The 55,030-nt window shown below is 70.7% G+C and carries 53 protein-coding genes, 2 tRNA genes and 2 pseudogenes (1 of these 57 cut by a window edge); 31 read left to right on the top strand and 26 right to left on the bottom strand.

Annotation, left to right across the window (positions count from 1 at the left end; translation table 11 throughout):
- The first annotated feature begins 18 nt into the window (after positions 1-18).
- Entirely contained in the window at positions 19-615 is a 597-nt protein-coding gene (locus ACIRD7_RS25590) for a hypothetical protein (RefSeq protein ID WP_403457187.1), read from the top strand.
- A gap of 93 nt (positions 616-708) precedes the next feature.
- The gene (gene mscL / locus ACIRD7_RS25585) at positions 709-1,167 is read left to right on the top strand and encodes a large conductance mechanosensitive channel protein MscL (RefSeq protein ID WP_403457185.1); all 459 of its coding nucleotides are present in this window, start codon (positions 709-711) and stop codon (positions 1,165-1,167) included.
- A gap of 4 nt (positions 1,168-1,171) precedes the next feature.
- On the opposite strand, the gene ACIRD7_RS25580 is transcribed toward mscL, so the two are convergent.
- Positions 1,172-1,354 (bottom strand): hypothetical protein, encoded by a 183-nt coding sequence (locus ACIRD7_RS25580; protein ID WP_403457184.1) that lies wholly within the window; start codon positions 1,352-1,354, stop codon positions 1,172-1,174.
- 100 nt (positions 1,355-1,454) lie between these two features.
- On the opposite strand from ACIRD7_RS25580, the gene ACIRD7_RS25575 reads away from it, so the two are divergent.
- The 4 genes from ACIRD7_RS25575 to ACIRD7_RS25560 all read left to right on the top strand — a co-directional run bounded on the left by ACIRD7_RS25575 (position 1,455) and on the right by ACIRD7_RS25560 (position 6,068).
- On the top strand, positions 1,455-2,693 hold the full coding sequence (locus ACIRD7_RS25575; RefSeq protein ID WP_403457181.1) for a low temperature requirement protein A: 1,239 nt from the start codon (positions 1,455-1,457) through the stop codon (positions 2,691-2,693).
- A 40-nt stretch (positions 2,694-2,733) separates the two neighbouring features.
- Entirely contained in the window at positions 2,734-3,765 is a 1,032-nt protein-coding gene (locus tag ACIRD7_RS25570; protein WP_403457179.1) for a P1 family peptidase, read from the top strand.
- A gap of 166 nt (positions 3,766-3,931) precedes the next feature.
- Positions 3,932-5,146 carry an Ig-like domain-containing protein gene (locus ACIRD7_RS25565; RefSeq protein WP_403457178.1) on the top strand — a complete coding sequence of 405 codons (1,215 nt, stop codon included), beginning with the start codon at positions 3,932-3,934 and terminating at the stop codon, positions 5,144-5,146.
- A gap of 178 nt (positions 5,147-5,324) precedes the next feature.
- A complete protein-coding gene (locus ACIRD7_RS25560; protein ID WP_403457177.1) occupies positions 5,325-6,068 on the top strand; it encodes a DUF6227 family protein in 744 nt (247 codons plus the stop codon).
- Between the two features lie 25 nt (positions 6,069-6,093).
- Here ACIRD7_RS25560 and ACIRD7_RS25555 read toward each other — a convergent pair whose 3' ends face one another.
- The 5 genes from ACIRD7_RS25555 to ACIRD7_RS25535 all read right to left on the bottom strand — a co-directional run bounded on the left by ACIRD7_RS25555 (position 6,094) and on the right by ACIRD7_RS25535 (position 12,201).
- Positions 6,094-6,348, bottom strand: coding sequence for a hypothetical protein (locus ACIRD7_RS25555; RefSeq protein ID WP_403457176.1), 255 nt, complete (start codon positions 6,346-6,348; stop codon positions 6,094-6,096).
- A gap of 104 nt (positions 6,349-6,452) precedes the next feature.
- Complete coding sequence (locus ACIRD7_RS25550; RefSeq protein WP_403457174.1) at positions 6,453-8,513, bottom strand: fructose-specific PTS transporter subunit EIIC; 2,061 nt, start codon at positions 8,511-8,513, stop codon at positions 6,453-6,455.
- A 229-nt stretch (positions 8,514-8,742) separates the two neighbouring features.
- Positions 8,743-9,690, bottom strand: a complete 948-nt coding sequence (pfkB, locus tag ACIRD7_RS25545; RefSeq protein ID WP_403457172.1) for a 1-phosphofructokinase — start codon at positions 9,688-9,690, stop codon at positions 8,743-8,745.
- Positions 9,691-9,702: 12 nt separating this feature from the next.
- Positions 9,703-10,464, bottom strand: coding sequence for a DeoR/GlpR family DNA-binding transcription regulator (locus tag ACIRD7_RS25540; protein ID WP_403457171.1), 762 nt, complete (start codon positions 10,462-10,464; stop codon positions 9,703-9,705).
- Between the two features lie 174 nt (positions 10,465-10,638).
- The gene (locus ACIRD7_RS25535) at positions 10,639-12,201 is read right to left on the bottom strand and encodes an MFS transporter (protein WP_403457169.1); all 1,563 of its coding nucleotides are present in this window, start codon (positions 12,199-12,201) and stop codon (positions 10,639-10,641) included.
- Between the two features lie 62 nt (positions 12,202-12,263).
- On the opposite strand from ACIRD7_RS25535, the gene ACIRD7_RS25530 reads away from it, so the two are divergent.
- Positions 12,264-13,226 (top strand): helix-turn-helix transcriptional regulator, encoded by a 963-nt coding sequence (locus tag ACIRD7_RS25530; protein ID WP_403457167.1) that lies wholly within the window; start codon positions 12,264-12,266, stop codon positions 13,224-13,226.
- A 23-nt stretch (positions 13,227-13,249) separates the two neighbouring features.
- Here ACIRD7_RS25530 and ACIRD7_RS25525 read toward each other — a convergent pair whose 3' ends face one another.
- Both ACIRD7_RS25525 and ACIRD7_RS25520 read right to left on the bottom strand, forming a co-directional pair.
- The gene (locus ACIRD7_RS25525; protein WP_403457505.1) at positions 13,250-13,963 is read right to left on the bottom strand and encodes a TetR/AcrR family transcriptional regulator; all 714 of its coding nucleotides are present in this window, start codon (positions 13,961-13,963) and stop codon (positions 13,250-13,252) included.
- A gap of 471 nt (positions 13,964-14,434) precedes the next feature.
- Positions 14,435-15,433 carry an RNA polymerase sigma factor RpoD/SigA gene (locus ACIRD7_RS25520; RefSeq protein ID WP_403457165.1) on the bottom strand — a complete coding sequence of 333 codons (999 nt, stop codon included), beginning with the start codon at positions 15,431-15,433 and terminating at the stop codon, positions 14,435-14,437.
- Between the two features lie 169 nt (positions 15,434-15,602).
- Here ACIRD7_RS25520 and ACIRD7_RS25515 point away from each other — a divergent pair, with 169 nt between their 5' ends.
- Positions 15,603-16,133: a GNAT family N-acetyltransferase gene (locus ACIRD7_RS25515; RefSeq protein ID WP_403457163.1), complete on the top strand. Its 531-nt coding sequence runs from the start codon at positions 15,603-15,605 to the stop codon at positions 16,131-16,133.
- Positions 16,134-16,143: 10 nt separating this feature from the next.
- On the opposite strand, the gene ACIRD7_RS25510 is transcribed toward ACIRD7_RS25515, so the two are convergent.
- Positions 16,144-16,929, bottom strand: a complete 786-nt coding sequence (locus ACIRD7_RS25510; RefSeq protein WP_403457162.1) for a dioxygenase — start codon at positions 16,927-16,929, stop codon at positions 16,144-16,146.
- 128 nt (positions 16,930-17,057) lie between these two features.
- On the opposite strand from ACIRD7_RS25510, the gene ACIRD7_RS25505 reads away from it, so the two are divergent.
- Complete coding sequence (locus tag ACIRD7_RS25505; RefSeq protein WP_403457161.1) at positions 17,058-17,597, top strand: MarR family winged helix-turn-helix transcriptional regulator; 540 nt, start codon at positions 17,058-17,060, stop codon at positions 17,595-17,597.
- Positions 17,598-17,727: 130 nt separating this feature from the next.
- Here the strand turns inward: ACIRD7_RS25505 and ACIRD7_RS25500 are convergent, their stop codons facing one another.
- Together ACIRD7_RS25500 and ACIRD7_RS25495 are read right to left on the bottom strand one after the other, a co-directional pair.
- Complete coding sequence (locus ACIRD7_RS25500) at positions 17,728-19,269, bottom strand: MFS transporter (protein ID WP_403457158.1); 1,542 nt, start codon at positions 19,267-19,269, stop codon at positions 17,728-17,730.
- Between the two features lie 182 nt (positions 19,270-19,451).
- On the bottom strand, positions 19,452-20,096 hold the full coding sequence (locus ACIRD7_RS25495; protein ID WP_403457156.1) for a TetR/AcrR family transcriptional regulator: 645 nt from the start codon (positions 20,094-20,096) through the stop codon (positions 19,452-19,454).
- 325 nt (positions 20,097-20,421) lie between these two features.
- Between ACIRD7_RS25495 and ACIRD7_RS25490 the strand changes: the two genes are divergently transcribed.
- The 3 genes from ACIRD7_RS25490 to ACIRD7_RS25480 all read left to right on the top strand — a co-directional run bounded on the left by ACIRD7_RS25490 (position 20,422) and on the right by ACIRD7_RS25480 (position 24,099).
- The gene (locus ACIRD7_RS25490; RefSeq protein WP_403457154.1) at positions 20,422-21,702 is read left to right on the top strand and encodes a M6 family metalloprotease domain-containing protein; all 1,281 of its coding nucleotides are present in this window, start codon (positions 20,422-20,424) and stop codon (positions 21,700-21,702) included.
- Positions 21,703-21,817: 115 nt separating this feature from the next.
- Complete coding sequence (locus tag ACIRD7_RS25485; RefSeq protein WP_403457152.1) at positions 21,818-23,500, top strand: IclR family transcriptional regulator C-terminal domain-containing protein; 1,683 nt, start codon at positions 21,818-21,820, stop codon at positions 23,498-23,500.
- Between the two features lie 176 nt (positions 23,501-23,676).
- On the top strand, positions 23,677-24,099 hold the full coding sequence (locus ACIRD7_RS25480; RefSeq protein ID WP_403457149.1) for a hypothetical protein: 423 nt from the start codon (positions 23,677-23,679) through the stop codon (positions 24,097-24,099).
- 219 nt (positions 24,100-24,318) lie between these two features.
- Here ACIRD7_RS25480 and ACIRD7_RS25475 read toward each other — a convergent pair whose 3' ends face one another.
- Complete coding sequence (locus ACIRD7_RS25475; RefSeq protein WP_403457146.1) at positions 24,319-24,909, bottom strand: NADPH-dependent FMN reductase; 591 nt, start codon at positions 24,907-24,909, stop codon at positions 24,319-24,321.
- Positions 24,910-25,137: 228 nt separating this feature from the next.
- On the opposite strand from ACIRD7_RS25475, the gene ACIRD7_RS25470 reads away from it, so the two are divergent.
- From ACIRD7_RS25470 to ACIRD7_RS25455, 4 genes are all read left to right on the top strand, one after another.
- Complete coding sequence (locus tag ACIRD7_RS25470) at positions 25,138-25,479, top strand: ArsR/SmtB family transcription factor (protein WP_403457144.1); 342 nt, start codon at positions 25,138-25,140, stop codon at positions 25,477-25,479.
- 81 nt (positions 25,480-25,560) lie between these two features.
- On the top strand, positions 25,561-26,046 hold the full coding sequence (locus tag ACIRD7_RS25465; RefSeq protein WP_403457142.1) for an SRPBCC family protein: 486 nt from the start codon (positions 25,561-25,563) through the stop codon (positions 26,044-26,046).
- Entirely contained in the window at positions 26,046-26,714 is a 669-nt protein-coding gene (locus tag ACIRD7_RS25460) for a dihydrofolate reductase family protein (RefSeq protein WP_403457139.1), read from the top strand. The genes ACIRD7_RS25465 and ACIRD7_RS25460 overlap by 1 nt, the downstream gene beginning before the upstream one ends.
- Positions 26,715-26,755: 41 nt before the next feature.
- Positions 26,756-27,169 carry a cytidine deaminase gene (locus ACIRD7_RS25455; RefSeq protein ID WP_403457136.1) on the top strand — a complete coding sequence of 138 codons (414 nt, stop codon included), beginning with the start codon at positions 26,756-26,758 and terminating at the stop codon, positions 27,167-27,169.
- Positions 27,170-27,185: 16 nt separating this feature from the next.
- On the opposite strand, the gene ACIRD7_RS25450 is transcribed toward ACIRD7_RS25455, so the two are convergent.
- Positions 27,186-27,929, bottom strand: a complete 744-nt coding sequence (locus ACIRD7_RS25450) for a type 1 glutamine amidotransferase domain-containing protein (protein WP_403457133.1) — start codon at positions 27,927-27,929, stop codon at positions 27,186-27,188.
- Between the two features lie 207 nt (positions 27,930-28,136).
- Between ACIRD7_RS25450 and ACIRD7_RS25445 the strand changes: the two genes are divergently transcribed.
- Positions 28,137-28,212 (top strand) — tRNA-Arg (locus ACIRD7_RS25445).
- A 67-nt stretch (positions 28,213-28,279) separates the two neighbouring features.
- Here the strand turns inward: ACIRD7_RS25445 and ACIRD7_RS25440 are convergent.
- Positions 28,280-28,654, bottom strand: a pseudogene (locus ACIRD7_RS25440) (tyrosine-type recombinase/integrase); the annotation flags it as partial.
- 801 nt (positions 28,655-29,455) lie between these two features.
- On the opposite strand from ACIRD7_RS25440, the gene ACIRD7_RS25435 reads away from it, so the two are divergent.
- Positions 29,456-29,584 (top strand): hypothetical protein, encoded by a 129-nt coding sequence (locus ACIRD7_RS25435; protein WP_403457131.1) that lies wholly within the window; start codon positions 29,456-29,458, stop codon positions 29,582-29,584.
- A gap of 66 nt (positions 29,585-29,650) precedes the next feature.
- Here ACIRD7_RS25435 and ACIRD7_RS25430 read toward each other — a convergent pair whose 3' ends face one another.
- Positions 29,651-29,866, bottom strand: coding sequence for a hypothetical protein (locus ACIRD7_RS25430; RefSeq protein WP_403457128.1), 216 nt, complete (start codon positions 29,864-29,866; stop codon positions 29,651-29,653).
- A gap of 454 nt (positions 29,867-30,320) precedes the next feature.
- On the bottom strand, positions 30,321-30,803 hold the full coding sequence (locus tag ACIRD7_RS25425; RefSeq protein WP_403457125.1) for a hypothetical protein: 483 nt from the start codon (positions 30,801-30,803) through the stop codon (positions 30,321-30,323).
- Between the two features lie 77 nt (positions 30,804-30,880).
- On the opposite strand from ACIRD7_RS25425, the pseudogene ACIRD7_RS25420 reads away from it, so the two are divergent.
- Positions 30,881-31,623, top strand: a pseudogene (locus ACIRD7_RS25420) (transposase); the annotation flags it as partial.
- Between the two features lie 115 nt (positions 31,624-31,738).
- Positions 31,739-31,810 (top strand) — tRNA-OTHER (locus tag ACIRD7_RS25415).
- Between the two features lie 603 nt (positions 31,811-32,413).
- Here the strand turns inward: ACIRD7_RS25415 and ACIRD7_RS25410 are convergent.
- Together ACIRD7_RS25410 and ACIRD7_RS25405 are read right to left on the bottom strand one after the other, a co-directional pair.
- Positions 32,414-34,297, bottom strand: a complete 1,884-nt coding sequence (locus ACIRD7_RS25410) for a sensor histidine kinase (protein ID WP_403457122.1) — start codon at positions 34,295-34,297, stop codon at positions 32,414-32,416.
- A complete protein-coding gene (locus tag ACIRD7_RS25405) occupies positions 34,294-34,971 on the bottom strand; it encodes a response regulator (RefSeq protein WP_403457120.1) in 678 nt (225 codons plus the stop codon). The genes ACIRD7_RS25410 and ACIRD7_RS25405 overlap by 4 nt, the downstream gene beginning before the upstream one ends.
- A gap of 176 nt (positions 34,972-35,147) precedes the next feature.
- Here ACIRD7_RS25405 and ACIRD7_RS25400 point away from each other — a divergent pair, with 176 nt between their 5' ends.
- The 4 genes from ACIRD7_RS25400 (at position 35,148) to ACIRD7_RS25385 (ending at position 38,768) form a co-directional block, all read left to right on the top strand.
- Complete coding sequence (locus ACIRD7_RS25400; protein ID WP_403457117.1) at positions 35,148-35,549, top strand: hypothetical protein; 402 nt, start codon at positions 35,148-35,150, stop codon at positions 35,547-35,549.
- 230 nt (positions 35,550-35,779) lie between these two features.
- A complete protein-coding gene (locus ACIRD7_RS25395) occupies positions 35,780-36,952 on the top strand; it encodes a DUF6777 domain-containing protein (protein WP_403457114.1) in 1,173 nt (390 codons plus the stop codon).
- 335 nt (positions 36,953-37,287) lie between these two features.
- On the top strand, positions 37,288-37,956 hold the full coding sequence (locus ACIRD7_RS25390) for a glycoside hydrolase family 11 protein (RefSeq protein ID WP_403457111.1): 669 nt from the start codon (positions 37,288-37,290) through the stop codon (positions 37,954-37,956).
- Positions 37,957-38,066: 110 nt separating this feature from the next.
- Positions 38,067-38,768, top strand: a complete 702-nt coding sequence (locus ACIRD7_RS25385; protein WP_403457108.1) for a polysaccharide deacetylase family protein — start codon at positions 38,067-38,069, stop codon at positions 38,766-38,768.
- Positions 38,769-38,948: 180 nt separating this feature from the next.
- Here the strand turns inward: ACIRD7_RS25385 and ACIRD7_RS25380 are convergent, their stop codons facing one another.
- Positions 38,949-39,440, bottom strand: a complete 492-nt coding sequence (locus ACIRD7_RS25380; protein ID WP_403457106.1) for a hypothetical protein — start codon at positions 39,438-39,440, stop codon at positions 38,949-38,951.
- 127 nt (positions 39,441-39,567) lie between these two features.
- Between ACIRD7_RS25380 and ACIRD7_RS25375 the strand changes: the two genes are divergently transcribed.
- Complete coding sequence (locus ACIRD7_RS25375; RefSeq protein WP_403457103.1) at positions 39,568-39,906, top strand: hypothetical protein; 339 nt, start codon at positions 39,568-39,570, stop codon at positions 39,904-39,906.
- Between the two features lie 365 nt (positions 39,907-40,271).
- Here the strand turns inward: ACIRD7_RS25375 and ACIRD7_RS25370 are convergent, their stop codons facing one another.
- Positions 40,272-40,835: a dihydrofolate reductase family protein gene (locus ACIRD7_RS25370; protein WP_403457101.1), complete on the bottom strand. Its 564-nt coding sequence runs from the start codon at positions 40,833-40,835 to the stop codon at positions 40,272-40,274.
- Positions 40,836-41,359: 524 nt separating this feature from the next.
- A complete protein-coding gene (locus ACIRD7_RS25365) occupies positions 41,360-42,130 on the bottom strand; it encodes a calcium-binding protein (protein WP_403457099.1) in 771 nt (256 codons plus the stop codon).
- A gap of 282 nt (positions 42,131-42,412) precedes the next feature.
- Here ACIRD7_RS25365 and ACIRD7_RS25360 point away from each other — a divergent pair, with 282 nt between their 5' ends.
- Entirely contained in the window at positions 42,413-43,210 is a 798-nt protein-coding gene (locus tag ACIRD7_RS25360; RefSeq protein WP_403457504.1) for a hypothetical protein, read from the top strand.
- 43 nt (positions 43,211-43,253) lie between these two features.
- On the opposite strand, the gene ACIRD7_RS25355 is transcribed toward ACIRD7_RS25360, so the two are convergent.
- Together ACIRD7_RS25355 and ACIRD7_RS25350 are read right to left on the bottom strand one after the other, a co-directional pair.
- Positions 43,254-44,135, bottom strand: a complete 882-nt coding sequence (locus tag ACIRD7_RS25355; RefSeq protein ID WP_403457097.1) for a hypothetical protein — start codon at positions 44,133-44,135, stop codon at positions 43,254-43,256.
- Between the two features lie 70 nt (positions 44,136-44,205).
- The gene (locus tag ACIRD7_RS25350; protein WP_403457095.1) at positions 44,206-45,078 is read right to left on the bottom strand and encodes an alpha/beta fold hydrolase; all 873 of its coding nucleotides are present in this window, start codon (positions 45,076-45,078) and stop codon (positions 44,206-44,208) included.
- A gap of 111 nt (positions 45,079-45,189) precedes the next feature.
- Here ACIRD7_RS25350 and ACIRD7_RS25345 point away from each other — a divergent pair, with 111 nt between their 5' ends.
- Entirely contained in the window at positions 45,190-45,747 is a 558-nt protein-coding gene (locus tag ACIRD7_RS25345) for a CGNR zinc finger domain-containing protein (protein ID WP_403457093.1), read from the top strand.
- 220 nt (positions 45,748-45,967) lie between these two features.
- Here ACIRD7_RS25345 and ACIRD7_RS25340 read toward each other — a convergent pair whose 3' ends face one another.
- Positions 45,968-47,182, bottom strand: coding sequence for an MFS transporter (locus ACIRD7_RS25340; protein WP_403457090.1), 1,215 nt, complete (start codon positions 47,180-47,182; stop codon positions 45,968-45,970).
- A 72-nt stretch (positions 47,183-47,254) separates the two neighbouring features.
- On the opposite strand from ACIRD7_RS25340, the gene ACIRD7_RS25335 reads away from it, so the two are divergent.
- From ACIRD7_RS25335 to ACIRD7_RS25325, 3 genes are all read left to right on the top strand, one after another.
- Complete coding sequence (locus ACIRD7_RS25335; RefSeq protein ID WP_403457086.1) at positions 47,255-48,232, top strand: ArsR family transcriptional regulator; 978 nt, start codon at positions 47,255-47,257, stop codon at positions 48,230-48,232.
- A gap of 24 nt (positions 48,233-48,256) precedes the next feature.
- A complete protein-coding gene (locus ACIRD7_RS25330; protein WP_403457084.1) occupies positions 48,257-48,766 on the top strand; it encodes a glutathione peroxidase in 510 nt (169 codons plus the stop codon).
- An 84-nt stretch (positions 48,767-48,850) separates the two neighbouring features.
- On the top strand, positions 48,851-49,702 hold the full coding sequence (locus ACIRD7_RS25325; protein ID WP_403457081.1) for a MerR family transcriptional regulator: 852 nt from the start codon (positions 48,851-48,853) through the stop codon (positions 49,700-49,702).
- 19 nt (positions 49,703-49,721) lie between these two features.
- Here ACIRD7_RS25325 and ACIRD7_RS25320 read toward each other — a convergent pair whose 3' ends face one another.
- Positions 49,722-51,620, bottom strand: coding sequence for an MFS transporter (locus tag ACIRD7_RS25320; protein ID WP_403457078.1), 1,899 nt, complete (start codon positions 51,618-51,620; stop codon positions 49,722-49,724).
- A gap of 194 nt (positions 51,621-51,814) precedes the next feature.
- Positions 51,815-54,376 (bottom strand): D-alanyl-D-alanine carboxypeptidase, encoded by a 2,562-nt coding sequence (locus tag ACIRD7_RS25315; RefSeq protein WP_403457076.1) that lies wholly within the window; start codon positions 54,374-54,376, stop codon positions 51,815-51,817.
- Positions 54,377-54,629: 253 nt separating this feature from the next.
- Between ACIRD7_RS25315 and ACIRD7_RS25310 the strand changes: the two genes are divergently transcribed.
- Positions 54,630-55,030, top strand: the 5' portion of a protein-coding gene (locus tag ACIRD7_RS25310; RefSeq protein ID WP_403457074.1) for a GPP34 family phosphoprotein. 355 nt of this gene lie beyond the right edge of the window; only the first 401 of its 756 coding nucleotides appear in the window; the start codon lies at positions 54,630-54,632; its stop codon lies off the right edge, out of view.

Below are 55,030 nucleotides of genomic sequence, written 5' to 3'. Positions count from 1 at the left end.
CAGGTGGTGGTCCCCCTCATGTCCCTCACTCCCCCCATTTCCTTTCCCTCCCCCTCCCCCTCCCCCTCCCGCTCCCGCTCCCCCTTCCCCGCTCCCTCCTCCCCGGTCGCCCCGCGCCCGCTCGGCACGGACGCCCCGGCCACCCGCGAGGTGCCGCAGTTCGCGCCGGTGCGGGTGCGCGGCGGGCGATACCGGCTGCGCCGGCTCGTGCGGCACCGCAGGCGGGCCGTGGCGGCCGGGCTCGCGGTGACCGCGGCGGCGCTCGTCGCGGCGGGGCCGCGGGAGGCCGACCGGGCGCGTGGTCATCCGGTGGCCGAGCCGGTACGCCAGCACCGCGCCGTCGAGCGGGTGTCGGCGCCGGTGCGGATCGCCGACGGGGCCACGGTGGGGCTGCTGCGGCCGGGCGACCGGGTCGATGTGATCGCCGCTCAGGAGACCGCGCGGGGCGGGGACACCGAGGTCGTCGCGCGCGGGGCCCGGGTCACCGAGGTGCCGGTGTCGCCGGACACCTCAGTCGAGAGCGGGGCGCTGGTCGTGCTGTCGGTGCCGCGCGCCACGGCGGCCCGTCTCGCGGGGGCGAGCGCCACGGCACGGCTGGCGGTGACACTGTGCTGAACCGTGGGCTCGATTGGACAGGGTGGCCGAGCCCTGACGTAGGTTGCGGAGCGATCTGTTCCACAACCTGTGTCTCCGAGGGGTGGCTCCGAAGTGAGCGAGAAGAAGGAAGCGGGCGTCTGGGAGGGTTTCAAGGCCTTCCTGATGCGCGGGAACGTCGTCGACCTGGCCGTCGCGGTGGTCATCGGCGCCGCCTTCACCAACATCGTCAACGCGGTGGTGAAGGGGATCATCAACCCGCTGGTCGGAGCGATCGGCACCAAGAACCTCGACCACTACAGCTCCTGCCTGAGCTCGACGTGCGAGGGCGAGCGGGGGATCCAGATCCTGTGGGGTTCGGTGCTCGGCGCCGCGCTCAGCTTCGTGATCACCGCTGCCGTCGTCTACTTCCTGATGGTGCTGCCCATGGCGAAGTACCTGGCCCGGGTGGAGGCCCGCCGCAAGGCGAAGGAGGGCGCACAGGAGGTCATCGAGGTGACCGAGCTGGAGGTGCTCAAGGAGATCCGCGACGCGCTGGTCGCACAGCGCGGCTCGGGGCACGACGAGCGGTAGCCGCTCAGATGTGGTGGGGCGGCTTCTCGTCGAGGAAGCGCTTCAGGTCGGCCGCGCTGTCGCCGGAGCCGCCCGGCCGCTCGCCCCACCCGCGGTCCGTGTCGTCCGAGGACTGCTGGTCCAGCGGGTCGTCGAAGATCAGCGCGGCCTTGGGCTCGCGCGGCTCGGGGGTGGGGGCGGTGCTCATGCGTCCAGGGTACGGCCCCCGCGCCGAAGGACCGCGCACCCGGCGAGCGGGTGATCCCCTACAGGAGAAATTCCCCGCTCCATCTGCTGTGCTTGTCCCCATGACGTCCAGTTCCACTCCCGCGCCGGACCCCTCCCGCCCACCCGGACGGGCCCGCCCGCTGCGTCGGCTCACCGCGCGTGGCCGGGGTGAGGCGCATCGGGTCGCCACTCCGCTGGAGCTCTTCTTCGACCTGTGTTTCGTCGTGGCCATCGCCCAGGCCGGCATGCAGTTGGTGCACGCGGTCGCCGAGGGCCACGCGGGTGAGGGCATCCTCAACTACGCGATGGTCTTCTTCGCCATCTGGTGGGCCTGGATGAACTTCACCTGGTTCGCCTCGGCCTACGACAACGACGACATCCTCTACCGGGTCGTCACCCTGATCCAGATCGCCGGTGTGCTGGTCCTGGCGGCGGGGGTCTCGCAGGCGTTCGAGGACCACGACTACCTGGCGGTGGTGCTGGGCTATGTGATCATGCGGCTCGCCCTGACGTCGCAGTGGCTGCGGGTGGCCGGCTCCAGCGACGGCCCGGAGCGGACGATGGCCCTGCGGTACGCCGCCGGTGTGCTGCTGTGCCAGATCGGCTGGCTGGGCCTGGTGTTCCTGCCCGAGGGCGCCAGACCCTGGGTGTTCCTGGTGATGGCCGTCCTGGAGATGTGCGTGCCGCCCTACGCGGAGAAGGACCACCCGACGTCCTGGCACCCGCACCACATCGCCGAGCGGTACGGCCTGTTCACGATCATCGTGCTCGGCGAGACCATCGCGGCGGCCACGGTGGCGGTGAAGACGGGCATCGAGGAGAACGACGCGCTGGCCGATGTGCTGCCGATCGCCGCGGGCGGGCTGCTGATCATCTTCGCCGCCTGGTGGATCTACTTCGTGGTGCCGATCCACGGCCATCTGCGCTCCAACAAGCAGGCGTTCCTGTGGGGCTACGGCCACTACGTGGTCTTCGCCTCGGCGGCCGCGATCGGCGCGGGTCTGGAGGTGGCGGTCGAGCACACCGTCGGCAAGGCGCACATCTCCACGCTGGCCGCGTCGGCGGCGGTGACCCTGCCGACGGCGCTGTATCTGCTCACCGTCTGGGCGCTGCACTCGCGCTACTTCAAGGTGGGCATCGCCCAGCAGCTGGTGCTGCCGACCGCGGCCCTGCTGGTGATCTGCTGCACGTTCCTGGGCGAGTGGGCCGTGTTCGCGGCCGGCGTCGTCTCGGCGCTGGCGGTGGCGACCGGGGAGACGCTGACGGCACGCATGTCGTTCGGGGAGCGCGGGACGGCGGCGCGTACGCCGGTGGCGTGAACCGCGGCTCCGCCGGTCGCGGCTGGACGAGACTGGCCCCATGACAGTTGACGCTCTGACAGATGTCGCCGGGCTGCGGGTGGGACACGCGACGCGCACCGGCGACGGTTGGCTCACCGGCACCACGGTCGTCCTCGCGCCCGAGGGCGGGGCCGTCGCCGCCGTGGACGTGCGCGGCGGCGGGCCGGGCACGAAGGAGACGGACGCGCTCGATCCGCGCAACCTCGTGCAGAAGGTCGAGGCGATCGTGCTGACCGGCGGCAGCGCGTACGGGCTCGACGCGGCGTCCGGGGTGATGGCGTGGCTGGAGGAGCGTCGGCGCGGGGTGCGGGTGGGGGCGGATCCGGCGCATGTCGTGCCGGTGGTGCCCGCGGCCTGCGTCTTCGATCTGGGGCGGGGCGGCGACTTCCGGGCCCGGCCGGACGCGGCCACCGGGCGGGCGGCGGTCGAGGCGGCCGCGGCGAGCGAACCCGGCACACCGGTGCCTCAGGGCTGCGTGGGCGCCGGGACCGGAGCGACCGTGGGCCCGGTGAAAGGCGGGATCGGCACCGCGAGCACGGTGCTCGACTCGGGGATCACGGTGGCCGCGCTGGTGGTGGCGAACGCGGCGGGGTCGGCTGTCGACCCCGAGACCGGGGTGCTGTACGGGGAGTTGTTCCAGGGGCGGGTGGACTACCCGCGGGAGGAGGTCCACCAGGCCGCGCGCCGCGCCCTCGCGGACATCGCAGCGAAGAACGCGCCGCCCCCGCTGAACACCACGCTGGCCGTGGTCGCCACCGACGCGGACCTGTCGAAGGCGCAGGCGCAGAAGCTGGCCGGCACCGCGCACGACGGCATCGCGCGTGCCGTGCGGCCGGTGCATCTGCTCAACGACGGGGACACCGTGTTCGCGCTGGCAACCGGGGAGCGGCGGCTGGACGCCGGGCATCCGCTCGCCCTGAACGAGATCCTCGCGGCGGGCGCGGACGCGGTGACGCGGGCGATCGTACGGGCCGTACGGGCGGCCGGGTCGGTGGACGGGCCGGGTGGAGTGTGGCCGTCGTACGGGGAGTTGTACGGCGGCGCGGTTTGACGCGCCGGGCGACGGTGGTACTCCCTCGCCGTCGCTCGCAAGATTGTCGCGGTTCTGTCACGTGACGGCATTCACCGCGAACGCTGGGAACCCGCCTCGGTGACGGGGGCCTCTTCCTCCGTGCAACGAAACGAATCCCGCGAATCGCATGAAGATGGAGCTGATCGTGACAACGCCGGACATAGCAGCGCGGCGCGCAGTGGGGGCCTGTGCCGCCCTGATGATCGGCGCCCTGACGCTCACCGCCTGCGGCGGGAGCGCCAACGCCGACCACGACGACAAGGGTGGCCAGGACTCACCCAGGACGTCCGCCGCGAAGATCCTGATCTCGGCGAAGAACGGCTCGACCGGGGCGTCGATCAACACGACCGGCGTGAAGGTCAGCGACGGCAAGCTGACCGAGGTGAAGATGACGGCCGACGGCGGGCAGGACGTGCCGGGCTCCCTGTCCGCCGACGGGGCCAGCTGGCAGCCGAAGGAGCAGTTGGAGCGGGGGACGAGGTACCAGATCTCGGCCACCGCGAAGGACGGCGACGGACGCAGCACGGCCGCCGACTCCACCTTCACCACGGTCTCGTCGGCGAACAGCTTCATCGGGACGTACACGCCCGACGGCGGCACCACGGTCGGCGTCGGGATGCCGGTGTCGTTCAACTTCGACAAGGCGATCACCGACCGGAAGGCCGTGCAGTCGCACATCACGGTCTCCTCCAGCAGCGGGCAGAAGGTGGTCGGGCACTGGTTCGGCGCGCAGCGGCTCGACTTCCGGCCAGAGGAGTACTGGAAGGCCGGCTCCAAGGTCACGATGAAGATCGACCTGGACGGCGTCGAGGGCGCGAACGGCGTCCACGGGGTGCAGAAGAAGACGGTCACCTTCACCATCGGACGCTCGCAGGTCTCGACGGTCGACGTCGACACGCAGACGATGACGGTCGTGCGGGACGGCCGGACGGTCAAGTCGGTCCCGATCTCCGCGGGCAGCCCGGAGTTCACCACGTACAACGGGCAGATGGTGATCTCCGAGAAGTTCGACAAGCTGCGGATGGACAGCAGGACCGTCGGCCTCGACAACGCCTACGACATCCCGGATGTCCCGCACGCGATGCGGCTGACCCAGTCGGGGACCTTCATCCACGGCAACTACTGGTACAACAAGGGCAATCCACCCTTCGGCCGCCAGGGCACCAGCCACGGCTGCGTCGGCCTCCAGGACGTGCGGGGCGGACAGGGCGACACGCCCTCCCAGTGGTTCTACGACAGCTCGATGCTCGGTGACGTGGTGATCGTCAAGAACTCCCCCGACAAGACCGTGACGCCGGACAACGGACTCAACGGCTGGAACATGTCCTGGAGCGAGTGGACCGCCGGCAGCGCCGCCTGATCCACCGAAGTGCCGTCCGAGCAGGGATTCTTGACGGTTCGCCGGGCCGCGCGGGAACTTCTCGCGCGGCCCGCGCGTTTTACCGGACGTACGTTTTCTCGGTTCCCGGACATGATGTCCGACCGAGGGGCTACGGTATGCACCCACAAGGTGACATGCAGCAACGCCGGGAGAAACCTTGAGCGTTCCGTACGAGACGGCAGCGTACGAACCACCCGAGTCGGCGGAGTCTCCGGAGGAGCACCTCGCACGACTCCTCGGCCGCGCCCTGAACTCCTTCGAGTTGCCCGACGAGGCGATACGGCGGCTCGACTGCGCGCTGGCTCATGACAGCTCGCTGCACTCCGCGCACCACAGCGCGGGGCTGCATCGCGAGACGTACCGGCACACCTGGCTGCTCGCCGACGGCTCGGCGCTGACGCTGTGGGAGCTCGTCCACAACACCGCGCGGGGCCGCGACCCGCAGCACGAGGTGTACGCCGACGAGGAGGAGCTGCGCGCCGCGACCGGGCGGCTGCCGCTGCCGCCGGACGCGCCGGACTTCGAGCTGCCGGTGACGGTGCAGTTGTCGCCGATCCCCACGCCCCGGCACGCGTACGTGCCGGACGACTCGGCGGACCACGCCCGCCGGCTGCTGCGCCGGGCGGAGAACGCCGACCGGCCGGACGCGGCGACGGCCGCTTTACTGACCAGCGCGTGCGCGCACCAGATCACGCAGGCGTTCGGGCGCCCGTGCCGTGCGGGCCGAGCCGCGCTGTGCTTCTCGCTCTACGAGCACGCGTTCCTGCTGCGCGACGGCGAGGAGGTCTCCCTGTGGGAGGTCGAGCACACGGCGACGCCCGACGGGCGGCACATGTGCGAGGTGTACGTCAGCGAGGACGCGGCGCGGGACGCGATGGAGCGGCGGGCGGCACAGGTGTAGCAACCCCGGCCGGGGGGTGTGCCCTTCAGCGTCGGTCGTCGAGCTGTCGTACGAGGCCCGCGAAGGCGTCCCGCTCCGCCGGGGTGAGTTCGACGGCCTCCAGCGCGGGGGCGGTCTGCCGCTGGTGGGGAAGGCCCGGGAGCCGCGGGTCCGCATGCCATGAGGTTGCCCGAGGGCGGATGCGCCGCAGGAGGCGGGCCAGTCCGACCACCCAGAGCGCGGCCGCCAGGGCGAGGACGACCGGGCCCAGCAGCTGGAGGATCGAGGCGTTCTCAGGCATGCGCCCCAGTAGACACCACGGTCCGGGCCTTTGAGCCCGGACCGTGACGTATCTCGCAGGTGCCGTGAACAACTCACAGCGCCCCAAAGGGACAAGTGGGTGCCTTACGCGGCGACCGGCTGCTTGGCCTCGGCCGCCGCGGCGGCCTGGGACACGGAGTCCGCGACGCCCTCCGGCGCCGTCTTGCGCATGCCCTTCAGCACGATGACGAGGCCGGCCGTGACCGCCGTACCGGCCGCGATGGCCAGCAGGTAGAGGAACGGCTTGCCGATCAGGAAGGTAACCCAGATGCCGCCGTGCGGGGCGCGCAGGGTCGAGCCGAAGGCCATGGTCAGCGCGCCGGTGACGGCGCCACCGGCCATGGAGGCGGGGATCACGCGCAGCGGGTCGGCCGCGGCGAACGGGATCGCGCCCTCGGAGATGAAGGAGGCGCCAAGGACCCAGGCCGCCTTGCCGTTCTCGCGCTCGGCGGTGGTGAACAGCTTCTTGCGGACCACGGTGGCCAGGGCCATGCCCAGCGGCGGGACCATGCCCGCGGCCATCACGGCGGCCATGATCTTCATCGCGGAGTCACTGGGCGCCGCGACCGAGATGCCGGCCGTCGCGAAGGTGTAGGCCACCTTGTTGACCGGGCCGCCGAGGTCGAAGCACATCATCAGGCCGAGCAGGACGCCGAGCAGGATGGCGTTGGTGCCGGAGAGGCTGTTCAGCCAGTCCGTCAGCCCCTTCTGCGCCTCGGAGATCGGCTTGCCGATCACCACGAACATCAGGAAGCCGACCACCGCCGAGGAGACCAGCGGGATCACCACCACCGGCATGATGCCGCGCAGCACCGGCGGGATGTCGACGCGCTGGATGGCGAGGACCACGCCACCGGCGATCAGACCGGCGACCAGACCGCCGAGGAACCCGGCGCCGATCGTGACCGAGATCGCGCCGCCGACGAAGCCGGGCACGAGTCCCGGCCGGTCGGCCATGCCGTAGGCGATGTATCCGGCGAGGACCGGGACGAGGAAGCCGAAGGCCGCCGCGCCGATCTGGAAGAGCAGCGCGCCCCAGCTGTCGACCTGCCCCCAGTCGAAGTGCTCGGTGACCGACTTGGCCTCGTTGATCTGGTAGCCGCCGATCGCGAAGCCGAGGGCGATGAGGAGACCGCCGGCCGCGACGAACGGGACCATGTAACTCACGCCGGACATCAGCCACTTGCGCAGCTTGCTGCCGTAGCCCTCGCCGGGCTCGCCGGCGCGCTCCACCGGAGTGCCGGGCCGGGCGGCCGCGGTGGCCTCGCCGCGCTCGGCCTTGGCCCGGACCTCTGCGATGAGTGCGGCGGGGCGGTTGATGCCCGCCTTCACACCGACGTCGACGGTGGGCTTGCCGGCGAACCGGTCCTTCTCGCGTACGGCCACGTCGTGGGCGAAGATCACGCCGTCCGCCGCCGCGATGACGGCCGGGTCGAGCCGGGTGAAACCGGCCGAGCCCTGCGTCTCGACGACGAGTTCGACGCCCGCCTCACGGCCCGCGTTCTCCAGCGACTCGGCGGCCATGTACGTGTGGGCGATGCCGGTCGGGCAGGAGGTGACGGCGACGATACGGAACGGGCGCTCGTCGTCGGTCGCGGCCTCGGCCGGCGTGGTGGTGCCCGTGGCGGCGTCGGCGGAGGCCGCCACCGACGACGCCACGGAGTCTGTGGAGTTCCCGGAATCGGGGGCGCCGGCCGCCGGGGGCTCCTCGCCCCGGATCAGCGCCGCCGCCGACCCCGCGTCCCCGGCCGACCGCAGCGCGTCCGTGAACTCGGTGTTCATCAGCTGCCGGGCCAGTGACGACAGGATCGTCAGGTGGGCGTCGTCTGCGCCCGCGGGAGCGGCGATCAGGAAGATCAGGTCGGCCGGGCCGTCCGTCGCGCCGAAGTCGATGCCGGCGGCGCTGCGCCCGAAGGCCAGCGTCGGCTCGGTGACGTGCTCACTACGGCAGTGCGGAATGCCGATGCCGCCGTCGAGACCGGTCGGCATCTGGGCCTCGCGGGCGGCCACGTCGGTGAGGAAGCCCTCCAGGTCGGTCACCCGGCCCAGGGCCACCATGCGCTCGGCGAGTGCGCGCGCCGCCGCTTCCTTGGTGTCGGCGGACAGGTCGAGATCGACCAGGTCCGCCGTGATCATGTCGCTCATCGCGGGCTCCTTCGCACGCGTATCGCCCGGGGAGTCTGGTGGGCGGAGAAGGGGACGGGGGTGCCGTGGGGGGTGGCGGAGGTGGAGGAGGCGGGGTCGGGGAAGCCCCGCCCCCTCCGGGCGGCAGCGCGGTTCAGGGGGCCCTGCCGTCCGTCGGCGGCCGTGAGTAACAGCGAGCTTCGCCGCTCAGGGAACCGATCGGCAACAACTGTGAAAACCGCGACATTCGTCATGACACGGGCTCCTTCAGTACGCGGTCCACCGGCACCTCGGCCGTGACCGTCACGGCCGCCAGGTCCAGGTCGGCCGGGGACGGCATCACGCTGCCGGGCAGCTGTACGGCCGCCGCGCCGTGCGCGACCGCGGAGGCGAGTGCCTCAGGCCCGCTTCCGCCGGCGATCAGGAATCCGGCGAGGGAGGAGTCACCGGCGCCGACATTGCTGCGTACGGCGGCCACCCGCGCGCTGCCGAACCAGGCGCCCGCGCCGTCCACGAGCAGCTGCCCGTCGGCGCCCAGGCTCGCCAGCACGGCGCGCGCGCCCATCTCGCGCAACTCCTCGGCGGCCTTCAGCGCGTCGCCCACGGTGGCCAGGGGCCGCCCGACCGCCTCCGAGAGCTCCTCGGCGTTCGGCTTCACCACGTCGGGCCGGGCCCGTACGGCTTCGAGGAGGGCGCGTCCGGAGGTGTCCAGCGCGATCCGCGCGCCGCCCGCGTGCGCCCGTGCCACGACATCGGCGTACCAGGACGGGGCGAGCCCGCGCGGCAGGCTGCCGCAGCAGGCGATCCAGTCCGCGTCGCGCGAGTGCTCGCGGACGGTCTCCAGAAGCAGTTCCTGTTCGGCCGCCGAGAGTTCGGGACCGGGCGCGTTGATCTTCGTGAGGACGCCGTCCGACTCCGCGAGCGCGATGTTCGAGCGGGTGGCGCCGGCGACCTGCACCGCCGTGACCTCGATGCCCTGCGCGTGCAGCAGATCGGCGACGACCGCGCCCGGCGCTCCGCCCAGGGGCAGTACGGCGACCGTGCGCTGCCCGGCGGCCGCGACGGCGCGCGAGACGTTCACGCCCTTGCCGCCCGGGTCCATGCGCTCGCCGGTGGCGCGGATGACCTCGCCGCGGTCGAGGGAGGGCACCTCGTAGGTGCGGTCCAGGGACGGGTTCGGGGTGACGGTGAGGATCATGCGCACTCGTTTCTAGACACACAGCACTTCCGTGCCGCCGCGCTCGATGGCGGTGGCGTCTTCGGGGCTCAGCCCGCTGTCGGTGATCAGCAGGTCCACATCGCCCAGGTCGCCGAAGCGGGCGAAGTGCTCCTGGCCGTGCTTGGTGGAGTCGGCGAGCAGCACCACCCGGCGGGCGGCGGCCACGGCCGCGCGCTTCACCGCGGCCTCGGCGAGGTCGGGGGTGGTCAGACCGTGCTCGGCGGAGAAGCCGTTGGCCGCGACGAAGAGGACGTCGGCGCGGATCTCGCCGTACGCGCGCAGCGCCCAGGCGTCCACAGCGGCGCGCGTACGGTGCCGCACGCGCCCCCCGATCAGATGGAGCTGGATGCCGGGGTGGTCCGCGAGGCGGGCCGCGATGGGCAGGCTGTGGGTGACGACGGTGAGGGACGCCTCCAGCGGCAGCGCGGCGGCCATGCGGGCCACCGTCGTACCGGCGTCGAGGATCACCGTGCCCTCGGTGGGCAGCTCGGCGAGGGCCGCCTTCGCGATGCGGTCCTTCTCGTCGGCCGCCGTGCCCTCCCGCTCGGCCAGGTCCGGCTCGAAGTCCAGCCGCCCGGCCGGGATCGCTCCGCCGTGCACCCGGCGCACGAGCCCGGCGCGGTCGAGGGCCTTCAGATCGCGGCGGATCGTCTCCGCCGTGACCTGGAACTCCTCGGCCAGCGACAGGACGTCCACCCGGCCGCCGTCACGGGCCAGCCGGAGGATCTCCTGCTGCCGCTCCGGTGCGTACATGTCCGTTCGCCTCCGAACTGTGCCCGAACTTGTGGTTTCGCAGGGAGGCTACGCCCGGATTTCCGGAAAGTAAACAGGTTCGGGCTCAATCGGGCATGACCGGGCTTCCGGCAGGGGCAAACACGGAAACGACAAAGGGGCCCGGCGCCGAAGCGCCGGGCCCCTCCCCCGCTCTCAGCCCACCAGCGCGGGCTCCCCCTTCGCCGGTGCCGCGTCATCGGCAGCCCCCTCGACGTGCTGCGCCGGCCGCTTGGGCAGCGCGGACATCAGCAGGAAGATGGCGCCCATCACGGCGGCGACCCACCAGAGCGCGTGCTGGAAGCCGTCCGCGAAGGCCAGGCCGGCCGCAGTGCGCTCCCGGGCCTCGGCCAGCCGGTCGTCGACGACACCGAAGAAGACCACGGAGACCAGTCCCAGGCCGAGCGCGTTGCCCATCTGCTGGACCGTGTTGATCAGGCCCGACGCCGAACCCGCGTGCTCGCGCGGCACCTCCGAGAGGATCGCGTCCGTCAGCGGGGCCACGATCAGGCCCATGCCGACGCCCATGACGACCAGCGGGAGAGCCATCTGCCAGGGGGCGACGGAGAGGCCGTAGCGGTTCGCCTCCCAGATGTAGATCAGCACGCCGATCGCCATCACCAGCGCGCCCGCCTGGAGCACCTTGCGGCCGAAGCGCGGGACCAGCTGCTGCACGGACAGACCGGCCGCCGTCGAGACCGCGATCGAGAACGGGATGCCGGTCAGTCCGGCCTTCAGCGGGCTCCAGCCCAGGCCGAACTGCATGTACAGCGTCCAGACCAGGAAGAAGATGCCGAGCGCCACGCCGAAGACGGTCTGCACCGCGATGCCGGCCGCGAAGCTCTTCACCTTGAACAGCGACAGTTCGACCAGCGGGGAACCGTCCCGGGCCGCCTTGCGCCTCTCGTACGCCACCAGCGCCCCGAGCACGACGAGCGCGCCCGCCATCGACCCGTACCCCCACAGCGGCCAGCCCAGCTCGCGGCCGCGGGTGAGCGGGTACAGCAGCATCAGCAGGCCGAGGGTGACCAGGGCGACGCCGACCAGGTCCAGCTTCAGCGCCTTCGGCGCCTTGGACTCGGTGATGTAGCGGCTGCCGAGGATCAGGCCCGCGATGCCGACGGGCAGGTTGATCAGGAAGATCGGGCGCCATTCGAGGCCGAAGAGGTTCCACTCCGTCAGCAGCGCGCCGAGCAGCGGACCGGTGACGGCGCCGAGGCCGACGACCGCGCCGAACAGGCCGAAGACCTTTCCGCGCTCGTGGGCCGGGAACGTGGCGTGCACGATCGACAGGACCTGCGGGACCATCAGCGCCGCCATCGCACCCTGCAGGATGCGGGAGGCGACCAGCATCTCCGGGTTGGCGGCGAAGCCGCACAGGGCCGAGGCCACGGTGAAGCCGCCGATGCCGATGAGGAACAGCCGCTTGCGGCCGTGTATGTCGCCGAGGCGGCCACCGGTGATCAGTCCGGCGGCGAACGCGAGGGCGTAGCCCGCGGTGATCCACTGGATCTGGCTGAAGGAGGCGCCGGCCTCCCGCTGGATCGACGGGATGGCGATGTTGACGATCGTCACGTCGACAAGGTCCATGAAGGCCGCGGTCATCACGATGGCCAGGGCGAACCATCGGCGGCGGTCGCCCGCGGCGGGGGCGGCGGCCGCCGGCGAGGGGGCGCTGGGCTGGGTCACGAGTACTGGTTCTGTCCCGGTTGAGGTCATGTCCTGAAGCTATTCCTGCAATAGGTCAGATCATGTCCTACTTCTGCGGCATCCTCGGATTCATGACGACGGACACTCCGGCACGGCTTCTGACGCTCCTCTCCCTTCTCCAGACGCCCCGCGAATGGCCCGGCGGAGAACTCGCCGACCGGCTCCAGGTGTCCCGGCGTACGGTGCGGCGGGACATCGACCGGCTGCGGGAGCTGGGATATCCCGTGCAGGCCACCAAGGGGGCCGACGGCGGGTATCGGCTGGTCGCGGGCAAGGCGATGCCGCCGCTCGTGCTGGACGACGAGGAGGCCGTGGCCATCGCGGTGGGGCTGCGGGCCGGGGCCGGGCACGCCGTCGAGGGCGTGGAGGAGGCCTCGGTGCGGGCGCTGGCGAAGCTGGAGCAGGTGCTGCCCTCGCGGCTGCGGCACCGGGTGAGCACGCTCCAGGCCGCGACCACGCCGTTGACCAGCGGGGACGGGGCGAGCATCGCGCCCGAGACGCTGACCGTGATGGCGTCGAGCGTGGCGGGACGGGAGCGGCTGCGGTTCGCCTACCGCGCGGCGGACGGCACCGAGTCGCGGCGCGTCGCGGAGCCGTATCGGCTGGTCTCGACCGGACGGCGCTGGTACCTCGTCGCCTACGACCTCGACCGCGCCGACTGGCGGACGTTCCGGGTCGACCGGGTGAGCGAGCCCTTCGCGACCGGCGCGCGGTTCGCGCCACGCGAGCTGCCGACCGGGAACGCCGCGGAGTACCTGCGGCGTTCGATGCAGCGTCATCAGGCGTCGTACGACTTCGAGGTGACGTTCGCCGCGTCCGCGGAGGCCGTGGCGGCGCGGGTGCCCCGGTGGCTGGGGGTGCCGGAGCCGCTCGGCGCCGACCGGTGCCGGCTGCGGGCCACGGTGGGGGACGCGGTGGACTGGCTGGCGGTGCGACTGGTGTTGCTGGGGTTCGACTTCACCGTCCAGGAGCCGGTGGAACTCGTCGAGTGCGTGCGGGAGTTGGGCGGGCGGCTGAGCCGGGCGGCGGGGTGAGACGGCCGCGTTCCGGTGGGCCGTCAGACCCGGCGCGGCAGCACCGCGATGTCGTCCCAGGGGAAGTCCCGCAGCGCCCCGAGGTTGGCCAGCGCCAACGCGGCCGGACCGTCCGGGCCCTGCGCGGGAGCGTTCCCGGCGGCCCAGGACTCGACCGCCACCCGTACGGCCGCCGCGGCCACGGCGGCGGCGAAGCGCGTCTCGGCGATCGCCCGCCGGTCGGCTTCGGCAACGTTGTCGCCGCGCTCACCCCCGGCGTGCTCATCCCCGCCGCGCTCACCCCCGGCGTGCTCATCTTCGGTGCGCTCACCCCCGCCGCGCTCACCCCCGTGCCCGGAGCGCCCTCTCCCCACCAGCACCTCCGCCAGCCGGTCCTCCGACTCGTGGCACACCTCGGCCCACACCCTGCGCAGGGCGGGGCTCGACGTGGCCAGGCGGACCAGGGTGCGGACCCAGTCCCAGGAGGCCGCCGAGACACCCGTGCCCGGCGTCAGGGTGTGGCGGGCCGCGTGCTCCAGTGCCTCGGGGAGAGGGAGGTCGGCGGGGGCGTCGCGGACCGCCTGGGTCCAGCGGGCGGCGCCGGCCGCGTAGAGGGGGGCCACCGCCTCCTCCTTGGTGGCGAAGTAGCGGTAGAAGGTGCGCGGCGCGATGCCCGCCGCCTGGGCGATGTCCTCGGCCCGGGTGGCCCGCAGGCCCCGCCGTACGAAGAGCGCGGCCGCGGCGCGGGCGATCTCCATGCGGGTCGCCGCCTTGCGCCGTTCCGTCAGTGAGGGGGAGGTGGGACTGCTCACGTTCGGCAGGCTATGCCCATGTGACACAATCTGCCATCCGGGTGGGCCACCCCGTGGTTCAGGTACGGGGTGGCTCTCCCGTCCAGCCGGGCGGAGCCGTCGTGGGGCACGAAAAAGGAGCCGGACTCCGGCACCCAGGGGGGATAGGCGCCGAAGCCCGGCTCGGGGAAAGTCCCGGCGCCGGGGGGAGTGCGTCGGGACTTGGTCCGTGGTGTGTGCGGCAGGTCTCGGGGTTCGAACTCCCCTGCCAGGAGGTCTTGTTCCCGGTCCTTGTGAGTTGAAGCGGCGTTACATCGCCATGTTTGCGCGGTCTTTGGCCACCCGGCGTACGCCCCCGCCCGGTCCGGGCCGGCCGGGAGGAGGCGATCCTCGCGGCCGAGCCGATCCGAACTGCGGGGCCGGTGACGGCGGGGCCTGCTAGGCCGCCGCGTCGAAGCCGGTGCTCCGGGCCAGCTTCTTCAGCTCCAGCAGGGCGTGCTTCTCGATCTGGCGGATGCGCTCGCGGGTCAGGCCGTGCTCCTTGCCGACCTCGGTCAGCGTGCGCTCGCGGCCGTCCTCGATGCCGTACCGCATCTTGATGATGGACGCCGTGCGCTGGTCCAGACGCCCGATCAGGTCGTCCAGCTCCTCGCTGCGCAGCAGGGTCAGGACGGACTGCTCGGGGGAGACCGCGGAGGTGTCCTCCAGGAGGTCGCCGAACTGGGTCTCGCCCTCGTCGTCCACCGACATGTTCAGCGAGACCGGGTCGCGGGCCCAGTCCAGGACGTCCGTCACACGGTCGGCGTTCGAGCCGAGCTCGGCGGCGATCTCCGCGGGCTCCGGGTCGCGGCCGTGCTCCCGGTTGAACTCACGCTGGACGCGGCGGATGCGGCCCAGCTCCTCCACGAGGTGGACGGGGAGGCGGATCGTGCGGGACTGGTCGGCTATCGAGCGGGTGATGGCCTGGCGGATCCACCACGTCGCGTACGTCGAGAACTTGAAGCCCTTGCGGTAGTCGAACTTCTCCACCGCGCGCACCAGGCCGGCGTTGCCCTCCTGGATCAGGTCCAGGAGCGGGAGGCCGCTGCGGGGGTAGCGACGGGCCACGGCCACGACCAGGCGGAGGTTGGAGCGGATGAAGATGTCCTTGGCCCGCTCGGCGTCGGCCACCAGGGCTTCCAGCTCTTCACGGGTGGCGTCCGCCTTGGACTCCTCGTATCCGTCGAGGACCTGCCTTGCGAACACACCCGCCTCGATGATCTGTGACAGCTCGACCTCTTTGGCGGCGTCGAGAAGCGGCGTACGCGCGATCTCGTCGAGGTACATGCCGACCAGGTCGCGGTCCGCGATCTCGCCGCCATGGGCGCGAACACTGCGGGCCGCGTCGACTGCCTCGCCGGTGGCGGACTGACGACGGGCGACGGCACGGGTTGCCATGCGTGCTCCCTTGCGATGTGGGCGGGCGGGTGGTTCGTGAACGCTTGGGACTCTCTTCGAGTGCCCTGCATCCGATGGAAACAACGACTGGAATCAGGACAGAATTCCCAACCCGTCCCCCTATTTTTCTGATCTTGCAGTACCCTGTCCGGCCACATGAGGAGGCCAGATGCCGTCGGCACATAGAGAGGTGCAGGTCAGGTCGGGAGTCGAGGGTGATCTCGCAGCCCTCACCGACATCTACAACCACTATGTACGTGAGACGGCCATCACATTCGATACCGCGGTCTTCACGCCGGAGGAGCGCCGCCCTTGGCTGCTCTCCCACCCTGAAGACGGCCCGCACCGGCTGATGGTTGCCACGGAGGAGGACCCCCGGGGCAACTCACAGCGGATTCTCGGCTACGCCACATCCAGCGCCTTCCGCCCCAAGCCCGCGTACACGACCTCCGTGGAGGTCACGGTCTACCTCGCCCCGGACGCCGGCCGGCGCGGCGTCGGCACCCTCCTCTACAAGGCCCTGTTCGAGGCCCTGGCCGAACAGGACGTGCACCGCGCCTACGCGGGCATCGCCCAGCCGAACGAGGCGTCCACCCGGCTGCACGAGCGCTTCGGCTTCCGGCACGTCGGCACGTACCGCGAGGTGGGCCGCAAGTTCGGCCGCTACTGGGACGTGGCCTGGTACGAGAAGGAGCTGTGAGGGCCGCGGCTCAGCCGAACTGGACCGAGCGCTTCGCCAGCCCCATCCAGAACCCGTCGATCACGGATTTCAGTCCCGCCGTGTCACCGGCCGCGTCCGCCGCGCCCATCGTCACGAACAGCGGGGCGAAGTGCTCGGTGCGCGGGTGGGCGTAGCGGCCGGCCGGGGCCTTGTGCAGGAAGTCCAGCAGGGCGTCGAAGTCGCGGCCCTCCAGGGCCCGGCGGCCCCAGTCGTCGAACTCCACGGACCAGGCGGGGATGCCGCCCTGCCGCAGGGCGGCGAGGTTGTGGGTGAAGAAGCCGGAGCCGACGATCAGCACGCCCTCGTCGCGCAGCGGTGCCAGCCTGCGGCCGATCTCCATGAGCCGGCCTGGGTCGAGGGTCGGCATGGAGATCTGCAGGACGGGGATGTCGGCCGCGGGGTACATCTCGACGAGCGGGACGTAGGCGCCGTGGTCGAGGCCGCGGTCCGGGATGTCCTGCAGCGGCATGCCGGGGGCGCGCAGCAGCTTCCGTACGGACTCGGCGAGCTCGGGCGCCCCTGGGGCCGGGTAGGTCACCTGGTAGTAGTGCTCGGGGAATCCCCAGAAGTCGTAGACGAGAGGAACGGGCTCGGTGGCACCGATGGCGAGCGGGGCCTCCTCCCAGTGGGCGGAGACCATGAGGATCGCCTTGGGGCGTGGCAGGTCCGCGGACCAGGCCGCGAGCTCGCCGGGCCAGATCGGGTCGTCCGCGAGCGGCGGGGCGCCATGGCTGAGATAGAGGGCAGGCATGCGCTCCTGCGTGGCGGCGGACATGACGGGCGGCTCCCTCCGGAGATCACTTGCTTCCATCCGGACTTGCTTTAAATCTAAAGCGTCCTCTCGGGGAAACCGTACGTCCAGGTAGTTAAAATTTCAAGGAGAGCTCTCGTACAGTGGAGTACATGAATACGGCATCGATCTCCGCGCCACCCGCACCCGACGCGCCCGCATCACCGGGGGAAACGCGCTGGCTCACCGCCGAGGAGCAGCAGGTCTGGCGCTCCTACATGGAGGCGACCACCCTGCTCTGGGACCACCTGGACCGCCAGCTCCAGCGGGACGCGGGCATGCCGCACATCTACTACGGCCTCCTGGTGAAGCTCGCCGATTCCCCGCACCGCCGGCTGCGGATGACCGAGCTGGCGATGCTCGCGAAGATCACCCGCTCCCGGCTCTCGCACGCCATCGCCCGGCTGGAGAAGAGCGGCTGGGTCCGGCGCGAGGACTGCCCCGACGACAAGCGGGGCCAGTTCGCGGTGCTGACGGACGCGGGCATGGAGGTGCTGCGGGAGTCGGCTCCCGGCCATGTGGAGGCGGTGCGCCAGGCAATGTTCGACCGGCTCACACCGGAGCAGCAGAAGACCCTCGGCGAGATCATGCGGATCGTCGCCGAGGGCCTGCAGCCGAGCGAAGCGGGTGCGGACCTGCCCTGGCTGCGCTGAACCGCTCATTCAGCGAGCCGGGGCAGGCCCTTCGAGGCGGTACGTACGGAGCGTCCCCATCCCCGTACGTACGCCTGGTCCCCGATGGCGGGACCGTCCCGAGGGGTACGACCGGACGGTCGTCGCCGCGCTAGTGCGCGACGACCGGCACCGCCACCTCGTCCTGGGCGCCCTCCTCGGAGGAGGCCACCGTCGAGCCGCCCGGGCGGCCGGCGTTGACGAAGGTCAGCGCGATGCCCGCGGCCACGACCAGGATGCCCACGGCGAACCAGATCGCGCTGGTGTAGCCCTGCACCATGCCCTCCAGCTGGACCAGCTGCTGCTGGGTCTTGTTGGAGGCGCCGCCGATGTGGTCGGCGATGTAGGACGTGGTCGCCGAGGCGGCGATCGTGTTCAGCAGGGCCGTACCGATCGCGCCGCCCACCTGCTGCGAGGTGTTGACCATCGCGGAGGCGACACCGGCGTCCTGCGGCTTGACGCCCTGGGTGGACAGGGACATGGCCGGCATGAACGCCGTACCCATGCCGAGGCCGAGCAGCACCATCGCGGGCAGCAGCAGAGCGGCGTAGGACGAGCCGATCTCCAGCTGGGTCAGGAGCAGCATGCCGAGCGCGGCGACCAGGAAGCCGGGGCCCATCAGCAGCCGCGGCGCGACCCGGGTCATCAGGCGGGTACCGATCTGGGTGGACCCGACGATCATGCCCGCGATCATCGGCAGGAAGGCGAAGCCGGTCTTGACCGGCGAGTAGCCCTTGACGATCTGCAGGTAGTAGGTGAGGAACAGGAACAGGCCGAACATCGCGATGATCGCGAGGCCGAGCGAGAGGTAGACACCGCCGCGGTTGCGCTCGGTGACCACGCGCAGCGGCAGCAGCGGGGCCTTGACCTTGGCCTCGACCAGGACGAAGGCCGCCAGCAGCACACCGGAGGCGACGAACATGCCGACCGTCAGCGAGTCGCCCCAGCCGTTGGACTCGGCGCGGGTGAAGCCGTAGACCAGCGCGACCAGACCGAGGGTGGACAGGATCACGCCGGGGATGTCGAGCGCGGAGCGGTTGCGGCCGCCCTCGGGCTCACGGATGACGTACCAGGCACCGGCCGCGGCGACGATGGCGAACGGGATGTTGACGAAGAACGTCCAGCGCCAGTCCAGGTACTCGGTGAGGAATCCGCCGAGGATCAGACCGACGGCACCGCCACCACCGGCGATGGCGCCGTAGATACCGAAGGCCTTCGCGCGCTCCTTGGCGTCCGTGAACATCACGGCGAGCAGGGAGAGCGCGGCCGGGGCGAGCAGCGCGCCGAACGCACCCTGCAGGGCGCGGGCGCCGAACATCATGGCCTCGTTGGTGGCCGCGCCACCGAGCGCCGAGGCCGCGGCGAAACCGCCCAGACCGATGACGAAGGCGCGCTTGCGGCCCCAGAGGTCGGCGATACGGCCGCCGAAGAGCAGCAGGCCACCGAAGGCGAGGGCGTAGGCCGTGACGACCCACTGCCGGTTGCCGTCGGAGATGCCCAGGTCCTGCTGGGCCGAGGGCAGGGCGATGTTCACGATGGTCGCGTCGAGCACGACCATCAGCTGGGCTATCGCGATGAACGCGAGCGCTTTCCAGCGGTTGGGATCGACGGCGCCGAGGGCGCCGCCGGGAGCCTTCGCGGCTGTTTCAGACATGGGTGTACCCACTTCGGGACTTCGTGACGGAAATTCGGGACTTCGTATCGGAAAAGGCAAACGAAAGGGGACGGCTCGTCGGCTGTGACGGCCGGTGTGTATCGGCTTTGGACGTGATGACTGCCGTGGTGCCCCGGATTCATCGGCCGGGGCCGGCCGTCAGGACGCTCGGGTCGGGCGGGTCAGGCCTTGCGCAGGTCCTCCATGGTCAGCGCCGTACCGGGAAGGACGGAGCGGGCCGGGGCCCGCAGCCCGTCCAGGAACAGCTGGAGATGACGGTGGACGTAGCGGTCGGCGATGTCGCACCCGGTGCCGGCCGGGGGCCGGCTGAGCTGGGCGGCGGCGATCATGACATCGCCGACGTCCACGTCGGAGCGGAGCTGGCCGGCCGCCTTGGCGCGGTCCATGATCGCCCCGACGAGGCTCTCGCACCGCTCGCGCGAGGCCTCCAGATCCGGGTGGTTCTGGTCGAAGGTGCTCTGGACCATCGGGCACAGCGCGCTGATCCGCTCGTCGGCGGCGGCGTGCACGAAGCGCTCCAGCGCCTCGAAGGCGTCCCCGGTCTGCGCGAGCGCGAGTTCGGCCGCCGCCACCGTACGGTTGATGACGGAGCAGACGACCTCGCGGACCAGCGCGTCGCGGTCGGGGAAGTTGCGGTACACCGTGGCATTGCCGACGCCGGCCCGGCGGGCGATGTCGTCGAGCGGCACCTCGGGGCCGAACTCCACGAACATCTCCCGGGCGGCGGTGACGATCCGCTCCCGGTTGCGCAGGGCGTCGGCGCGCGGCCGGGGCGCCTTGCGCGCTACGGGGGTCGCGGTCTGCACGGTGTACTCCTCGGTTCTCGGTGACAGTTCCCGATGACTGTTCTCGGTGGCTGTCTTGGGTGGCTGTTCTCAGTGACTGTTCTCGGCGCCTGGGCGATCCGGGGAAGCTGTCCCCGTTTCGCTCGGACACATGGCTAAACGGGGAAGGGATCCCCGGTTATTTCCCCCTACCGAAAAGACTCCCTGTGACCTGAGTCACACACTGGTTGGCGAAGAACCCACGTTCGGGCTCTTCCAACGCGCGTCCGCGCACCCCTCGACACAGGGTGATCGAGAGGGTGCAGCGCGCAGGCCGGCGGGCTGCCATGGACTGAAGGGCCCATGCATGCAGCCGAGCCGTCGGATACGCCCCCGCCGTGTGGCCGCCCTCGCCTCCGTGACCGCCCTGACCCTGGCGGTCAGCACCTCGGCAGGCACCGGGCACCTCACGGCGGGTACCTCGACGGTGGCAGGGGCGGGCCCGATCTCGCCGGAGCACCCCTCCGCCCTGCGCCCCTGCATGATCAGCGGCCGGCCGACGGTCCAGATGTCGGAGGGCGTGCCGACGCCCCGCGGCTACTCCCGCTCCACCGGCACCGTCCGCGCCCTGACGGTGATGGTCGACTTCCCCGACGCGGCCGGTCCGGGCGACGCCCTCGACCGCTTCTCCGAGTTCTTCCCGCAGACCCAGGACTGGTTCCGCACCAGCTCCTACGGCCGCCTCGACTACCGCCCCGAGACACCGATACCCGGCTGGCTGCGCATGCCCAAGTCCTTCCGGGCCTACGGCATAGAGCGCGGCGCGCCCTTCGACCCCGGGTACCGGGAACTGGTCCAGGACATCGTGGTCGCGGCCGATCCGAAGGTGGACTTCCGGTCGTACGACTTCCTGAACGTGCTGGTGACACCGAACGCCGGCCCCTCGGCCCTGGACACCGTCCTGTCGGTGACCTTCGCCGGCAACGCCGAGGCCCCGGTCGCCGACGGCGTCTCCGTGGCCAACGCCTCCTTCGTCTACTCCCGCCAGGACGACGGCTCCGGCACCTACCACCGCACCGGCTACCGGGTCCTCCCCCACGAGAACGGCCATGTCTTCGGCCTGCCCGACCTGTACACCGCCGAGGGCGGGGGCGCGGTCGGCCACTGGGACATCATGAGCGAGGACTGGGGGGCCAACAACGACCTGCTCGGCTGGCACAAGTGGAAGCTGGGCTGGCTGGACTCCGCACAGGTGCGGTGCGCGTCGGGTCCCGGCACGGCCGAGTACGCCCTGACCCCGCTGGCCCGCGAGGGCGGCCCGAAGCTGGTGTTCATCCCCCTGGACCGCCGCACCGGCTACGCCCTGGAGCTCCGCACCCGCGAGGGCAACGACGAGGCCGTCTGCCGCCCCGGAGTCCTGATCTACAGGGTCGACGCGGACGTCGACACCGGGATGGGCCCGGTGAAGGTCATGGACTCCCAGGAGAACAGCGGGGGGTGCACCCGCAGCCCGAACGTCCACAGCGAACTGTCCGACGCGACGTTCGGGCCCGGGGAGGAGTTCCGGGACGAGAAGCGGGGGGTGCGGGTGGCGGTGGTGGGGGTGGATCTGAGCGGGGCGTATCAGGTGCGGGTGACCCGGGAGTAGGGGGTGGGGCGCGGCGGGGGCTGACGTGAGTTGGACGTGAAGGGCACGGGACCGCCGTGCGGACGTGGGGGGCGGATTACGGTTAGGGCTGCCGCGAACGCCGTACGGAGAGCCGATGCCCGCGATGACGACCCTGGACGACGACCCCGCCGTGCCGGCGGAGGCGGTCACGCCGTTGATCCGCGGGGTCGCGGTGCTGCGGCGGCTGACGGAGGCCGACGGGACGCTGAGCGCGAGCGGGCTGGAGCGCGGCACCGGGCTGGCGCGTTCGACGGTGGACCGGATCACCTCCACGCTCGCGCGCATGGGGTACGTCCGTCTCGACGGCCGCGACATCGCCCTGGCGCCGCGCGTGATGGAACTCGGCAACGCCTACCTTTCGGCCCTCGCCCTGCCGGACCTCCTCTCCTCCCCCGCGGACGCGCTCGCCGACGAACTGGACGAGTCGGTGTCCCTGGCGGTCCCCGACCGCGACGGCATCCGCTTCATCCACCAGGCGACCCGCCGCCGCGCGATGTCCCTCAGCTTCCGTATCGGCGACCTCCTCCCGGCCGAACGCACGGCGCCGGGACCGCTGTTCGCGACGCAGTGGTCGGCGGCGGAGTGGCGGGCGTGGCGCGAGCGCCGGGCCGCGGACCCGGACGACCGGGGCTTTCCCGCCGTACCGTGGCAGGTGCACCACCCGGCTTCCGGCGAGGACTTCGAGCGCCGGGCGGCGCGGGCGCGGGAGGACGGCTGGGCGCTGGACGACCAGCTGATCGAACCGGGGCTGGTCGCGGTGTCCGTACCGGTGCGGGACCCGCGGGCGGGCGGCCGTATCGCCTGCGTGGCGAGCGTCGTGAGCCACACGAGCCGGCACACGGCCACGGACCTGCGCGACACGCTCCTCCCCCGGCTGCGGACGGCGGTCGCGGAGATGGAGCGCGTCCTGCGCGACACCCCGCAGCCGCCCCCCGGCCGGGCTCCGGCGGGACTGGCGACCTGGACGGGCGGGTCCAAGCAGGAACTGGGCAGGGAGTTCGTCGAGTCGCTGGCGCGCGGACTGACCGTACTGACCGCCTTCGGCGAGGGCCGGGCCGATCTGACGCTCACCGACGTGGCGAACGCGACCGGCCTGGCCCGCGCGACGGCCCGCAGGGCGCTCATCACCCACGAACACCTGGGCCTGGTACGCCCGTCGGGAAACCGGTCCTTCGCCCTCACCCCTCGCGTCCTCTCCCTCGGCTTCCCGCCCCTCTCCCGCACGACCCTGGCCCAGATCGCGACCCCGCACCTGGCCGAACTGGCCGACCGGGTCCACGAGTCGGCGTCCCTCGCGGTACTGACGCCGTCGGCCGAGGAGATCCAGTACGTCGCCCGGGCCGCGACCAGCCGCGTGATGAGCGTGAACATCTCGGTCGGCACGCGGTTGCCTGTGTACGCGACCTCGCTCGGGCGGGTCCTGCTGGCGGACCGCCCGGCCGCGGCCCGGCCGCTGGACCCCGCGCGGCCACTCCGCCCGCTGACCCCCCGTACGATCACCGACCCCGCGGCCCTGACCGCCGTACTGGAGGAGACCCGAACCCGCGGATACGCCTTGGTCGACGAGGAGTTGGAGGCGGGCTTGCGGTCGGTGGCGGTGCCGGTACGGGACCGGACGGGCCGGGTGGTCGCCGCGCTGAACGTGGCGATGCACGCCGCGCGGCGGTCGGTGGAGGAGTGCGAGCGGGAGGTTCTGCCGGAGCTGGTGGAGACGGCGGGGAGGCTGGAGGGGGAGCTGCGGGTCGCGGGGCGGTTCGCCCGGGTGCTGGTGGGGTGAGCGTGGGCGAGCCCTGACATCTGTCAGGGACCGTTACGGCCGGGGCCCTTCTATATTGCTGTGCGCACCGCCTCCGCCTCTGCCGGTCCGGAACAACCCGGCCTCGCGGAGGGATTCTCCGCACACGCTCCCGCCCTCACTCCGGCCGCTCGACACCCACAGGAGCAACGGCACCCATGCGTCTCCAGCGATCCCTTCTCGGCGCGGTCGGCACCATGACCCTGGTGCTGGCCTCCGCCTTCGCCACCGGCCCGGCCCAGGCGGCGCCCTCCGCGGCGTCCGCCGTCCCACCGACGATCTCACCGGCCGCGCCCTCGCAACTGGTGCCCAGCGGCAGCCACATCACGTGCGACACGGGCAACTTCTGCGCCGGCGTCTGGGACCCCACGGTCAACCAGTGGCGGGTTTTCTTTTTGTACCGGTGCAACCGCTACTACCTGTCGAACTGGCAGGGCACGGGCGAGGTCAAGAACAGCCAGACCGACAACGCCCAGGCGACGACCTACGGCCAGAGCGGCAACGTGATCCAGACCTTCCCGGTCAGCTCGGACTCGCCGGACGTGGACTGGGATCCGGTGTGGTCGATCCGCAACTGCTGAGCGGGCGATCGGCTGCGCAGGCGATTCACTGGTGGCCGTTTCCGCCGGGCCCGCGTCCGCGACCTACAACGACCACGGCTGCCCGCACGGAGCCGTGTGCGTGCAGCCCTCCGTGATCGGCGCTCTCCGACGTGACGACGTCGGTCTTCAGGACCTGGTGGCGGCCCTGAAGGACCTGGTGACGGTCCTGAAGACCGACGTCGTCGTTTCGGGGCCGCCTCAGCCGTCGTACGGCCTGGCGGCGCGGCCCTCGCGCAGGGTGAGCCCCCACCAGGCGAGCTGATCCAGCAGGACGTCGGCGGCCTTGGTCGTGCCGTCCCGGTCGTGCGGCCGGCCCTCGTCGTCGAACTGCTCCCAGGCCATGTGGAAGGAGACGGTGTCCCGCAGGGTGACGGCGTGCAGCTCGGCGAAGACCTGGCGCAACTGCTCGACGGCGCGCTGGCCGCCGGCCATACCGCCGTACGACACGAACCCGACCGGCTTGGCCCGCCACTCCCGGTAGACGTAGTCGATGGCCAGCTTCAGGGACGCGGGATAGCCGTGGTTGTACTCGGGCGTGACGACGACGAACCCGTCGAGCCCACCGATGCGCTCCGCGAGTGTCGGGGCGTCCCCGGGCGCGTCGGACCGCTCCAGCGTGAGCCTGAGCTCGTCGGCGAGGACGGGCTCGGACAGGTCGATGACATGCGTCTCCATGTCACCGCGCCGCCCGATCTCGGCCACGAACCACTGGGCCACCTTGTCGGCGAACCTGCCGGGCCGAACGCTGCCGATGAGAACGCCGATCTTGAGGGGGGTGGCCTGAGACATGGGTGTACCTCTGTTTCGGGTAGGTGGTGTGGATACCGGCGATTGCCCGTAAGTGCTTGCGGTTGATGGCGATTGCCCGTGATTGCTTGCGATGGGCTGCGATTGCCTGCGATTGCCTGCGATCTCAAACGTAAAATCTCAAGTTAACTTGAGGTCAAGGCCGCCCGACTCGGCAGATCCCGGGCGCCCCCGGGTTGACGCATGCCGATATGGGAATACGATGCTGCCATGGCACGAGCAGCGACGACGTCGGACGCGTTCAACGCGATCGCCGAGCCGCAGCGCCGGGACATCCTGGTGCTGCTGCGAGCGGGTGAGCGGCCGGTGACCGACGTGGCCCGGGAGCTGGGGATGAGCCAGCCGGGGGCGTCCAAGCACCTGCGGGTGCTCCGGGAGGTGGGGCTGGTGCGGGTCCGCGAGGCCGGCAAGCAGCGTCTCTACGGCCTGGACGCCCGCGGGCTGCGGCCCATCCACGAATGGGTCGGCGGATTCGAGCAGTTCTGGAACGAGAGCTTCGACCGGCTGGACACCTACGTGCAGGACCTCAAGCGGACACGACAGGAGGGCTGACCTATGACAGGGGCAGCGAGGCGGGAATCGGGGGCTGGGGCGGGGGCTGGGGCGGGGGCTGGGGCTGGGGCGGGCCCTGCGATGGAAGCGGCGGCGACGACGGCCGACCGGGAGGTCGTGATCTCCCGCGTCATCGACGCCCCACGGGAGCTGGTGTTCGAGGCGTTCACCGAGGTCCGGCACCTCACGCGGTGGTGGGGGCCGGAGGGGTTCACCACGACCACGCGGTCCTTCGAGTTCCGCGAGGGCGGGGAGTGGGTGTTCGTACTGCACGGGCCGGACGGGACCGACTACCCCGAGTGGATCCGCTGGCTGCGGATCGTCCCGCCGGAGCGGATCGCGCTGCTGCACGGTGAGTACCGCGACGACCCGAACGCCTTCGAGTCGTTCCTGGCCTTCGCGCCGGACGGCGAGGCGACCCGGATCGCGATGCGCACGGTGTTCGCCACCAAGGAACTGCGCGACGAGGCGGTCGAGAAGTACCACGCGGTCGAGGGCGGCGAGCAGACCCTGGCCGGCCTGGCGGCCTACGTCACCGAACTCGCGCGAGAGGGGGCGGAGGACTGATGCCCGGGAAGGTGTTCTTCAGCGTCTCGATGTCACTGGACGGCTTCATCGCACCCGAGTCCGTGCCCGCGGAGGACGAGCTCTTCGCGCCCGAGAGGCGGGACGACCCGGACGTTCAGCGCTGGATGGCGCAGTGGGCGGAGCTGCAGCAGTGGCTGTTCCCGCTGCGGTTCATCCGGGAGAACCTGAAGCTGGGCGAGGGCGGCGAGGAGGGCCTCGACAACGACGTGGCGCGGGAGACGTTCGAGCGGACCGGCGCGAGCGTCATGGGCAAGCGGATGTTCGACCTCGGCGAGCGGTCATGGCCGGAGGAGGCGCCCTTCCACACCCCGGTCTTCGTCGTGACGCACACCAAACGTGACCCGTGGGAGCGGCCCGGCGGCACCACGTTCCACTTCGTGACCGACGGCATCGAGCACGCCCTCGACCAGGCCCGCGAGGCCGCGGGCGACCGCGACGTCCGCATCGCCGGCGGCGGCGCGACGATCCTGGAGTACCTGAACGCCGGCCTGGTGGACGAGTTCTCCATCGCCCTGTCCCCGGTACTTTTCGGCGCCGGCACCCGCCTGTTCGACGCCGTGGACGCGTCCGGGGTGGCGCTGGAGCAGGTCCGCTCGGAGCCGTCGTCGCGGGTGACGCACCTGACGTACGCCGTGCGGCGGCGGTAGCAGCGCCGCCACGCTGCTGTTCCGCCATTGAAGATGAACGCATGACCACGCAGCCCCACCCCGTCGACCACGAACTCATCGAGGCCGCGGCGCACGTCGCTCGCACGCGCTGCCGGGGCGACAACCACACCATGGCGGCCGCGGCCCGTGCCCGGGACGGCCGGATCGTCACGGCGGTGAACGCCTACCACTTCACCGGAGGCCCCTGCGCCGAGCTGGTCCTCATCGGTACGGCAGCCGCCCAGGGCGCCTACGAACTGGACACGATCGTCGCCGTGGGCGACCGCGACCGGGGAGTCGTCCCCCCGTGCGGCCGCTGCCGTCAGGTCCTTCTCGACTACTTCCCCACCCTCAAGGTCATCGTCGGCGAAGACGACCGCGTCCGAACCGTCCTCATCACCGACTTGCTCCCCGAGCGCTACGTCTGGGCCGACCACCAGCTCGACACCGAGTAACGACGCGATCGCGCGATCACTGATCCAGCAGGGCGATGAAGCGCCGAGCGAAGAGGTAGGCGTCACCGGGCCACCGGGCGGACAGATACCGCCCGTCCTGGACGACGAAGGCGGGGGCGTCGTCGGTCGCGGTACCCCGCCGCCGCAGCTCGACCGGCCCGCGCTCGAATTGCGCGGGGTGGTCGAGCGCGGCGGTCACCTCGTCCTGCACGTACGCCGGATACGTCCGGTAGTAGCGGCCGCGCCGCCATCCGGTGAGGTAGTAGGCGCCGCGCTCCATGTACTTCGGCAGACAGGTGGTGCGCCGGCCGGCGATGACGCTGCGACCGGTCTCCGGATCGAGGGCGCGGGCGAGCACGAGCACGCCATGACAGATGGCACCCACGGGCCGCCCCGTCGCCCAGAATCGGCCGACCTTTGCCTGGAGAACGCGCGAGCCGAGATACTGCCGCATACCCGGAGCATGCCCGCCGGGCAGCAGCAGCCCGTCGTAAGCCTCCGGCTCGACGTCCTCCCAGGCGAGCGGATCACGAAACCCGGCCTCACCGGTGAGCTCGCGATAGAACCCCTTGGGCTCCGGCTCCGCCCCGAGCCGCCCGAAGAGCACACCGCTGAGCAGCAGCGGGTCAGCCTGCGGGGGCAGCCCGCCGTACTCGGTGGCGAACACGACCTCGTGCCCGGCATCGCGCAACATCCGCCAGGGGACGGCGACCTCCGTGACATCGAAGTCCCGGTCGGGCAACGGGAGGAGGACACGCATGCCTGATGCCTATCACGGCGTCGCCGTCGACCGGGCACACATCGGCCAACGCACGAGCCCAGCGAGCCTGCCTACGACTCCCCCACCCAGGCCCACCCCTCCGCCACCCGGGTACCCCTTCTGACCTGCGGAAACGAGAACCTTCCCACTCTCGATCCCTTATCCGCTAGGCTAGTCGCCGGATCTCACCGAGGTCCTCGCCTTCCTGCCTTCGTAGCTCAGGGGATAGAGCACCGCTCTCCTAAAGCGGGTGTCGCAGGTTCGAATCCTGCCGGGGGCACCAGCCAAAACGGCCCGGACCGATCATTGTCCGGGCCGATTTGACGGCAACATCTGACGGCAGTCGCCTCTCAGGCGGCTGGCAGACGGCGTTTGAGCAGCCGGTCCATGTGACTGATCGCTTCACGTTGGGTGTCGTGCGCGACGTGCCTGTACACGTCCCTCGTGATGCTGATCTGGCTGCGGCCCAAGATCTCCATGATGACGCGCGGCGCGACGCCGGCCGCCGTCAGCAGCGTGGCACAGCCGTGCCGGGCATCGTGCAGCCGGACCACTCGCAGCCCTGCATCGGCGGCGAGCCGAGTGAACGACCGGTAGACGTTGCGCGGCTCGATCGGCCGGCCGTTCCGCGTGGCGAAGACGTACCCGTTCTCCGACCACGCGACGCCCGTGCGCGCGAACACGTCCCGCTGCCGCAGCCGATGCCAGCGCAACGGCGCGAGACAGGCATGGCGTCCCGTGGCACGCCGCTCAACTCCGCGGTCAGTTGGTGGCCGCACTGGCGGAACCGGACCGGTCTCTCTCCAGTGCTTTGGCGAATGCGCTCGAACGGGTCATCGGAATGCATCCCGAGTGCGACCTGAGCAACCCCGGGACACCGTCGGCCACGGTTGCCGTGCTGCGGCATCGACATGGGTCCTTGGCCATCTGGTTCTCGCCGACTCGCCCATCGTCTTCGACGGCCCTCATGGCTACTCGATGATCACGGATCTCCGCGTCGACGACGTCCTACCCGAGATGCGGACTGAGGTAGAGCGCCATGAGACGCATACGCCCGGGTCACAGAGAAGCCCTGCAAGGGTTGGTGCTCGCACAGCGGCAGGTGCGCAACACGCAAGACGGGTAGGAGTTCGATCCGAGTCCCCTCCGGCTGCTGTCGTCGACTGATGCTGCGGTCGGACAGAGCCGCTGGCGTGTGCCCCTGTCCGGCGTCGTTGATGTCAGTCGTGGATGTCAGAAGCATTCTGATCCGTAGCTCTATGTGGATCGGTCGGCGGCGGTCATACGGGGCGCGCTACGGCCTTACGAGGACGCCACGAGACACGGTCGGCTGCTGTGGTTGCTGTACTTCTCTGCTGTACAGCATGGACGGCGACCAGAGCCTAAAAAAGTATAATAAACAGCCAATTCGAGGATTCACAGGCGACTCTCGACACATGAGGGACTGAAACCCTCGATAGGCGACGGTGAATTTATTCGAGTCGAAATACAGTGATAAGGACGTCTTTCTCTGCGAAAAGGACGCGGTGCCGCTCGTCAAGCTGTACGAGCGGGGCACCGAGGCGGAGCCGAAGGAGACACCGAAGGCGAAGCCACTTAGGGGCGGTCGTCCGGCGCACGCCGTGATCGCGATCGAAGACGTACAAGGGCAGTAGGCCGCAACACAGAAAGCCCCCGAACCCTGTTGGGTCGGGGGTTTTCTTGTACGTCGTTCGCCCCTCCTACTTCCTCGGCGGCTTCTTCGGCTTCTTCCGCTCGGCGTCGACCTGGGTCTGTTCGGTTTCGGTTATAGCCGAGGCCACTTCGATGGCCGCTGGGGCGGCGAGGGCTCCACAGAGTGCGAAGCCGCACGCGGCGATGGCCGCGCGCTTACGGATTGCGGCTTCCATAAAGATCACCTGCCGGAGCTGTTCGATTGCAGGTCTTCGTTCCACCATGGGCCCCGACTGCAAGGGCAGTCAACTTTGGTCCCAGATTCAACTCTGAACAGCCTGATAGGCTTGGTGGCTTTGCGTCACCAAGGCCCGTCTTGCCCGACGTTCTCGCCGTGAACGTCCCTGTCAATCGGCATGATCACCCCTCGGAACGTCGGCCCGATCCGTATCAAGATCGGTTCTTTCGAGTCGAAGACGCACATGTCTAGAGCACCAGTTTGGAAGATCGCGTACGCGGGTGGGGCCAGACCTGGCTAAAGGCTGTTGCACAACGGCGATCTCGCTCAGATCCAGCCATCGACAGCAAGGTCAACTACCCGAATATGCATGCCTTCCTGCCTCTTGGAACGCCGCATGAAGGAGACCCGGAAGATCGACCAGCCGTTGTGCAACAGCCTTTAAGTTCTGTCCCGTAAGTGGGCAGAGTGAGCAAGGGCCCCACGGCGCCGGCGCCGTCTTACATGGCTGATCTCTGAAGGGCTTCTCGCCACTCGTCCATCACATCGCGGGACTCGTCCAGGGCGGGATCGCGGCTTCCGCCGGGTGCGTAGGCCGGGGACCGGTCTGCTCGGAGCGGTACATGGGCGCAGTACCAGGCCCGTTTGGCGCCTGCTTGCTCTGCGTCTGTGCCTGTCCGTAGGTAGTCGAGCAGTGCGGTCATAACTCGGCGGCGCCCGAAGGCGTAGACCGCGGGTTCGACGAACCAGAGGCAGAAACTGGGGTCCGGGTCGTAGACAGCTGCGGCCAGCAACGGGGCGAAGAACTCCTCGGGCAGGTGGGCGCGTTCGAGTAGTGGCTTGCGCACCGCCTGGGCCAGGTGCCGTGCGCGGCGTGCTTCCGGCACGTCGGCTGCGTACTCAAGATCCATCAGCCGCGCCACCTCGGTGGCGCATGACAGGAATGAGCGTGCGTCTGCCTCGTCGTGCTCTTCGTCGGCCATAGCGGCATTCTGGACCGGCTCAGGCCGAGAAGGTGGGGGGGCGATGGTTGCTTCTCACCGAGTGAAACGATCACGTGGTGGCTGGTGTGATCACGGCGTCGGTTCCGTCCTGGATAGAGCCGTTCACCGGACTGAGCTCGCGCTGCTTCGGCAAGTTGGTTGCCTCGGTGCGACGCGAGCAAGCCTCGGATCAGCAGCGCGGCCGGCCCTGGAGCTGCCGCTGGAGGACCGTGTCCTGCTGGTGACGGCGTACTGGCGCACGAACTTGACGACGCGACAGCTTGCTCTGTTGTTCGGGATCTCCAAGTCGGCCGCTGACCGGATCATCGACCACATCGGTCCGTTGCTGGCACTCCGACAGCGGAAGCAGTTCCGCAAAGACACCGTGCTCATCGTCGACGGCACCCTGGTGCCCACCCGCGACCACTCGGTGGCCGAGCAGTCGAAGAACTACCGCTATTCCACTGCCCACCAGGTCGTCATCGACGCTGACACCCGGCTGATCGTCGTGGTCGGTCGGCCCTTGCCGGGAAACCGGCACGACGCCCGCGGCTGGGAGGAATCCGGGGCCAAGGCTGCAGTCGGCACCACAACGACTATCGCCGACGGCGGCTACCAGGGCACCGGCCTGGTCGTCCCGAACCGCCGCCGTAAGGGCGAGGAACTCGCGGCCTGGAAAGAGAAGCACAATCGCTCCCACAAACAGGTCCGCGCCCGCGTCGAGCACACCTTCGCCCGGATGAAGGGCTGGAAGATCCTCCGCGACTGCCGCCTCAAGGGCGACGGCGTGCACCACGCCATGCTCGGCATCGCCCGACTGCGTGCGGCGTGTGGCCCAGGGACGACCGACGGCAGTCGTTGGCGGCAACGCCAGCAGACGTTGCCGTACCAGCATGGCCCGCCGCGCACCATTCGGAGAGGCAGGGGAAGCTTCAGCCCTGACCAGCGGATCGCCTGGATGATCTCCTAAACCGGGTGTCGCAGGTTCGAATCCTGCCGGGGCACCAGCCAAAAGGCCCCGGACCGGTCATGGTCCGGGGCCTTTGACATCTACTTCTGACATCAACGGCGGTGGTGGCTGCCAGCCGACGCCGAACGCGTGGCTCAAGTCCTGCTCCGTGCAGCCACGTTGGGCCGCCGAATCCCACGTACGGTGCGAGCGCGTGAGGGAGAAACCCGCTGTGGCTGGGGACGGTCGGCTCCGCGACTTTAGCGGCGGCAGCGTAAAGGCCCCGGGGCGACCGAGGCCGTAAGTTTCATGACAATCGTGCCGTGATCGGCCGTTTACCGACCGCTCACGCCTCCAGGGCTCTGGCAAGAGGTCGGACGTTCAGCGGCAGGTCCTGTGCACTGACCGCTCTGTCCGGCGCCGTTTCCGCCATTGGTGGGAGGCTTGGGGTCGGCGAAGGCCTGGGCCGAGGCGCCGAAGATGCCGGCTGCCACGAGTGCCGCAGCCGCTACGACTCGCCCTACACGTTTCATCATGACAAAACGCCCCCTTCTTGCGCGTTTTGTGGATATACGTCACACTACGCTCCCACCTTGGGATCGCAACACGCGCAGCGGAGAAGCGGTGGCTCAGGCAGTGCACGTTGTGGAGGGGCACCCCGTCAGGCAGGGAGGACTAGTGGCAGGTCGGCGGTGACGGTGGCGCCCTGCGGGGTGGTGCGGATGGTGAGGGTGCCGCCGATCTCCTCGACCCGTTCGTACATGGATTGGATGCCCACTCCGGGTGTCCACGTCTCGGTGCAGTGGCCGCGGTCGGCGACGGTGACGCGCAGGAGCGCGGGGTCCGCGAACTCCAGGGTGAGGGCGGCGGTGGTGCCGTCGGAGTGGCGGGCGATGTTGGTCACGGCCTCCACGGCCACCCGGTACGCGGCCACCTCCACCGCCGCGGGAAGCAGCGGCAGCCGTCGGGGAGCGTCGATCGTGAAGGTCAGGGGCCGGCCGTCCGAGGCGCACAGCGGGGCGATGCGCTGGCGTACGGCGTCCACGAGGCCGAGTTCGTCGAGAGCACGGGGCCTCAGGCCGTAGACGATCCGGCGGATCTCGGTGATCGCGTCGCCGATGTCGGCGCGCAGCCCGCGCAGCGTCTCCACGGCGCGTTCCGGGTCGGCGGCGATGAGGTTGACGGCCGCGTCGGCGGTGTAGGCGATGCCGGTCAGGGCCGGTCCGAGACCGTCGTGCAGGTCCCGGCGCATCCGGCGGCGCTCGTCCTCCAGCGCGCTCACCACCCGGCCCCGGGAGACGCGCAGTTGCTCACTGAGCCGCGCGGCGTGCAGGGCCTGGGCGAGCGGCGCCGCCACCAGCTCCAGCACCCCCGTCGCGGCCCGGGGCAGCCGCAGGTGCCCGGGCGGAAGGCACACCACAAGGTCACCCACGTGCTCCGCACCTGCGCGCAGGGCGATACGCGTGGTGTGGCCGTCGTCCATGACGCCCGCTGTGGCGACCGCGGTCCCGTCCTGGCGCAGGGCGATGCCGGGCACGCCGAGAGTGGAGCGCAGCGTGTGCAGCCACAGTGGCGGCGGGGCGCCGGCGGTGAGGTCCGTACCGAGCCGGGTCAGGGTCTCGACCGGGTCGGCCGACCTGCCGAACAGCATCTCGTCCATGCTCGCCTCGACCCGCTGTCGTACCGGCTGGTACCCGGCGGCGATCCCGGCTGCCAGCAGCGCCGGCACCCCCTTGCCGGGCCGGGATCCCACCACCATCTCCCACACCGCCGCGACCCCCTCGTACACCGCCGCGCTCAGCGCGAGCATGACGATCAGGACGGAGGCACCGCGGATCACGACCCGTACGTCGGCCCGCCGCGGCGCGACGAGCGCGACGGTGATCGCGAGGGGCAGCGGCAGCGACAGCACGCTCGTCGCAACGACGGTGGCCACCGGCCCCATGGGCAGGGAGTTCTCGGCGGCGAACTGCACCATGCCGCCCAGCGTCGTCGTGGCGGCGCCCAGCACCAGCCACAGCACGCGGCGCCGGTCGTCCCCGGCGGTGACCTCGAAGAGCACCCACGTGCCCGCGAGCATCACGGTCCCGACGGCGATCCCCGCGGCCACCTGAGCGGCTGCCGTACCGACCACCGCCGCCGACGCGCAGCCGGCGCCGCTGCCGACGACGGCCGCGTCCACGTAGACCAGCAGCCGGGACGGTGGTCGCTTCGGTACGACGCGCAAAGCCGCCAGCGGCAGGGCCACCGTGGACGCGAGAACGGCCAGGACCACGGCGAGGCCGCCGGCGCCCGCGGCGAGCGCGAGCGGTGCGGCCAGCAGGGCGGCCGCGGACGCGCAGAAAAACGGAGGCACCGCCGAACCGGGGCTGCGGGCGGTGACCACTCCGCAGCACAGCGCCAGGAATGTGCCGACGATCACCGCCCAGATCGCCCACTGCTCGGAGGGGGAGGGCGGAGCGAGCGCGAGGGAGGCGAGGGCCGCGGTGGCCAGAGGCGCGAGGAGCGCGAGAAGGAGCCACGTGCTCAGGCGTCGTACCGTCACGGTGCGGCCTCCGGCGCGCCACCGCCCAGGCCGTGTTCCCGGGCCAGGATGACCGCCTCGGTCCGCCCGCTCACGCCCAGCTTGAGGAAGATCGCGGACAGGCGGTTCGCCACGGTCTTCTCGGCCAGCGCCAGGTCGGCCGCGACCCGGGCGTTCGTGTATCCCCGGGCCACGCGGTCAAGCACCTCCCGTTCGCGGACGGTCAGTCCGGGGAAGGGGACGGCCGGCGCGGCTGCCGGGGAGAGACGACCGAGGAGGCGTGCCGCGACACCGGGCGCGATCACGTACTGCCCGGCCGCGACCGAGCGCAGGGTGGTCAGGATCTCCTCCTGCTGGGCGCCCTTGAGGAGGTAGCCGCGGGCGCCGGCGCGCATCGCGGACACCACCGTCTCGTCGTCCTCGAACATCGTGACCACGAGCACCGCCACGTCCGGCAGCAGGGCGGCCAGTCGCGAGGTCGCCTCCACGCCGTCCATCGCGGGCATCTGAATGTCCATCACGACGACGTCCGGCCGGCTCAACTGGGCTTCCCGGAGCACCTCTTCACCGGTCGCCGCCTCCGCCACCACCTCCACGCCGTCCAGCGAAGCCAGCAACGCGCTCATACCGCGTCGGACGACGGGATGGTCGTCGGCGATGAGCACCCGAATCGGACCGGCGGCGGGGGAGGTCATGTCCCGATGATGGCCGACGGGCCTCCCGGCAGGGAGAGTTCGTCCTTCCCTCCACGCGGGAAATCCTCCCGGACGGCCGGGAGGATCTGACGATGCGCGTCGAGGGGTCCGGACGGGATCCTCGGTTCACCGGGTCGCCGCACCGGCGGCCCCAACATCCATACGGGGGACTCGACATGGGCGCGACACAAGCGGTGCGGCCCACGCTCAGCCGCAAGAACAAGGTGGGCCTCGGGCTCGCCGCAGCACTCGGGCTGCTCGACATGACCAACGTGGCCGGCATTCCGGCGTCGGACAGTGACACGCCCGGACCGCCGACCGGCGTGCTCGTCGCCGACGCCGTCCTCGGACTGATCACGGTCGTCGCCGTCGTCTACACCTGGCGCACCGCCAACCGCGCCGGCTCGCGCGTCGTCGCCGGGTCCCGGATCCTGTCGGCGATCACCGCGCTCCCGGCGCTGTTCGTCACCGGCGTCCCGGCCTGGGTCGTGGCCGCCGTCTCGGTCCTCATCGTGGTCACCGTCGTCGTGATCGCCCTGGTCCTGTCCCGCCCGGCCCCGGGATCGGCCACCACGTGACGTGACGTTTCCCGAGGGGCGCCGTCGACGCGTCCGGCACCGCGAGGGGAGTGCCGGACGCGTCCGGCGGCGGGCCGGCATACGCCGGGGCAGAAAACCGCCCCGGCCCAGCATGCGCCGGGGCGGAAACCGCCCGAGAACCACGCTCTCAGTAAACGAGAACCACTTTCTCAGTGGACGAGAACCGCTCTCTCAGTGGACGAGAACCACTCTCTCAGCGAAGGAGAAGCATGAATCACCAACGGGGGATCACCAGGGTCGCGGTCCTGCTCGCCGTGGTCCTCAGCATCGTCGGACCGGCCGTCACCGGGTGCGGGCCGTTCGCCAGGGTCGCCGTCAAGGCGGTCGCCCGAGGGGCCCCGGCTGCCGCGCCCTTCTTCGTGGAGGCCCTCGGAATCGCCGCCGACCGCGCGATCGGTGACGGACTCAATCGCGGGGGCGGCGTGCAGAAGGGCGACCAGCCCGGCCTCTACGGCGGGACGCGGAACGGCAAGAGCTGCGACAAGACGAAACTCGTCGGATTCCTCAAGAACCCCGCCAACCGGAACAAGGCCCTGGAGTGGGCCAAGACGCAGGGCATCGACGTCGACGAGATCGGCGGCTTCGTCCGGAAACTGACGCCCGTTCTGCTGCGCAACGACACGCTGGTGAAGAACCACGACTACAAGAAGGGCAAGGCGGTCGCCTTCGACGCGCTGCTGGAGGCCGGCATCGCGGTCCTGGTCGATCTGTACGGCAAGCCCGTGGTGCAGTGCAGCTGCGGCAATCCGCTGGGGGCGTTCGAGCACGATGTCGACAAGGCAGACGTCGAGTTCAAGGGGACGAACAAGAAGTGGACGTCGTACGACCAGGACAAGGTCGTCAAGGTCGAGCCCACTGACGTCGGGAACGAGGTCGAGGCGTACCGGCTGGTGGACGTCCAGGAGCCGGACGCCGGGCTGGAACGGCCGGCGGGCTCGGACGGCGCGCAGGACACCTCCCTGCCCGAGGATCCGGGTGGGGCCGGTGCCAAGGACGACGGCGATGACACCGGCGGATACGTCGAGGTGCCCGACGTGACCTCGTCCTCCGTCGAGGAGGCTTCAAGGATCCTGGAGGATCAGGGCCTGGCCGTCGAAACCACTCCGGAGCCCTCCGAGGCGGTGGAACCCGGCACCGTCCTCGGCCAGAGCCCCGCCGCAGGCGAAGAGGTCCCGGCCTCCAGCACGGTGACTCTCATGGTGGCCACCGCTCCGGTCACGACCGACCCACAGGCGACCGACCCGCAAGTGACCGACCCGCAAGTGACCCCCGCGCCCGGCGAGCTCGCCACTCCGACGCCGACGGACGTCACCGCACCAGGAGACACGCCCCCCGTACCGGACCCCCCGCCCTCGGACGGCCTGGTCGGCAGCACCTCCTGAGGCCTCCCCAGGGAGGCATTCCACTCGGCCTCGGACTCCTCGTCCGGGGCCGTTTGCGTGATAGCGGGCCGCGTGGCGGGAGAATTCGCCTTCGAAACATTCGGTGAGACGAACTTAGAAATTTGATCTCACATTCGCGAGTGGCGGCGAACGTGCCATCCCTCTTCATCGATCACGGCCATGAGCAGGATGAATGCCCCTTGAGAGCGCGCTGCTAGCTGATCGAATGTTTCGGAATCAACGTCGAAACTATTGACAGTTGGCAGGGCCATATCAAAACTGTTCGCCGTTGGCAGAGCTCCTTACGAGGACGAGGACGAGGAGGAAGCACGCTCATGAACGACGGACCCGCACACCCGACGCGCCGCAGCGTCTGCACCCTGCTGCTGGCCACCGGAGCCACGTTGGCCCTGCCCGGCACCGCCGAGGCGGCCACGGTCATCACCACGAACCAGACCGGAACCAACAACGGGTACTACTACTCGTTCTGGACGGACAGCCAGGGCACGGTGTCCATGACCCTGAACTCCGGCGGCAACTACAGCACCTCGTGGCGTAACACCGGGAACTTCGTCGCAGGCAAGGGCTGGAGCAACGGCTCACGCCGGACCGTGAGTTACTCCGGCAGCTTCAACCCGTCCGGCAACGGCTACCTGACTCTCTACGGGTGGACGTCCAACCCGCTCGTCGAGTACTACATCGTCGACAACTGGGGCACCTACCGGCCCACGGGAACGTACAAGGGAACTGTCACCAGCGACGGCGGCACGTACGACATCTACCAGACCACGCGCTACAACGCCCCGTCCGTCGAAGGAACTCGCACGTTCAACCAGTACTGGAGTGTCCGGCAGTCGAAGCGGACCGGTGGCACCATCACCACCGGCAACCACTTCGACGCCTGGGCACGCGCCGGAATGCGCCTGGGGAGCTTCAGCTACTACATGATCCTCGCCACCGAGGGATATCAGAGCAGCGGGAGCTCCAACATCACGGTGAGCTAGGTCAGTTCGGAGAGGGGGCGGCTGCGGAGCAGCCGTCGCGGGGCGACCGCGCCGTCCCCCAGTCCCAGGCGCCGACTTCCGAATCCCCCAGGCTTGGAGGACCGCTCCTCATGAAAGCCACACCACGTCTCTCGCTCATCGTCGTCGCCGCGCTCGCGGCCGCCGGCACCCTCACCGTCGACACCGCCGCCCCGGCGCGGGCCGCCGCCTGCAACGGGTACGTCGGGCTCACCTTCGACGACGGACCGTCCAGCAACACCCCTGCCCTGCTCAACGCGCTCACGCAGAACGGGCTGCGGGCCACGATGTTCAACCAGGGCCAGTACGCCGCCGCCTACCCGGCCCAGGTCAAGGCGCAGGTCAATGCCGGCATGTGGGTCGGCAACCACAGTTACACCCACCCGCATCTGACCCAGCAGAGCCAGGCGACGATCGACTCGGAGATCTCCCGGACCCAGCAGGCCATCGCGGCCGCGGGCGGCGGTACGCCGAGGCTGTTCCGGCCGCCGTACGGCGAGACCAACTCGACGGTGAAGGCCGTCGCGGCCAGGTACGGCCTGACCGAGATCATCTGGAACGTCGACTCACAGGACTGGAACGGCGCGAGCACCGACGCGATCGTGGCGGCGGCCGGCCGGCTCACCAGCGGCCAGGTCATCCTCATGCACGACTGGGCCGCCAACTCCCGCGCAGCCCTCCCCCGCATCGCGCAGGGGCTGGCGAGCCGCAACTTGTGCGCCGGCATGATCTCCCCGCAAACCGGCCGCGCCGTGGCTCCGTCGGCGGCATCGGAGGCGGGAGCGGCACGGTGAACGTACCGTTCCCCGCGACGGTCATCACGACCTGGGACACGAACGGATCCCGGGATCGGGCCCGCACATGTGCGTGAACTGGCGCGAGAGGTAACCACCCGGCGGACTCGTACGATCACCGGCGCGTACTGCTGTCCTTGTAGGCGCCGGTAGACGACTCACGTCACTGTGTCAGCCGTTCTAGGGCCGACAGGGCTTTCCCGGTTGCAGGTCGTCTCGCATGACCTTCTGTAGATTTTCCAACTCCTTGAAGAACGGCTGCCTTACTGCCTCATATTCTGCCGATTCTGGCCGAAGGGGCTGGGCGGCGAGGGTTTCACGAATGATGCGGAGCTGTCGATAGACTGGCAGAGCGGCTTGATGAACGTGATCCGGAGAAACAATGGCCAACTCTCGTAGAACGGCTTTGGCATCACTGTTTTGAGGGTCGTTGTGGAAGGCATCGTGAACGCCCTGCCGCCGGACGTCATCTGGTTGCTCGCGAAATGCAGCCATTATCATGCGGCTATGCGTCTGCGCTAGAGATGTCAGGAAGCGCGCATATACCACACGCTTCGTCTCATTCCAGTACCGGTCTTGTTCTCTACGCGATCGCACGAGGTCGGTGACAAGAGTCGTCCCGACGCCGAAGATCGCTCCTATGGCTGCAACAGCGAGAGTCCCCAACTCCATGTAGGCAGCGTACGTTTACCGCAACTTGGGAACCAGATTGAATCACCAAGCTCCGTCGCAGGTGAGCCGCCACTCTGAGAGCATCATCTCCCTGGAGCGCATCCGATCGAGGCCGCATCATTAGTGCATGGGCATTGATCTGGAGTTGCATTCCTCGCGGCCGGCGCGCAGTTGGCGCAAGTCCCGCTCGACACTTCTTCGCAGCTCCTACGGCCACGGCGACGCGTTGGCCGATGTGCTCGGCTCGCTCCGGCTCCTCGGAGTTCAGGGACGGCTCACAGCAGCTGATCCATACGGAGACCTGCTGATGAACGAGCAGGAGTCGGCAGCCGCCCTCGGGGAGATCCCCGCCTTGCGACAGCGATGCGGGGATGCGCGACAGCGCGCCGCCTTGGACGACCTCGCGGCGATGTTGGAGCAGTGCGCCGGCACCCCTGGCAGCTACTTGTGGTTTCAAGGCGATTGAGGCGCGCGGCTCCCGTACCGGTACCGGTGTCACGGACCGCGTGGCGCGAGCCTCGGACGCTTCGCAGACGGTCGTTCGACATGCGGACTGCACGAGGCCCCTGCTGGCGATGATCGGACGTCGTACGTCGGCCACTGGGCTCGGGTCGGTCCATGCCCGCCCGCTCGGGCGCTCAAGGCGACGCAGAACCACCGCACCCCGGACGTCGCCGTGGGCAACGGGCGGTTCTCGACGCTGTCGGCGATCGACGCGCAGCTGGCTGTGGCGCTGCAGGAGTAGGGCGCGGGGCACGGGTTTCTCTCCCCCGGCCGCCCGGTCCAACTAGGTGGACCAGTCGGCCAACGCGCCTAACTCGCCCGCCTCGCCTAACGCGTCACGCGGTAACGGAGATACACGACTCCCGAGTTGAAGGTGCGGGTCTCGACGAGTTCGAGGCCCACCTTGCGCTCACGCTGGGGAAAGAACGAGATGCCGCCGCCGACCAGCACCGGGTACACCACGGCCCGGTACTCGTCGATCAGCCCCGCCTCGGCCGCCTCGGCGGCGAGAGTCGCCCCGCCGATCGCGATGTCGCCCTCCCCCGGTTCGGCCCGCAGCCGCTCGATCTCCTCCGCCAGACCGCCGGAGGCGAGGCGGGCCTGGCCCTGCACCTCGGACAGCGTGGTGGAGAACACCACCTTGGGGAGCGGATTCCAGAGCGCGACCCACTCGAGTTCATCGTTGTCGAGCGGGCGGTCCTGCTCGGCGGTCTCCCAGTACAGCATCGTCTCGTACAGCCGGCGTCCCAGCAGGTGGACGCCCACGTCCCGGATCTCGTCGATCCAGAAGCGGAAGACCTCCTTATCGGGCTCCGACCAGTTGAAACTGCCGTCCGGCCCGACGATGTAGCCGTCAAGTGAGACGTTCATGGAATAGGTCACGCGCCGCATCGGGGGTCCTCCTCGGTACCGGGGTCGACAGTAAGACCGCCGGAGGCCGCAGAACTCATCGCGGCTCGCCGGATCCCCTGGCCACTGTCACCTGACGAGACCAAACCGCACAGGCCCCCTCCCCATGGCCGGACAGGTCCACAATGAACCCGTGCGCAAAGCATTCGCCCATGACGCCGTCCTCGTCCTCGCAGCCGACGGTGACGTGAGGGCGCCCGGTGCGGCTGTCACGGCCGGGCTCTGCGGGGATTGGGATCATCAGCCCCCGTGTCCGCTGGCGGCACACCACACCGCTGCCGAACGTTCCGGCGACGAGGTTCGATTGCGTGTGCTGTTCGTGACCGAGCCCGCGCAGGAGGCGGAAGTCCGTAGGCGGATCGAGGCTGCCCTTTCAGGGGCCCGATTCGAGGGCCCCGACGGCCGCATCACGCGGTGGGAGCTGCGCGGTGCGCGGTCCAGTCCCGTTCGCGACGACGAGCTCCCGCATGCCGAGCGCCTCACCGAGGCTGTGTGAGGGCTCCTGCTTACCGTACGTCCACGTAGTCGCCGGCCGTCTTGACCGTCGCGGTCGTGCTCGTGCCGGAGAAGTAGTAGCGCCAGTAGCCGTCGGTCGAGGCCGTGACGGTGGTCCTCAGGTCGCCGGTGCTGTTGGTGTACACGGTCTTGACCGTCGTGTAGGTGTCCGTGCCCGCCTTGCGGAACTGCAGCTTGACCGGCTGGTTGGTGTAACCGCGGTAGTCGTGCGTCTCCCAGTTGGCCCGGGTCAGCTTTCCGGTGACGGTGATGGTCCTGCCCTTGGCGACCGGCTCCGGCGAGGCGTTGACCGTGAGCTTCGAGTAGCGCTGGATGTAGGCGTACTTGTAGACGCTCAGCGAGATGCCGCCGTTGCCCTTGTCGAAGGCGTCGACGGCGACGTTCCAGCGCCCCGCCCACGCGTTCTCCTCCAGGGAGCGGGGGTCCAGGCTGAAGGTCACCCGGCACGTCTTCGTCGTGCTGTTCACGGCCGTGCAGGTACGAGTGCCCTTCGGCACGGTCATGTCGGTGTCCTCTTCGCCGGTCCCGTGCCACACGTGGACGCCCGCGGTCTCGATGCCGGCGGGGTCGGTGGCGGTCACGGAACCGGGGAAGGTGACGACGTCGGCGACGCCGACCGCGACGGGCTTGCCGCCGTTCACCGTGACATCGACGATCTTCGTGTCCCCGCCCCACACCTCGTCGGCCTGGGCCGTGGGAGCAGTGACGGCAGCGAGAGCCAGGGCACCGGACAGAGCGGTGCCCAGGGCGATTGAGCGCATGAGGTCCCCACCAGAGTCAGGGCCTGTCAGTCGGCCCCCCGCCGCAGGCACCACGATCAGTCGACGGAGTGTACTGCGTTCACGCCAACCTGGCTGATTTGTTGCCTGTGCTTCAACCGGCGGCGGACGTGTCGCCGTGTCACGGGCGTGCCACAGCGGTGTCCTGAAGGGAAGACGGGCGTGACCCCGGGGCTCCGGCGGTCCTCATAGTCAGCACAGAGCGGGAGACCGGCGGAGAAAGCCGTCGGCTCCCCACCAGCCGCCCGGAAGGAACCTCCCGTGATGAACCGCCACCTGCGCAACGCCGTCGTCGCCGCCGCCGCGATCACCGCCGGGCTGCTGATGACGGCCTGCCAGAACGGCACCGGCACCGACTCCTCCGGCAAGAGCGGAACCGGGGCAGGCAGGCCGGCGGCCGCGGAAAAGGCCTCGGACTCCCAGGGCTCCAAGGGCTCCGAAGGCTCCGAGAGCTCTGCAACACCCAAGGGATCCGAGGGCTCCCACGACTCCGCGAACCCCAAGGGCGTCAGCGGCACCTTCCAGAACGGCACCGTCAGCTACCTCGCCCCGGGCAAGTACATCGTCTCCGTACCGGGCAGGACCGACCAGCAGTTCCTGGTCGCCGACGACACCGAGGTCCACGGCGCCGGCACCATCTGCGGCGAGGCGGGCTCCAAGGTCGACGCGCCCTGCACGCTGGACCAGTTGGAGGCGGCCGCCAAGAAGGGTGCCGTGAGCGCCGACGTGGAGATGCGGAACGGCATCGCGACCCAGGTGACCGAGCGCCGTTCCGCCGAGGGCAAGGGCGTCAGCGGAACCTGGTTCGGCAACGTCTCCTACCTGGCGCCGGGCAAGTACACGGTGTCCGACATGAAGGGCGTCGAGCAGCAGTTCCTCCTCGCCGAGGACACCAAGATCTGGGGCTACGGCGACATCTGCGGCGACACGAACACGGGTGAAGGCGGCCAGGGCGGCACCGAGTGCACCGAGGCCGAGCTGGAGGCCGCCGCCAAGAAGGGCTTCTCCGCCGAGGTCGTGATCAGCGACGGCATCGCGACCACCATCCGCGACGACCACTGACCCGCACCGCGCCGCGAGCGGCACTGGCGTGGCGGGCGCGGCCCTACGACCCCTGTCCGCCGACCCGTTCGACCGCCGCCGCGGCCGCCTCCGCCTGCCGTCGCGCCTCCCTGAGCCGGCGGTCCGCCGTGCGGGCGTGCTCGCGGGCCCGCTGTTCCTCGGCGCGTGCCTGCTGCTGCTCCTCCCTGGCGCGCTGGAGTTCGGCGGTGAGGTCGCCGACCCGCTGCTGGGCCTTGTCCCAGTTCTTCTTGGCCGCGAAGGCCTCGCGGCTCGCGCTCGCCGCCTCGTCCTCGCGTGCCCGGAGCTCCCGGGCCGCCTTGTCGGCGTCCTTGCGGGCCTGGGCGAGCCGCCGGCGCTGTTCCGGGTCGGGGCGTGCCGCCCGCGCGGGCTTGGCCGGGGCGGGCTTGGCCGGGGCGGGCTCCGCCTTGCGGCGGGGGGCCGTCTGCGCCACGGCGGGGAAGCCCGCGTCGGCCGTGAGTGCCCGTACGAGTCTGCCGCTCGCCCATTCCCGGGCGGCCTCGGGGTCCGCGAGGACGGCACGCAGGGTGCTCTCCACCTCGTGGTGGGCCGCTTCGCTGATCGGGTGGCCCGCCTGTGCGGCCAGCTGGCCGGCCTGCCGGGACAGTGCGCTGACCAGGACCCTTTGCTGCCGGCTCAGCTCGCGCAGCTGAGCTCCGTCCAGGTCGTGGTGGGCCTGTCGCAGGCCCTCGCCGAGGCGGAGCAGCGGTTCGACCTCGCTGTGCCGTTCGCGGACCAGGAGGTTGCTGGCCCAGGCCGACAGGCTGGGGCGACGCAGCTTGCCGATGCGGTCCGCGAGGGCACGGTCGCCGGCCGTGCGGGCCGCGGCCATGCGGGCGGCGCGGGTGGCTGTGAACTCCTCCGGCCGCAGCCTGTACAGCTCGTCGGCGACAGTGTCCAGGTCCATCACGTCACTCTCCGCGCCATGGACGTACCTGTCGATTTTCCCACCCTCGGGGCCGGGCGCGCAGGCCCGGTCACTTCCAGGCGCGGTCGAGGAAGTCGGCGATCAGGGGGGCGATCTCCGGCAGGTGGGTCTCCAGGGCGAAGTGGCCGGTGTCGAGGAGGTGGAGTTCGGCGTCGGGCAGGTCGCGCAGGTAGGCGCGGGCGCCCGGCTCGGTGAAGAACGGGTCGTGGCGGCCCCAGGTGATGAGGGTGGGCGGGGTGTGGTCGCGCAGCCACGCCTGCCAGTCGCCGTAGCGCTCGAAGTTGCTGCGGTAGTCGAGGATCAGTGACCGCTGGGCCTCTTTTCGGCCCGGCAGGTCCAGGAAGTGCTGGTCGAGGGTCCAGCCGTCCGGGGCGAGCAGTTCCGGGTCGGCGACGCCGGTCTCGTACTGGCTGCGGGTGCCGGCGAGGGTGAGCACGTCGGCGATGGTCTCTTCGGCGCCGGGGGTCTGCGCGGTGAGGCCGATCAGCCCGAGGGCCAGGTCGGACAGGCCCTCCTGGTAGGCGTTGCCGTTCTGGACGACCAGGCCGGCTATCCACTCGGGCCGGCGCTCGGCGACGCGCAGGCCGATGGGGGCGCCGAAGTCGAAGACGTACATCACGAAGCGGTCCAGACCCAGGCGCTCGATGAAGCCCTCGGTGATGTCGGCGAGCCGGTCGAAGGTGTACGTGAAGCCGTCCGGGGCCTCGGTGTGGCCGAAGCCGGCGTGGTCCGGGGCGATCAGCCGGTACTGCGAGCCGAGGGCGTCGATCAGACCGCGGAACTGGTGGGAGCCGGAGGGGAAGCCGTGCAGGAGCAGCAGGACGGGTGCGTCGGCTCGGTCGGGCACGGACTCCCGGTAGAAGACGCGGACGCCGTCGACGTCCAGGTGGCGGTGGAGGGTGCGGGTGGGTGTGGCGAGCATGCCTGATCCCCTACCTAATTGGTTGTGGGTTGATTTATGCATTAGCTCTCGACACCCAGGTATAGCCCTCGTTCGACTAACGTGTCAACCGCCGCATGTACCATTAGGCGCATGAGCGATGCCGCCCCGCTGACCGGCGAGCCCCTGGCCCTGGACCTGGTCAACACCCGCCCGACCACCGGTGACCTGCTCACCTCTCCGGACAGCCTGCGAGCCTGGTGGGAGCTCCAGGCCGACCGGATCCCGGACGCCGTGCCGCAGGAGCTCACCGCGGCCGATCTGGCCGCCGTGCTCGCGGTACGGGAGCACACCGCGCGTGCCCTGGAGCATGTCCGGCGGGGCGAGCGGCCCCCGGCGGCGGACGTCGAGGCGCTGAACCGGGCGCAGCGCACCGCGCCCGCGATCAGCGAACTGACCTGGGACGGATCGGCGCCGGCCGTCACGCGGCGGCGCGAGGGCTCACCCGGTGAGCGGCTGGCCGCCGGGCTCGCGGAGGCCGCCGCCGAGCTGCTCGCCGACCCGGCGGTCGCCGGGATCCGCAAGTGCGAGGCCGACGACTGCGTGATGCTCTTCCTGCCCACCAACCCGCGCCGCCGCTGGTGCGCCGCCGCCCGCTGCGGCAACCGGATGCGGGTCGCCCGGCACTACCAGCGCCGCAAGGCCGGATAGCCCGACCCGCCGCGGTCGTCCGACCTCACCGGTCCAGGTACGCGAGCACCGCCGGCACCCGCCGGTTGTCGCCGTCCCCCGGGCAGCAGACCCAGCTTGGTGAAGACCGGCGCGAGCGGGAGGAACGCGGAGAACGCGCCGGCGGGCGGGGCGACGAGGACCCACACCCACTCCCGCCGGGTCTGCGGGTCGCTCGTGATCGACCGAAGCCCCCGTGCCCTCATTCTCGCGACCCCCGGGGAGCGGTGTCGGTGGAAGAAGCTCCCCTCTTCGCCGGGCGGGCGGGATGCAGTGAGCCCGCCAGCGACAGCGTCACCGCGAGCGACGCCACCGCCATCACCGTCATCCCCGTGGCCGGAGAGGTCAGTTGGGCCACGGCGCCGGCCAGCGAGGCGCCCACGCCCTGCATCGTGAGCATCCCGGCGGAGTGCAGCCCCAGGGCGTGCCCGCTCAGTTCGTCGGGTGTCACCGCCATCAGGCGCTCCTGCTGCACCAGGCTCGCCCCGAACCCGACCGACGCGAGAGCCACGGCGACGGCCGCCACCGGCACGCCCGGACGCAGCGCGAAGAAGACGTACGGCACCGCCAGCAGCACCAGCAGAGGCACACCCAGCCTCGGCCGCAGGGCGGGCGGGACCAGTCGGCCCACCGTCACGTCACCGACGAACATCCCCAGCGCCGCGCACGCGAACAGGGTGCCCGCGGCCTCCGGCGCGTACGACACGTACAGCGACTCGCAGCCGACGACCAGGCCGCCCGGAATCCACAGGGCGAGGAAGAGGTACCGGCGCGGGCGGGCGGACCACAGCAGGGCGTTGGTCCGCCACGTCGCCGAGACCGAGGGGCGGCCCTGGGCGCGGGGCGGGCGGCGGGTGAGGCCGACGTGGCTGGTCAGGGCGGCCGTCGCGTACAGGGCCGCGGCGACGAGCAGCGCGGTCCGCGGGGACAGCAGGGCGATCAGCACCCCGCCGGCGGCGTAACCGGTGATCTGCGTCAGGCCGTTCACCATGTTGAAGACCGAGCGGCCCAGCAGATAGCCGTCCTTGGTGAGGATCTCGTTCAGCAGCCCCCAGCGGACCCCGCCGCCCAGCGAGGAGATCAGGCCCAGCAGCAGGACCAGGCAGAACAGCGCCCCGACCGGCAGACCCGGTGCGGCCATCGCGGCCGTGCCCAGCGCGTAGGCGAGCGCGATGCCGGTCAGCGTGGCCCGGGGCGCGAGACGGTCCGCCGCCGACAGCAGGGTCGTCGCGCCCACCACCTGCGCCAGCTGCGGACAGAACATGCTGACGGCCGAGAGCAACGGCGACTCGGTCGCCGCGTACACCAGGGTGCCGAGGGCCAGGCCGCCGACCGTGGAGCCGGCCGAGTGCAGGGCGGAGGAGACGAAGAGCGGGGTGAACTCCGGGGTGCGGAAGAGCTGTTGGTAGCTGCGCATGCCGGGGAGTCTGAGGAGGGCGGCGGCGCCCCGATATTGTTTCGCGCTGACGCGAAAGGTGGCGGGGGCGCGATGGGCTGGTGGCAGATCAACGCGGACACCCTCGCGGCGAGCCGTTTCGTCCTCTCCCCCCTCGCCGAGACGTTCGCGGCGCTGAAGCTCCTGCACTCCGCCCACGCCGCCCACCCCGGCGAACGCGCCTGGCTGGACGCCCATCTGCCCCGCTACCGGGCCCGCCTGGCCGCCGACCCCGTCACCGCGCGGCTGGTGCGGGCGGGCCTCGGCCGGGCCTGGATCGCCGACTTCCTCACGCCGGCCCCGAGGGACGGCGAGACCTTCGAGGAGGGCGTGGCCAGGATCCGCGCGGCCGACCCCGCCGACGCCCGCGCCCACCTCACCGTCTCCCTCGCCGGCCCGCTCCCCGCCGTACTGGACCGGGACGACCTGCCCGAACGCGCCGCCGCGCTCCTCGAACACATCTGGGCCGAGGCCGTACGCCCGGACTGGGAACGGCGCCGACGGGTCCTGGAGGCCGACGTGGTCGCCCGCACGGCCCTGGCGGGCCGGGGCGGCTGGGCGGCCGTACTGGACTCGCTGCGACCGGGCCGCACCCGCTGGCTCGGCGACAACCGCCTCCAGGTGAACCTGCACGAATACCCGCCCCGCGAGATCTCCGGCGCCGACCTGCTCCTCGTCCCGGTCACCCCGAAGGGCGGCTGGGTCTCCTGGGAGGACCCCGGCCGCTATGCCCTGATCTACCCCTGCGCGGGCCCGCTCACGGACCCCGGCGCACGGGCGGTCCCGGCGAGCCTCGGGGCCCTGCTCGGGGCCGGCCGCGCCGAGGTGCTCGTACTCCTCGGCACCCCGCTCAGCACCACCCAGCTGGTGGCGGTGACCGGGCAGGGGCTGGGCTCGGTGGGCCGCCATCTGCGGGTGCTCCTGGACGCGGGGCTGGTGGAGCGGCGCAGGGCCGGGCGTTCGGTGCTCTATTCGCGGTCGTCGGTGGGAGACGCCGTGGTGGCACCGCCCGGCGGCATTCCACCCACCTGACCGACCGGAGTTAGCATCCGCCTCATGACGACTGCAGACAGCAACAACACCTCCCCCCTCGACGTCGACATCGACACCCTCACCGGCGGCCCCGCCGACCTCGCCCAGTACGCGGGCAAGGCGGTCCTGATCGTCAACGTCGCCTCGAAGTGCGGCCTGACCCCGCAGTACACGGGCCTGGAGAAGCTCCAGGAGCAGTACGCGGAGCGTGGCTTCACCGTGCTCGGCGTCCCCTGCAACCAGTTCATGGGCCAGGAGCCCGGCAGCGCCGAGGAGATCGCGGAGTTCTGCTCGGCGACGTACGGCGTGACCTTCCCGATGACCGAGAAGGTCGAGGTGAACGGCGCGGGCCGGCACCAGCTGTACGAGCGTCTGGTCGGGTTCGCCGACGCCGAGGGGCACAGCGGTGACATCCGCTGGAACTTCGAGAAGTTCCTGATCGGCCGGGACGGCGGCGTCGTAGCCCGCTTCTCGCCGCAGACCGAGCCGGAGGCCGCGGAGCTGGTGGCGGCCGTCGAGGCCCAGCTGGCCTGACCGTCGGTTGACCTTGCCCCTGGGGCAGGGCCGAGCGTCCTTGTCACCGGGCGGAACGGCCGCCCGGTGACGGAGGAGAGGGCCGTGAACGACGAACTGCTCACCATCGGCGCGTTCGCCGCGCGGGCCAGGCTCTCGGCCAAGGCGTTGCGGCTGTACGACCGCCTGGGCCTGCTCGCCCCCGCGCAGGTCGACGTGGCCAGCGGCTACCGCTACTACCGCGCCGACCAGATCGAGCGGGCCCGCCTGGTGGCGCTCATGCGCCAGCTCGACATGCCGCTCGCCCGGATCGCGGAGATCGTCGAGGCCCCGGACGGGGCCACGGCGGCCGATCGGCTCGGCGCGTACTGGGCGGACGTCGAGACGCGGGTGGCCGGACAGCGGACCCTCGCCGAGTACCTCCGTGGACGACTGTCGGGGAGGAGCTCCGAAATGAACGCCAAGTTCGTGATCGAGACGGTGGACGTGCCCGAGCAGGTGTTGATCACCGAGACACGGCATGTGCTGGCGGGCGAGCTGCCGGCGTGGATCGGCGCGTCGCTGGGCCGGCTGGAGTCGGCGTCACGGGAGTGCGGCGGCATCACGGCACCGCCGTTCGTCGTGTACCACTCCGAGGTCTCGATGGAGAGCGACGGCCCGGCCGAGTCGTGCGTGCCGGTGGCCGACGAGTCGGCGGCGCGGGCGTGGGTCGAGCGGCACGGCCGTAGCTGGGAGACCAAGGTGCGCGTCGAGCCGGCCCAGCGGCTCGCGTACACCCGGATCACCAAGGCGCAGGTGGCCCATCCGCAGATCCTGGCCGCCTTCGAGGCGGTGGAGGCCTGGATCCCGAAGAACGGTCTGTGGCAGGCGGGTCCGTGCCGGGAGGTGTACTTCGCGGAGTGGGACGCGCTGGGAGCCGAGGACCCGGCGTGCGACGTGGCGTTCCCCGTCCGGTGAGGCCGTGCTGCGCCGGGGCTCAGCCCTGGCGCAGCTCCTCCGGGCAGGGCGTTCCCCGCGGCCAGGTGTACGGCGCCGCCAGCCGGTAGGTCCCGGCCTTCGGGGCGACCAGCGTCGTCCACTTGTCGCCGAGGGCGTCCTCCTCGGTCTCCATCAGGCAGCCGTTGAGGTTGTCGTACGACTTCGGCTCGCCGTCGGGCCGGTCCTGGGACTCCTCGGTCTCCTTCGGCGGGTCGAGCTTCTTGCCGTCGGCGTCGACGATGCTCAGCCACGGCGAGTAGGGGATGCGGACGAGGACGCGGCCCGGCTTGCTCACCCGCATCGTCATCTCGCCCTGCTCGGCCCGGTCCACGACGGCGTTGGGCTCGGCGAGCGGTGCCGGGGCGGTCACCTTGAACAGCTGCCAGTTGGCGTCGCCCCACACCTGCTTCAGATACGGCAGGCCGCGCTGCACCAGTTCCCGCTCCCGCTCCGCCGCCGAGGGATCCGGCTCGTCCTTGGGCAGCACCACGAAGTGCACGGCCCAGCGCTGGAGCCACTCGCGGTAGTTCGCGGAGTTGAGGGTGTCGTCGTAGAAGAGCGGGTTGCGCTGGATGTCGGCCTGGCGGTTCCAGCCCCGGGCGAGGTTCACGTACGGCGCCAGGGCGGAGGCCTCGCGGTGGGAGCGGGCCGGCACGACCTCCACCCGGCCCTTCTCGGCGCCGACCTCCTGGAGTTCGTTGACAAGCGGCGCCAGCTCGCGCGCCCAGGAGGCGGCGGGGGCGGCGTGGATGATGTCGTCCACCGTCTTGAAGCCGATCCACCCGGCGAAGCCGAGAAGCCCCAGCACGGCCGCGTACCACTGGCGCGAGCGCGGCACCGTGAAGGGCAGGGCGGCCACCAGGGCGACCCCGGCGAAGAGCATCGCGAGCCGGGTGATGTTGGACCCGATCTGCGAGCTGACCACCCACACCAGGACGACGGAGAGGCCGTAGACCGCGGAGACCAGGCGGACCGTCTTCCACTCCTTCGGTACGACGAAGTAGCTGACGACCGACAGCAGCAGCGGCATGATCACCGAGCCGATCCCCATCGGCTGCGTGCCCGAGAAGGGGAACGCCCACGCCGACACCCCGACCACGGCCGCCGGCGCCAGCCCCAGCGCCCAGGCGCCCGGCCGCCGCTTCTGCAGGAACAGCGCGACCGCGACGAGGCCCACGAACAGGCCCGCCACCGGCGACGACATGGTGGCGAGCGCGGCCAGCGGCGCCGCGCACAGCGCCTTCGCCCAGCGCTTGTAGCGCCAGCGGTGGGGCCAGCAGAACACGACGGCGACCGCGCCCAGCGCGAACATCGTGCCCAGGCCGAAGGTCACCCGGCCGGAGATCGCGTTGGCGATGAGCCCGAGCACCCCGGCGAGCGCGGCCCACAGCCGGTTGCGCACCATGGGGGTCCCCCCGCTCGAGCGAAGTCGAGAGTGGGGGAGGCTGCGCAGGAGCACCAGCGTCAGCAGGCCCGCGCTGAGGGGCCCGGCGATCATCATCGTCGTACGGACGCCGAGGACCGACATCAGATACGGCGACACCACGCTGTAGGACACCGGGTGCATACCGCCGTACCAGGCCAGGTTGTAGGCCGAGTCGGGGTGCCGGCCGACGAACTCGGCCCAGGCGTCCTGGGCGGCGAGATCGCCGCCACTGTTCGCGAACGTGAAGAACCAGATGATGTGGAGGAGCCCGGCGAGGGCCGTCATCGACAGCACCGGGTGGCGCAGCAGACGCTCACGCACCGTGGCGGCCGCGGCGGTCAGCCGCGACGGCGGTCCGTCCTCCGTTCGGCTGGGACTCTCGCCCGAGCGTGGCGCGGGTACGCGTATTCGCGGACCGGCTCCCCGTTCCGGATCGGCGTCGTCGGCGCGTGTCGGCTCCGCAGTGGCCACGTCTGAGGCACTCCCCGTGTGTCCCGTCTTCTGTTCTGGCCGCGTCCCGTTTCCCGCGTGTTGTCGGCCCTGTCCCTGAAGGTTCTCCGGTCGCGCCTTGTGAGCGACGGCCTGCCCGTTTCGTGACGCTAGCACGCAGCCCGCCGACGAGCGCCGTCGGCGGGCTGCGGGGGGCCCTCTGTGACGTACCCGGGTCAGCCGATGCGGGTCAGCTTGTCCAGGAAGCCCGGTTCGGCGAGGTCCGTCCGCAGGGCGACGGGGATCTTGACCGCGCCGCTCGTGCCGTCACCCACGGTGAGGGTGCCCACCTTGGCGCCGGCCTTCGCGGTGTGCGGCACCTCGTCAGGGGCGAAGGTCAGCTCGACCTTCAGGCCGGACCAGCCGACCGCCGTGACGTCCTTGGTGGCGACGACGGCGGTACGGCCGCCGAGGCCGTCGTCGACGTAGCCGACGACGTCGCCCTTCTTCAGCAGCGTCGCGGACTCCAGCGCGCCCTGCGCGGCCCGGATCAGCTGGTCGCCCGAGTCGAGTGCGGCGGCGAGGATGCCGGCGCCCGCGTCCGGCTGGCGTACGACGGCGCCGATGACGGTCCGGGTCTCTCCGCCGACGTCCTTCTTCGCGGCGAACACGAGGTTGCCGAGGGCGGAGGTGGTGGTGCCGGTCTTGATGCCGACGACGTTGTTCCTGCCGACCAATTGGTTCCAGTTGCCGTGGTTCTCGCCCTTGTAGTCGTCGTACGACATCATCGCGGCGACCTCGCGGAAGGCGGGGAACTTCATCGCCGCCTTGGCCAGCTTCACCTGGTCCACGGCCGTGCTCACGGTGGTGTTGTTCAGGCCGGAGGGGTCGGTGTACGTCGTGTTCTTCATGCCGAGGTCGTCGGCGGCGGCGTTCATCTTCGCCACGAACGACTTCTCCGAGCCGGAGTCCCAACGGGCCAGCAGGCGGGCCACGTTGTTCGCGGATGCGATCAGGATGCTCTCCAGGGCCTCGCGCTGGGAGATCTCGTCGCCGCTGGTCACCTTGACGGTCGACTCCTGGCCGGCGTCCGACTGGTCCTCGGCGGCCTGGTCGATCTTGATGTTCGGGCCCTTGTCGCCGCTGTCGAGCGGGTGCTCACGCAGGATGACGTACGCGGTCATGACCTTGGCGACGGAGGCGATCGGGACGGGCTTCTGCTCACCCGAGGAGCCGAAGCTGCCGATGCCGTCGACGTCGAGGGCGGCCTGGCCGTCGGTGGGCCAGGGGATGTCGATCTTGCCGCCCTCGAAGGTGTACTCGTCCTTGGCGGTGAGGTCGAGGGTGGGGGCCGGGAGCGGGCGGACGGACTGGATGACGCCGAGGACGATCACGAGCAGGATGACCAGCGGCGTCCAGATCTTGATCCGCCGGATGACCGTCCGGACCGGGGTCTCCGGGGGCGGGGGCGTGTTGGTCAGTTCGGCGAGCAGGTCGAGCGGGGGCTTGGGCGGCAGCGGTTGCTGGGTGGTCCGCTCGGGGCCGACCTGGGGGACGGCGGCGGTGACGTCGGGGGCGGGGGGCATGGGGGCGGGGGTGGGGGGCTTGGGGGCGCCGCCCTGGTGGATGTCCGGCTTGAGCGCGACGAACTTGCTGGTGCGCTCGGCGGGGTTCTCGGGGGCCGCGGGTGCCTTGGGCGCTTCGGGCGCTTCGGGCGCTTCGGGCTTGGGCGCCTTCAGCATGGTGGTGGGCTGGTCGACGTGCGGCTTCTTGGGGCGTACGGCCTTGAAGACGGCGGTCGGCTGGTCGACGGCCTTGGCCTCGGCTTCGCCTTCGGCCTTGGTGTTCCCACCCGCACCACCCGTGCGGCTCTCGTCGTCGGCCGCGGGTGGCCCCTCTGGGGCGTCCTCGCCGTCGTCGGGGGCGGTGGACTCGTCCGAGTCGGCGGGCTCGGCATCCTCGGCGTCCGACTCCGCGTCCACGTCGGCCGACTCGCCGCTCGCGTCTTCGCGGTCCGGGCCGGAGGACTTCGCGCCCTCGGGCTTCGCGTCCTGAGGCTCTGCGCCCTCGGGCTTCGCGTCCTGAGGCTCCGCGTCCTCGGGCTTCGCGTCCTGAGGCTCCGCGTCCACGTCGGCCGACTCGCCGCTCGCGTCTTCGCGGTCCGGGCCGGAGGAGTTCGCGCCCTCGGGCTTCGCGTCCTGAGGCTCCGCGTCCTCAGGCTCCGCGCCCTCGGGCTCTGCGTCCTGGGCCTTCGCGTCCTCCGCTTCGGCCGCGTCGGCGTTCTCGGCAGTTCCGTTGGTGGCGGAGTCGGCGGCATCGATGCTCGGAGCGTCGGCCGGCTCAGTGGTCTTCGCCGCGTCGGCGGCCGTCCCCTCCCCGCTGTCGCCGTCGTCGGAGGCGGCCTCAGGAGCCTCCGAGGGCTCGTCCGTGCCGTCTTGGGCGCCTTCGGCGTCTTCGGCGTCCTCGGCGTCCTCGTCCGTGTCCGCCGAGGCCACCCAGGCCGCCACAGCCGCCTTCAGCCGATCGTCGCCCGCCTCCGCCGCGGCATCGTCCCTGCCGTCGGTGTCACCCGCGTCCTCGGCGTTCTCCAGTTCCGCCCGTACCGCCTCCAGTTCCCGGCGGGAGAGGACCTTCGTCGCCGTGTCCACGCTCTTGCGGGACTCGCTCTCCCGGGCCACCGCCAGACGCGGGTCGGTCGCCGGGGGCTTTGTGGGTTCGGGAACCGGAATCGCGCTCCCCGACGTCGGTTCTGCCGACGACTCGCGCTGCTTCGACCTGTCGGGGGACTCGCCCGCCACCGATGCCTCCTCCATGTGCCGCCGCACGCCCTCCGTGCGTCTGCCGAACCGTGAGCCGTCGCCCGGACCCGGTGCCCGTACGATCCCCCGTGCCGCCGTCCGAACCATGTACCAGTGTCCTGTGCGCGGGCCTCAACTGACGCGGTAGACGAGAACGACATACCTACCGGTTCCCTCACGAACCGGTCACGCACCCTCGACAGATGAATGTGAGAGGGGTCACCCTGTCTTTCATCCACGCGGGGAGGCATGGATGGGCAGGAGCCGCAGAACAATTCCGGAGGAGCTTCTGCTGCTGGCACTGGACCCGACCACGGGTACCACTGCACAGCCGCAGTCGCTCGACCTCGGTCTGGCCGGAGCACAGCTAGTAGAGCTGGCGCTGGCCGGACGGATAGCCCCAGACGGGGATCGTATCGCCGTGGTGTCCCCACGGCCGACTGGAGATCCGACTCTGGACTGCGCGTTGGAGTTGCTGCGAAGGCGCGGCGCTCCGGTGCGGGCGGTCCATTGGATTGGCGGGCCGCGCCTTGGCCTACGCCAGACCTATCTCTCGCATCTGGAGCGGTGCGGCATGGTGCATGCCGTGGCGGGCCAGATGTGCGGAGTGCTGCCGACGACTCGCTACCAGGCGACGGACACCGCCATCAGCCG

Origin of the sequence: Streptomyces sp. NPDC093568, from assembly GCF_044764945.1 — a bacterium.
Classification (GTDB): Bacteria; Actinomycetota; Actinomycetes; order Streptomycetales; family Streptomycetaceae; genus Streptomyces.
The sequence above is the reverse complement of the archived record's forward strand: the minus strand, read 5'-3'. Positions and strand labels throughout refer to the sequence as shown.

Coding starts and splice junctions, on each gene's coding strand:
- ACIRD7_RS25590 (WP_403457187.1), top strand. CDS start 19: ATGTCCCTCACTCCCCCCATTTCCTTTCCCTCCCCCTCCCCCTCCCCC.
- ACIRD7_RS25580 (WP_403457184.1), bottom strand. CDS start 1,354: ATGAGCACCGCCCCCACCCCCGAGCCGCGCGAGCCCAAGGCCGCGCTG.
- ACIRD7_RS25575 (WP_403457181.1), top strand. CDS start 1,455: ATGACGTCCAGTTCCACTCCCGCGCCGGACCCCTCCCGCCCACCCGGA.
- ACIRD7_RS25570 (WP_403457179.1), top strand. CDS start 2,734: ATGACAGTTGACGCTCTGACAGATGTCGCCGGGCTGCGGGTGGGACAC.
- ACIRD7_RS25555 (WP_403457176.1), bottom strand. CDS start 6,348: ATGCCTGAGAACGCCTCGATCCTCCAGCTGCTGGGCCCGGTCGTCCTC.
- ACIRD7_RS25550 (WP_403457174.1), bottom strand. CDS start 8,513: ATGAGCGACATGATCACGGCGGACCTGGTCGATCTCGACCTGTCCGCC.
- pfkB (WP_403457172.1), bottom strand. CDS start 9,690: ATGATCCTCACCGTCACCCCGAACCCGTCCCTGGACCGCACCTACGAG.
- ACIRD7_RS25540 (WP_403457171.1), bottom strand. CDS start 10,464: ATGTACGCACCGGAGCGGCAGCAGGAGATCCTCCGGCTGGCCCGTGAC.
- ACIRD7_RS25535 (WP_403457169.1), bottom strand. CDS start 12,201: ATGACCTCAACCGGGACAGAACCAGTACTCGTGACCCAGCCCAGCGCC.
- ACIRD7_RS25530 (WP_403457167.1), top strand. CDS start 12,264: ATGACGACGGACACTCCGGCACGGCTTCTGACGCTCCTCTCCCTTCTC.
- ACIRD7_RS25525 (WP_403457505.1), bottom strand. CDS start 13,963: ATGGAGATCGCCCGCGCCGCGGCCGCGCTCTTCGTACGGCGGGGCCTG.
- ACIRD7_RS25520 (WP_403457165.1), bottom strand. CDS start 15,433: ATGGCAACCCGTGCCGTCGCCCGTCGTCAGTCCGCCACCGGCGAGGCA.
- ACIRD7_RS25515 (WP_403457163.1), top strand. CDS start 15,603: ATGCCGTCGGCACATAGAGAGGTGCAGGTCAGGTCGGGAGTCGAGGGT.
- ACIRD7_RS25510 (WP_403457162.1), bottom strand. CDS start 16,929: ATGTCCGCCGCCACGCAGGAGCGCATGCCTGCCCTCTATCTCAGCCAT.
- ACIRD7_RS25505 (WP_403457161.1), top strand. CDS start 17,058: ATGAATACGGCATCGATCTCCGCGCCACCCGCACCCGACGCGCCCGCA.
- ACIRD7_RS25500 (WP_403457158.1), bottom strand. CDS start 19,269: ATGTCTGAAACAGCCGCGAAGGCTCCCGGCGGCGCCCTCGGCGCCGTC.
- ACIRD7_RS25490 (WP_403457154.1), top strand. CDS start 20,422: ATGCAGCCGAGCCGTCGGATACGCCCCCGCCGTGTGGCCGCCCTCGCC.
- ACIRD7_RS25485 (WP_403457152.1), top strand. CDS start 21,818: ATGCCCGCGATGACGACCCTGGACGACGACCCCGCCGTGCCGGCGGAG.
- ACIRD7_RS25480 (WP_403457149.1), top strand. CDS start 23,677: ATGCGTCTCCAGCGATCCCTTCTCGGCGCGGTCGGCACCATGACCCTG.
- ACIRD7_RS25475 (WP_403457146.1), bottom strand. CDS start 24,909: ATGTCTCAGGCCACCCCCCTCAAGATCGGCGTTCTCATCGGCAGCGTT.
- ACIRD7_RS25470 (WP_403457144.1), top strand. CDS start 25,138: ATGGCACGAGCAGCGACGACGTCGGACGCGTTCAACGCGATCGCCGAG.
- ACIRD7_RS25465 (WP_403457142.1), top strand. CDS start 25,561: ATGGAAGCGGCGGCGACGACGGCCGACCGGGAGGTCGTGATCTCCCGC.
- ACIRD7_RS25460 (WP_403457139.1), top strand. CDS start 26,046: ATGCCCGGGAAGGTGTTCTTCAGCGTCTCGATGTCACTGGACGGCTTC.
- ACIRD7_RS25455 (WP_403457136.1), top strand. CDS start 26,756: ATGACCACGCAGCCCCACCCCGTCGACCACGAACTCATCGAGGCCGCG.
- ACIRD7_RS25450 (WP_403457133.1), bottom strand. CDS start 27,929: ATGCGTGTCCTCCTCCCGTTGCCCGACCGGGACTTCGATGTCACGGAG.
- ACIRD7_RS25430 (WP_403457128.1), bottom strand. CDS start 29,866: ATGGTGGAACGAAGACCTGCAATCGAACAGCTCCGGCAGGTGATCTTT.
- ACIRD7_RS25425 (WP_403457125.1), bottom strand. CDS start 30,803: ATGGCCGACGAAGAGCACGACGAGGCAGACGCACGCTCATTCCTGTCA.
- ACIRD7_RS25405 (WP_403457120.1), bottom strand. CDS start 34,971: ATGACCTCCCCCGCCGCCGGTCCGATTCGGGTGCTCATCGCCGACGAC.
- ACIRD7_RS25400 (WP_403457117.1), top strand. CDS start 35,148: ATGGGCGCGACACAAGCGGTGCGGCCCACGCTCAGCCGCAAGAACAAG.
- ACIRD7_RS25395 (WP_403457114.1), top strand. CDS start 35,780: ATGAATCACCAACGGGGGATCACCAGGGTCGCGGTCCTGCTCGCCGTG.
- ACIRD7_RS25390 (WP_403457111.1), top strand. CDS start 37,288: ATGAACGACGGACCCGCACACCCGACGCGCCGCAGCGTCTGCACCCTG.
- ACIRD7_RS25385 (WP_403457108.1), top strand. CDS start 38,067: ATGAAAGCCACACCACGTCTCTCGCTCATCGTCGTCGCCGCGCTCGCG.
- ACIRD7_RS25380 (WP_403457106.1), bottom strand. CDS start 39,440: ATGGAGTTGGGGACTCTCGCTGTTGCAGCCATAGGAGCGATCTTCGGC.
- ACIRD7_RS25375 (WP_403457103.1), top strand. CDS start 39,568: ATGGGCATTGATCTGGAGTTGCATTCCTCGCGGCCGGCGCGCAGTTGG.
- ACIRD7_RS25370 (WP_403457101.1), bottom strand. CDS start 40,835: ATGCGGCGCGTGACCTATTCCATGAACGTCTCACTTGACGGCTACATC.
- ACIRD7_RS25365 (WP_403457099.1), bottom strand. CDS start 42,130: ATGCGCTCAATCGCCCTGGGCACCGCTCTGTCCGGTGCCCTGGCTCTC.
- ACIRD7_RS25360 (WP_403457504.1), top strand. CDS start 42,413: ATGAACCGCCACCTGCGCAACGCCGTCGTCGCCGCCGCCGCGATCACC.
- ACIRD7_RS25355 (WP_403457097.1), bottom strand. CDS start 44,135: ATGGACCTGGACACTGTCGCCGACGAGCTGTACAGGCTGCGGCCGGAG.
- ACIRD7_RS25350 (WP_403457095.1), bottom strand. CDS start 45,078: ATGCTCGCCACACCCACCCGCACCCTCCACCGCCACCTGGACGTCGAC.
- ACIRD7_RS25345 (WP_403457093.1), top strand. CDS start 45,190: ATGAGCGATGCCGCCCCGCTGACCGGCGAGCCCCTGGCCCTGGACCTG.
- ACIRD7_RS25340 (WP_403457090.1), bottom strand. CDS start 47,182: ATGCGCAGCTACCAACAGCTCTTCCGCACCCCGGAGTTCACCCCGCTC.
- ACIRD7_RS25335 (WP_403457086.1), top strand. CDS start 47,255: ATGGGCTGGTGGCAGATCAACGCGGACACCCTCGCGGCGAGCCGTTTC.
- ACIRD7_RS25330 (WP_403457084.1), top strand. CDS start 48,257: ATGACGACTGCAGACAGCAACAACACCTCCCCCCTCGACGTCGACATC.